Origin of the sequence: Methylomonas rhizoryzae, assembly GCF_008632455.1 — a bacterium.
Taxonomy (GTDB): Bacteria; Pseudomonadota; Gammaproteobacteria; order Methylococcales; family Methylomonadaceae; genus Methylomonas; species Methylomonas rhizoryzae.
The window spans coordinates 1,612,721-1,670,391 of sequence record NZ_CP043929.1 but is presented as its reverse complement, the minus strand read 5'-3'; the positions used below and the strand labels follow the sequence as shown (position 1 = coordinate 1,670,391).

General features: G+C 52.7%; 49 protein-coding genes and 1 CRISPR repeat array (2 of these 50 running past the window's edge). Of the genes, 21 read left to right on the top strand and 28 right to left on the bottom strand.

Annotated elements, in window-relative coordinates:
• Positions 1 to 138: the beginning of a hypothetical protein gene (locus F1E05_RS07705; protein WP_150047746.1), read on the bottom strand. It extends 249 nt beyond the left edge of the window; only the first 138 of its 387 coding nucleotides appear in the window; the start codon lies at positions 136 to 138; its stop codon lies beyond the left edge, outside the window.
• Positions 139 to 643: 505 nt separating this feature from the next.
• Between F1E05_RS07705 and F1E05_RS07695 the strand changes: the two genes are divergently transcribed.
• Positions 644 to 835, top strand: coding sequence for a hypothetical protein (locus F1E05_RS07695; protein WP_150047744.1), 192 nt, complete (start codon positions 644 to 646; stop codon positions 833 to 835).
• 311 nt (positions 836 to 1,146) lie between these two features.
• Here the strand turns inward: F1E05_RS07695 and glmS are convergent, their stop codons facing one another.
• From glmS to mnmG, 15 genes are all read right to left on the bottom strand, one after another.
• A complete protein-coding gene (gene glmS, locus F1E05_RS07690; protein WP_150047743.1) occupies positions 1,147 to 2,976 on the bottom strand; it encodes a glutamine--fructose-6-phosphate transaminase (isomerizing) in 1,830 nt (609 codons plus the stop codon).
• 3 nt (positions 2,977 to 2,979) lie between these two features.
• Entirely contained in the window at positions 2,980 to 4,350 is a 1,371-nt protein-coding gene (glmU, locus tag F1E05_RS07685) for a bifunctional UDP-N-acetylglucosamine diphosphorylase/glucosamine-1-phosphate N-acetyltransferase GlmU (protein WP_150047742.1), read from the bottom strand.
• 75 nt (positions 4,351 to 4,425) lie between these two features.
• Positions 4,426 to 4,848: a F0F1 ATP synthase subunit epsilon gene (locus tag F1E05_RS07680; RefSeq protein WP_150047741.1), complete on the bottom strand. Its 423-nt coding sequence runs from the start codon at positions 4,846 to 4,848 to the stop codon at positions 4,426 to 4,428.
• A gap of 27 nt (positions 4,849 to 4,875) precedes the next feature.
• The gene (gene atpD, locus F1E05_RS07675; protein WP_150047740.1) at positions 4,876 to 6,249 is read right to left on the bottom strand and encodes a F0F1 ATP synthase subunit beta; all 1,374 of its coding nucleotides are present in this window, start codon (positions 6,247 to 6,249) and stop codon (positions 4,876 to 4,878) included.
• Between the two features lie 42 nt (positions 6,250 to 6,291).
• Positions 6,292 to 7,155, bottom strand: a complete 864-nt coding sequence (atpG, locus tag F1E05_RS07670) for a F0F1 ATP synthase subunit gamma (protein ID WP_150047739.1) — start codon at positions 7,153 to 7,155, stop codon at positions 6,292 to 6,294.
• 11 nt (positions 7,156 to 7,166) lie between these two features.
• Positions 7,167 to 8,708 (bottom strand): F0F1 ATP synthase subunit alpha, encoded by a 1,542-nt coding sequence (gene atpA / locus F1E05_RS07665; RefSeq protein WP_150047738.1) that lies wholly within the window; start codon positions 8,706 to 8,708, stop codon positions 7,167 to 7,169.
• 21 nt (positions 8,709 to 8,729) lie between these two features.
• Positions 8,730 to 9,260, bottom strand: coding sequence for a F0F1 ATP synthase subunit delta (locus F1E05_RS07660; RefSeq protein ID WP_150047737.1), 531 nt, complete (start codon positions 9,258 to 9,260; stop codon positions 8,730 to 8,732).
• 2 nt (positions 9,261 to 9,262) lie between these two features.
• Positions 9,263 to 9,736 (bottom strand): F0F1 ATP synthase subunit B, encoded by a 474-nt coding sequence (locus F1E05_RS07655; RefSeq protein ID WP_150047736.1) that lies wholly within the window; start codon positions 9,734 to 9,736, stop codon positions 9,263 to 9,265.
• Between the two features lie 109 nt (positions 9,737 to 9,845).
• A complete protein-coding gene (atpE, locus tag F1E05_RS07650; protein ID WP_150047735.1) occupies positions 9,846 to 10,130 on the bottom strand; it encodes a F0F1 ATP synthase subunit C in 285 nt (94 codons plus the stop codon).
• 45 nt (positions 10,131 to 10,175) lie between these two features.
• Positions 10,176 to 10,940, bottom strand: a complete 765-nt coding sequence (gene atpB / locus F1E05_RS07645) for a F0F1 ATP synthase subunit A (protein ID WP_150047734.1) — start codon at positions 10,938 to 10,940, stop codon at positions 10,176 to 10,178.
• 18 nt (positions 10,941 to 10,958) lie between these two features.
• Positions 10,959 to 11,327 (bottom strand): ATP synthase subunit I, encoded by a 369-nt coding sequence (locus F1E05_RS07640; RefSeq protein ID WP_150047733.1) that lies wholly within the window; start codon positions 11,325 to 11,327, stop codon positions 10,959 to 10,961.
• A 287-nt stretch (positions 11,328 to 11,614) separates the two neighbouring features.
• Positions 11,615 to 12,469: a ParB/RepB/Spo0J family partition protein gene (locus F1E05_RS07635; RefSeq protein ID WP_150047732.1), complete on the bottom strand. Its 855-nt coding sequence runs from the start codon at positions 12,467 to 12,469 to the stop codon at positions 11,615 to 11,617.
• Entirely contained in the window at positions 12,466 to 13,242 is a 777-nt protein-coding gene (locus F1E05_RS07630) for a ParA family protein (RefSeq protein ID WP_150047731.1), read from the bottom strand. The genes F1E05_RS07635 and F1E05_RS07630 overlap by 4 nt, the downstream gene beginning before the upstream one ends.
• Positions 13,235 to 13,861, bottom strand: a complete 627-nt coding sequence (gene rsmG / locus F1E05_RS07625; RefSeq protein ID WP_150047730.1) for a 16S rRNA (guanine(527)-N(7))-methyltransferase RsmG — start codon at positions 13,859 to 13,861, stop codon at positions 13,235 to 13,237. The genes F1E05_RS07630 and rsmG overlap by 8 nt, the downstream gene beginning before the upstream one ends.
• Positions 13,861 to 15,729, bottom strand: a complete 1,869-nt coding sequence (mnmG, locus tag F1E05_RS07620) for a tRNA uridine-5-carboxymethylaminomethyl(34) synthesis enzyme MnmG (RefSeq protein ID WP_150047729.1) — start codon at positions 15,727 to 15,729, stop codon at positions 13,861 to 13,863. Before mnmG ends, rsmG begins: the two co-directional genes overlap by 1 nt.
• Before the next feature lie 68 nt (positions 15,730 to 15,797).
• Between mnmG and F1E05_RS07615 the strand changes: the two genes are divergently transcribed.
• The 4 genes from F1E05_RS07615 to F1E05_RS07600 all read left to right on the top strand — a co-directional run bounded on the left by F1E05_RS07615 (position 15,798) and on the right by F1E05_RS07600 (position 23,137).
• Entirely contained in the window at positions 15,798 to 16,016 is a 219-nt protein-coding gene (locus F1E05_RS07615) for a DUF7230 family protein (protein WP_150047728.1), read from the top strand.
• Positions 16,017 to 16,044: 28 nt separating this feature from the next.
• On the top strand, positions 16,045 to 16,653 hold the full coding sequence (gene ribA, locus F1E05_RS07610; protein WP_150047727.1) for a GTP cyclohydrolase II: 609 nt from the start codon (positions 16,045 to 16,047) through the stop codon (positions 16,651 to 16,653).
• Between the two features lie 7 nt (positions 16,654 to 16,660).
• Positions 16,661 to 19,048: a Lon protease family protein gene (locus tag F1E05_RS07605; RefSeq protein WP_150047726.1), complete on the top strand. Its 2,388-nt coding sequence runs from the start codon at positions 16,661 to 16,663 to the stop codon at positions 19,046 to 19,048.
• Between the two features lie 429 nt (positions 19,049 to 19,477).
• Positions 19,478 to 23,137 carry a PKD domain-containing protein gene (locus F1E05_RS07600; protein WP_150047725.1) on the top strand — a complete coding sequence of 1,220 codons (3,660 nt, stop codon included), beginning with the start codon at positions 19,478 to 19,480 and terminating at the stop codon, positions 23,135 to 23,137.
• A 171-nt stretch (positions 23,138 to 23,308) separates the two neighbouring features.
• On the opposite strand, the gene F1E05_RS07595 is transcribed toward F1E05_RS07600, so the two are convergent.
• From F1E05_RS07595 to F1E05_RS07580, 4 genes are read right to left on the bottom strand one after another with little or no spacing between them, the layout of a single operon-like run.
• On the bottom strand, positions 23,309 to 24,019 hold the full coding sequence (locus tag F1E05_RS07595) for a rhomboid family intramembrane serine protease (protein ID WP_150047724.1): 711 nt from the start codon (positions 24,017 to 24,019) through the stop codon (positions 23,309 to 23,311).
• Between the two features lie 45 nt (positions 24,020 to 24,064).
• On the bottom strand, positions 24,065 to 27,958 hold the full coding sequence (hrpA, locus tag F1E05_RS07590) for an ATP-dependent RNA helicase HrpA (RefSeq protein ID WP_150047723.1): 3,894 nt from the start codon (positions 27,956 to 27,958) through the stop codon (positions 24,065 to 24,067).
• Positions 27,959 to 27,985: 27 nt separating this feature from the next.
• Positions 27,986 to 30,220: an SEL1-like repeat protein gene (locus F1E05_RS07585; RefSeq protein ID WP_150047722.1), complete on the bottom strand. Its 2,235-nt coding sequence runs from the start codon at positions 30,218 to 30,220 to the stop codon at positions 27,986 to 27,988.
• 13 nt (positions 30,221 to 30,233) lie between these two features.
• Positions 30,234 to 31,349, bottom strand: coding sequence for an ATP-binding protein (locus F1E05_RS07580; RefSeq protein WP_150047721.1), 1,116 nt, complete (start codon positions 31,347 to 31,349; stop codon positions 30,234 to 30,236).
• A 535-nt stretch (positions 31,350 to 31,884) separates the two neighbouring features.
• Here F1E05_RS07580 and F1E05_RS07575 point away from each other — a divergent pair.
• A complete protein-coding gene (locus F1E05_RS07575; RefSeq protein ID WP_150047720.1) occupies positions 31,885 to 32,763 on the top strand; it encodes an HDOD domain-containing protein in 879 nt (292 codons plus the stop codon).
• Here F1E05_RS07575 and F1E05_RS07570 read toward each other — a convergent pair.
• From F1E05_RS07570 to F1E05_RS07535, 8 genes are all read right to left on the bottom strand, one after another.
• Positions 32,760 to 33,689 (bottom strand): LysR substrate-binding domain-containing protein, encoded by a 930-nt coding sequence (locus F1E05_RS07570; RefSeq protein ID WP_150047719.1) that lies wholly within the window; start codon positions 33,687 to 33,689, stop codon positions 32,760 to 32,762. The genes F1E05_RS07575 and F1E05_RS07570 overlap by 4 nt on opposite strands.
• Before the next feature lie 39 nt (positions 33,690 to 33,728).
• The gene (locus tag F1E05_RS07565; protein WP_150047718.1) at positions 33,729 to 34,763 is read right to left on the bottom strand and encodes a sulfate/molybdate ABC transporter ATP-binding protein; all 1,035 of its coding nucleotides are present in this window, start codon (positions 34,761 to 34,763) and stop codon (positions 33,729 to 33,731) included.
• Between the two features lie 22 nt (positions 34,764 to 34,785).
• Entirely contained in the window at positions 34,786 to 35,667 is an 882-nt protein-coding gene (gene cysW / locus F1E05_RS07560; RefSeq protein WP_150047717.1) for a sulfate ABC transporter permease subunit CysW, read from the bottom strand.
• Between the two features lie 12 nt (positions 35,668 to 35,679).
• The gene (cysT, locus tag F1E05_RS07555; protein WP_150047716.1) at positions 35,680 to 36,507 is read right to left on the bottom strand and encodes a sulfate ABC transporter permease subunit CysT; all 828 of its coding nucleotides are present in this window, start codon (positions 36,505 to 36,507) and stop codon (positions 35,680 to 35,682) included.
• A 173-nt stretch (positions 36,508 to 36,680) separates the two neighbouring features.
• Positions 36,681 to 37,688: a sulfate ABC transporter substrate-binding protein gene (locus F1E05_RS07550; RefSeq protein WP_150047715.1), complete on the bottom strand. Its 1,008-nt coding sequence runs from the start codon at positions 37,686 to 37,688 to the stop codon at positions 36,681 to 36,683.
• 159 nt (positions 37,689 to 37,847) lie between these two features.
• A complete protein-coding gene (locus F1E05_RS07545; RefSeq protein WP_150047714.1) occupies positions 37,848 to 39,377 on the bottom strand; it encodes an alginate export family protein in 1,530 nt (509 codons plus the stop codon).
• 344 nt (positions 39,378 to 39,721) lie between these two features.
• The gene (locus F1E05_RS07540; protein ID WP_150047713.1) at positions 39,722 to 40,216 is read right to left on the bottom strand and encodes a hypothetical protein; all 495 of its coding nucleotides are present in this window, start codon (positions 40,214 to 40,216) and stop codon (positions 39,722 to 39,724) included.
• A gap of 36 nt (positions 40,217 to 40,252) precedes the next feature.
• A complete protein-coding gene (locus F1E05_RS07535) occupies positions 40,253 to 41,182 on the bottom strand; it encodes an EAL domain-containing protein (protein ID WP_150047712.1) in 930 nt (309 codons plus the stop codon).
• 653 nt (positions 41,183 to 41,835) lie between these two features.
• Between F1E05_RS07535 and F1E05_RS07530 the strand changes: the two genes are divergently transcribed.
• The 15 genes from F1E05_RS07530 to F1E05_RS07465 all read left to right on the top strand — a co-directional run bounded on the left by F1E05_RS07530 (position 41,836) and on the right by F1E05_RS07465 (position 55,901).
• A complete protein-coding gene (locus F1E05_RS07530) occupies positions 41,836 to 42,588 on the top strand; it encodes a hypothetical protein (RefSeq protein ID WP_150047711.1) in 753 nt (250 codons plus the stop codon).
• A 396-nt stretch (positions 42,589 to 42,984) separates the two neighbouring features.
• Positions 42,985 to 43,134, top strand: a complete 150-nt coding sequence (locus F1E05_RS20540; protein ID WP_232056812.1) for a hypothetical protein — start codon at positions 42,985 to 42,987, stop codon at positions 43,132 to 43,134.
• Between the two features lie 293 nt (positions 43,135 to 43,427).
• Positions 43,428 to 44,399 carry a CRISPR system precrRNA processing endoribonuclease RAMP protein Cas6 gene (gene cas6 / locus F1E05_RS07525; protein WP_150047710.1) on the top strand — a complete coding sequence of 324 codons (972 nt, stop codon included), beginning with the start codon at positions 43,428 to 43,430 and terminating at the stop codon, positions 44,397 to 44,399.
• 100 nt (positions 44,400 to 44,499) lie between these two features.
• Positions 44,500 to 45,612: a CRISPR-associated ring nuclease Csm6 gene (gene csm6, locus F1E05_RS07520; RefSeq protein ID WP_150047709.1), complete on the top strand. Its 1,113-nt coding sequence runs from the start codon at positions 44,500 to 44,502 to the stop codon at positions 45,610 to 45,612.
• Entirely contained in the window at positions 45,609 to 48,179 is a 2,571-nt protein-coding gene (gene cas10 / locus F1E05_RS07515) for a type III-A CRISPR-associated protein Cas10/Csm1 (RefSeq protein WP_150047708.1), read from the top strand. Before csm6 ends, cas10 begins: the two co-directional genes overlap by 4 nt.
• The gene (csm2, locus tag F1E05_RS07510; RefSeq protein ID WP_150047707.1) at positions 48,172 to 48,549 is read left to right on the top strand and encodes a type III-A CRISPR-associated protein Csm2; all 378 of its coding nucleotides are present in this window, start codon (positions 48,172 to 48,174) and stop codon (positions 48,547 to 48,549) included. The genes cas10 and csm2 overlap by 8 nt, the downstream gene beginning before the upstream one ends.
• A 15-nt stretch (positions 48,550 to 48,564) precedes the next feature.
• Entirely contained in the window at positions 48,565 to 49,356 is a 792-nt protein-coding gene (gene csm3, locus F1E05_RS07505) for a type III-A CRISPR-associated RAMP protein Csm3 (RefSeq protein ID WP_150047706.1), read from the top strand.
• A 1-nt stretch (position 49,357) separates the two neighbouring features.
• On the top strand, positions 49,358 to 50,314 hold the full coding sequence (gene csm4, locus F1E05_RS07500) for a type III-A CRISPR-associated RAMP protein Csm4 (RefSeq protein WP_150047705.1): 957 nt from the start codon (positions 49,358 to 49,360) through the stop codon (positions 50,312 to 50,314).
• 85 nt (positions 50,315 to 50,399) lie between these two features.
• Entirely contained in the window at positions 50,400 to 51,815 is a 1,416-nt protein-coding gene (gene csm5 / locus F1E05_RS07495; protein ID WP_190303275.1) for a type III-A CRISPR-associated RAMP protein Csm5, read from the top strand.
• Between the two features lie 2 nt (positions 51,816 to 51,817).
• Positions 51,818 to 52,177, top strand: a complete 360-nt coding sequence (csx16, locus tag F1E05_RS07490; protein WP_150047703.1) for a CRISPR-associated protein Csx16 — start codon at positions 51,818 to 51,820, stop codon at positions 52,175 to 52,177.
• Positions 52,178 to 52,283: 106 nt separating this feature from the next.
• Positions 52,284 to 52,538 carry a type II toxin-antitoxin system Phd/YefM family antitoxin gene (locus F1E05_RS07485; RefSeq protein WP_150047702.1) on the top strand — a complete coding sequence of 85 codons (255 nt, stop codon included), beginning with the start codon at positions 52,284 to 52,286 and terminating at the stop codon, positions 52,536 to 52,538.
• Positions 52,535 to 52,789, top strand: coding sequence for a Txe/YoeB family addiction module toxin (locus tag F1E05_RS07480; protein WP_150047701.1), 255 nt, complete (start codon positions 52,535 to 52,537; stop codon positions 52,787 to 52,789). Before F1E05_RS07485 ends, F1E05_RS07480 begins: the two co-directional genes overlap by 4 nt.
• A 94-nt stretch (positions 52,790 to 52,883) precedes the next feature.
• Positions 52,884 to 54,140 (top strand): TIGR02710 family CRISPR-associated CARF protein, encoded by a 1,257-nt coding sequence (locus tag F1E05_RS07475; protein WP_150047700.1) that lies wholly within the window; start codon positions 52,884 to 52,886, stop codon positions 54,138 to 54,140.
• Between the two features lie 7 nt (positions 54,141 to 54,147).
• Positions 54,148 to 54,663 (top strand): REP-associated tyrosine transposase, encoded by a 516-nt coding sequence (locus tag F1E05_RS07470; protein WP_232056811.1) that lies wholly within the window; start codon positions 54,148 to 54,150, stop codon positions 54,661 to 54,663.
• 107 nt (positions 54,664 to 54,770) lie between these two features.
• Positions 54,771 to 55,901: a Card1-like endonuclease domain-containing protein gene (locus F1E05_RS07465; RefSeq protein ID WP_150047699.1), complete on the top strand. Its 1,131-nt coding sequence runs from the start codon at positions 54,771 to 54,773 to the stop codon at positions 55,899 to 55,901.
• 73 nt (positions 55,902 to 55,974) lie between these two features.
• Positions 55,975 to 57,671: direct repeats of the CRISPR family, unit length 37 nt; unit sequence ATTTAAATAACAGACCTTATAAAGAAGGGATTAAGAC (it continues 934 nt past the right edge of the window).

Genomic DNA, 57,671 nt, shown 5'->3' with positions numbered 1-57,671 from the left:
TGGATCACCAGCTTGAAGCTCTCCGCCGGCAATAGGAGGAAGCCTGATCTTTTCATCAGAACATGACAATGTTCCCGGAATAATTTTCGCGAGTTCGTTAGCCTGACCTTGAACGAAACAATCAGAGATTTGTGTCATGTCAGCTACCGCTATCGATCCCTTGGTTTTAAATAGCTTATTCGACAACCAAAAAAAGTTGGATGATGTCTTTAATTCAATCTTCGACAATGACGATTGCTTTATCAGTAGCGTTTATACGGCGCCATCAGAGGACTGTGATTCGGCCTACGTCGCCAATCCTTCCTTTCCGCCAAAGCCCGGTCGGATAAGGGGAACGCTATTGTCGACCAGAGTGCGGCATCCCTTTTTTTATCTTCTACCACTGGTTCTGGAAATAGCCGCGATTTACTGGGTGGTCGCCAACGTTCTGTAAGGGCGTTGAACCCGCGCGGGTTTGTCGATTGGACTGCAATTAATCACCGGCCAGTCGGTGCCTGTAAGGTTGCGTCTTGTACAAGGTCATTTCCAAAAAATATTTCACCTCAAGTTTGTCAGCCAACCCATTGAAGTGAGCGGAATCGCCTTAGTCACGCAACAGCTTGTTGCGCCGTATCGACTTGAAATTTGAATAAAAACTGAAAGAATGCGCGCCATCGCCAACATGACTGGTTTGATGGAGGGCTTTATGAAAGTTTTATTAGTAGCTATAACCGTGCTTTTTTCTGCTGCCATTCTGCTGATCGCCGTTTTTCAGCTCATTCGCTTATGCGTTACCGAATTGGCTGCCTTTGTATTGGAGGCTTGGCGGAGTCCTGAACTGCCGTCGGCGCATTGATTTCAGATAGAAGCGTGTGGCCTTTGAATACCTAACGAGTTTTGTAAGGTTATTAATTCTACTTTGTCACATTTCGTTCTGGGAGGAAGAGTTCCGGCGATAGGAAGGTTAGCTCTAGGCGCTGTTAAGTATCCGCCCAATATCCTGAGCTTACGTGAAACCAATTATAGATATCAAATACTGCCAATACAGCGATAGGCATTAGAGCGCATGCGCTTACACCAGCCGTAGCCCTTTAAGGAGCACGGCTGGTAGAACCAATTTTTATGACTTTATTCTCGCAACACAAACCTAGTCGGTTTGCTAATTCCCTATTCCACCGTCACTGATTTCGCCAAGTTGCGCGGCTGGTCGACATCCGTGCCTTTGAGCACGGCGACGTGGTAGGACAAAAGTTGCAACGGAATCGTATAAATGATAGGTGAAACCATGTTGGCGACGCTGGGCATTTTGATGATTTGCACGTTGTCGCCGCCGGTTTCGGCCAAAGTTTCGTCCATGAACACGATCAATTGTCCGCCGCGCGCGCTAACTTCCTGGATATTGGATTTCAGTTTTTCCAACAACGTGTTGTTCGGCGCTACGGTGACGACCGGCATCTCCGCATCTATCAACGCCAAGGGGCCGTGCTTCAATTCGCCGGCCGGATAAGCTTCGGCGTGGATGTAGGAAATTTCCTTGAGCTTTAACGCTCCCTCCATTGCAATCGGGTAATGCGTACCGCGCCCCAGAAACAGCGCGTTGTGTTTATCGGCGAAACGCTGCGACAACACTTCTATGGCTTCGTCCAGCTTCAATACTTTTTCGATGTTGCCGGGCAGCGCGAACAGTTCGGAAACGATTTGATTTTCCAACTCCTTGCTAAGCTGAAAACGACGGCCGACCGCGATCAGCAACATCAACAATGCCACCAATTGCGTAGTAAAGGCCTTGGTCGAGGCGACGCCGATTTCCGGACCGGCGCGGGTCATCAACACCAGATCGGATTCTCGTACCAGCGAACTTTCCGGCACGTTGCAAATCACCAGCGAATGTTTGACGCCGAGTTGTTTGGCTTCCTGCAATGCGGCCAAGGTGTCGGCGGTTTCGCCGGATTGAGAGATGGTTACCACCAAAGTATCCGGGGAAATCACCGGGTTGCGGTAGCGAAATTCGCTGGCAACTTCGATGGCACACGGCACGCGGGCATGTTTTTCCAACCAGTAACGCGCTACCAAGCCGGCGTGATAGCTGGTGCCGCAAGCCAATATCAACACGGATTTGATGTGATCGAACACCTGCGCTGCGTTGTGACCGAACGCAGTATCCAACAAGCGGTTATCGATAAAGCGGCCTTCCAGGGTTTCGGAAATCGCCCACGACTGCTCGTGGATCTCTTTAAGCATGTAATGGCGGTACTTGCCTTTGTCCACCGAATCGGCTTTCAGTTGGCTTTCGATGACCGGACGCACCACGCGGCGGCCGCTTTGATCGAAAATAGTCGCGCCGTTGATGGTCAACTCGGCAATGTCGCCTTCTTCCAGGAAGATGAATCGCTGGGTCACCGGCAGCAACGCGGCAATATCGGAGGCGATGAAATATTCGCCGATGCCGATGCCGATGACCAGCGGACTGCCTTTACGGCAAGCCACCAGGATATCCGGCTGCTGGGCGAAGACCACGCCGAGCGCATAAGCGCCTTGCAAGGTTGCGACCGTGTTTTTTACGGCATCCAGCAAATTGGCCGAATTTTGCAGTTCCTCGGCAATTTTATGGGCAATGACTTCAGTATCGGTTTCAGAAGTAAACACATAGCCGTTTTGCTGCAAGGCGGTGCGCAGGGTTTCGTGATTTTCGATGATGCCGTTATGCACCACGGCTACCTGATCACGGCTAACGTGCGGATGAGCGTTTTGCGTGCTGGGTTTGCCGTGCGTCGCCCAACGGGTATGAGCAATGCCGATGCGGCCTTCGATGGGATCTTTGTCTATCAAAGCTTCCAAACCTTTGACCTTACCCAGTTCGCGCTTGCGAAAAATATCGTTATGGTTGATGACCGCCAAGCCGGCGGAATCGTACCCCCGGTATTCCAAGCGCTTCAGGCCTTCGATAAGAATAGGAACTACATTGCGTTGGGCTATGCCTGCGACGATGCCGCACATGGATCATTTCTCCTTTTTAACGGGACGCTGCCAACCGGCAACCGTAAATTGCTTGGATCGACTCAAAGTCAGTTGCTCTGCCGGCGCATCGCGAGTGATCGTCGAGCCGGCACCTATGGTCGCGTTTTTCCCCACTTTAACCGGGGCCACCAGCTGGGTGTCTGAACCGATGAAGGCGCCGTCTTCGATAACGGTTTTGAATTTATTGACGCCGTCGTAGTTGCAGGTAATGGTACCAGCGCCTACGTTCACTTTGGCACCGATTTCGCTGTCGCCTATGTAACTTAGGTGATTAACCTTGCTGCCGCTACCTACGCTGGATTTTTTTACTTCCACGAAATTACCGATGTGAACGTGATCGGCCAGTTGGCTGTCCGGCCGCAATCGGGCAAACGGGCCTATACGGCAACCGCTACCGATGTGCGCGTCTTCGATGACGCAATTGGCTAAAACTTCGACATCGTCGCCGATTTCTGCATTTTTGATCAAACAATTCGGGCCGATTTTCACGTTAGAACCAATTCGACACACGCCTTCGAATATGACGTTCACGTCTATGTCGACATCCTGCCCTATTTCGACCAACTCTCCACGCAAATCGAATCGGTTAGGATCCCGCAAGGTAACGCCGGACAACATTAGCCTATCCGCCTGTTCTTGTTGATATACCCGTTCCAAATGCGCGAGTTGCTGGCGATTATTGACGCCCAACACCTCGTCCGTCGTGCCGGCCTGACTGGTTTCTATGGTCAAACCGTCGTCAACCGCCATTTCGATCACGTCGGTCAAATAATATTCGCCCTGGGCATTGCTGTTGCTCAAGCCGGATAACCACTGCTTCAATTGCTTACCTTTACAGGCCAGAATGCCGGTGTTACCCTCGCCAATCTGCAGTTCCACTTCGTTGGCATCTTTTTGTTCGACGATTTTGATCACGGCGTGATCTTTATCGCGCACGATACGCCCGTAACCGGTTGGATCTTGCAACGTGACCGTTAGCAACGCCAGCGACGTGACACTGACATTTTTCAGCAGATTTTGCACGGTTTGGGCTTTTAACAGCGGCACATCGCCATACAAAATCAAAACGGTATCGGCGTCTTCCACGTAACCGATAGCCTGTTGAACCGCATGACCGGTCCCCAATTGTTGTTTTTGTTCGATCCAGACGGCATCCAGATGCGCAAGCTGTTGCTTGACGATATCGCCGCCATGACCGTAGACGATGTATACGGAATTTTCCGGAATGGCTAGGCTAGTGTCGTAAACGTGCTCCAACAACGGCTTATTGGCAATCCGGTGCAAGACTTTCGGCAATGCCGAGCGCATGCGGGTGCCTTGCCCTGCAGCGAGGATAATGGTTTTGATAGGCATGTCTGTTCCCAAAATGAAAAAAGCCCGATGACGCTAACGTTATCGGGCTTTGATACTGATGATAAAACCGGCGGGTTACGAACCGCGTTTTCTCAAGCGTTCCAAGGTTTTCAACTGCATCACGGCTTCCGCCAGTTGCGCCTGGGCAATAGCATAGTCTATCTTGCCGGACTTGTCGCTTAACATCTCCTCGGCACGCGCTTTAGCCTGCAAAGCTTGGGCTTCGTCGATGTCGCGGGCGCGAATGGCGGTATCCGCCAACACGGTCACCACATGCGGTTGCACTTCCAATAAACCGCCCGATACGAAAAACTCTTGGCTCTCCTTATCGCTGATTTTCACCCGCACCTCTCCCGGCTTTAAACGGGTGATCAACGGCGCGTGGCGGGGCGCGATACCCACTTCGCCCAATTCAGCAGGGGCGAACAGCATCTCCGCCAAACCGGAATACACTTCCTGCTCGGCGCTGACGATGTCGACGTGAATGGTCATTACCATATCTACTTACTCCTCTGCCGAGTCGGACTACATGTTTTTGGCTTTTTCAATCGCTTCGTCTATGGTGCCGACCATATAGAACGCTTGCTCGGGCAAGTGGTCATATTCGCCGCTGATGATTCCCCTAAAACCGGCGATGGTGTCTTTCAAAGACACGTACTTGCCGGGAGAACCGGTAAATACCTCGGCGACGAAGAAGGGTTGCGACAAGAAACGTTGGATTTTACGCGCGCGGGCTACGGTCAATTTGTCTTCTTCCGACAATTCGTCCATACCCAGGATGGCGATGATGTCGCGCAGTTCTTTGTAGCGCTGCAAAATACCTTGTACCGAACGGGCGGTGTCGTAATGCTCTTGTCCGATCACCAAAGGGTCCAGCTGGCGGCTGGTGGAATCCAAAGGATCAATCGCCGGATAAATCCCCAACTCGGCGATTTGCCGTGACAACACCACCGTCGCGTCCAAGTGAGCGAAAGTGGTAGCAGGCGATGGGTCGGTCAAGTCGTCGGCCGGTACGTATACCGCCTGGATAGAAGTAATGGAACCGGTTTTGGTTGAAGTAATCCGCTCTTGCAGTACCCCCATCTCTTCCGCCAATGTCGGTTGGTAACCTACCGCGGACGGCATCCGGCCCAACAGCGCCGATACTTCGGTACCGGCCAGGGTATAACGGTAAATGTTATCGACGAAAAACAATACGTCGCGACCTTCGTCGCGGAAGTATTCGGCCATGGTCAGACCGGTCAACGCTACGCGCAGACGGTTGCCGGGCGGCTCGTTCATCTGTCCGTACACCAGCGATACTTTGTCGATAACGTTGGAATCGGTCATTTCGTGGTAGAAGTCGTTACCTTCGCGAGTACGCTCGCCCACGCCGGCGAACACCGAGTAACCGCTGTGCTCGATCGCGATGTTGCGGATCAATTCCATCATGTTGACAGTTTTACCTACGCCGGCACCGCCGAACAGGCCGACTTTGCCGCCTTTGGCGAACGGGCAAACCAAGTCTATAACCTTGATGCCGGTTTCCAACAATTCGTTGGCCGGAGCTTGTTCGTCGTAGGATGGCGCACTACGGTGTATCGTCCACTTGTCTTCTTCGCCTATCGGGCCTTTTTCGTCGATGGCGTCGCCCAGCACATTCATGATACGGCCCAAAGTGGCTTTACCGACCGGTACTTTAATGGCATCGCCAGTGTTGCTGACGTCTACGCCGCGGCTCAAGCCGTCGGTAGAGCCCATCGCAATGGTACGCACCACGCCGTCACCCAATTGTTGCTGAACTTCCAGGACCAGACCGCCCGCGACGTTCAGTGCGTCGTATACCTTAGGCATACTTTCACGCGGAAACTCGACGTCTACGACCGCCCCGATAATCTGAACGATTTTACCCAAACTCATTATGTCGTCCTCTATATAAACTTTCTGAAACTTGTAAATGCGTTAAACGGCTGCGGCACCGGCGACGATTTCCGAGATTTCCTGCGTAATGGCCGCCTGTCTGGCTTTGTTGTAGACCAGCTGCAACTCTTTAATGATGTTTCCGGCGTTATCGGATGCACTTTTCATGGCCACCATACGCGCCGCCTGCTCGCAAGCATTGTTTTCGACTACGCCTTGATAAACGATGGATTCCACATAACGCTGCAGCAAATGATCAAGCACCTCTTTAGCGCCCGGCTCGTACAGATAGTCCCAGATTCCTTTCAAATCGTCTTCCAGATCGCCGGCGATTACCGGCAACAGCTGAGTTCTAACCGGTTTTTGCGTCATCGTGTTCACGAATTCGTTATTGAACACGTACAGCTGATCGATAGCACCAGTCTCGTAAGCGTCCAGCATCACTTTAATAACGCCGACGATGTCGATTTGGTGCGGCGTATCGCCCAATTTGACGACTTGGCCTATTATCCGCGCGTTGATGCCGCTGAAAAATTGGGCCGCCTTGCTGCCGATCACACAAACGTCGATTTCGAGGTTTTGCGCATTCCACTGCTGCATATGATTCAGCACGGAACGAAACAGGTTGGCGTTCAAACCGCCGCACAACCCCCTATCCGAACTGACCACAATAACTCCGACCCTTTTAACCTCACGTTCCAGCATGTAAGGATGTTTGTATTCCGGATTGGCGTGCGCCAGATGGTTGATGATCTGACTAATTTTTTTGGAATATGGGCGAGTGGCCTGCATGCGATCCTTAGTTTTACGCATTTTACTCGCGGCCACCATTTCCATGGCGCGGGTGATCTTTTGAGTATTTTTGATACTCGCAATCTTGCTACGTATTTCTTTGCCAACAGCCATCGATGATCCTTTTACCAGCTACTCGTTTTGACGAAGCGTTCAATAGCGGCATGCATGCCTTTTTGAATGTCGTCGTTGTAGTCGCCTTTCTCGTTGATCTTGGCCATCAGTTCGGCTTCTTCGGCTTTCATGAATGACATTAATGCCGCTTCGAAATCGCGCACTTTTTTGACTTCGATACTATCCAGGAAACCGGCGTTTGCAGCGTAAAGCGATACCGCCATTTCCGCGACTGACATCGGCGCGTATTGGTGCTGCTTCATCAATTCAGTGACTCGCTGACCACGCTCGATTTGTTTTCGAGTGCTTTCGTCCAAATCCGAAGCAAACTGAGCGAAGGCCGCCAATTCTCTGAATTGCGCCAAGTCCAGACGAATACCGCCGCCCAGCTTTTTGATGATCTTGGTTTGCGCCGCGCCGCCAACCCGCGATACCGACAAGCCGGCGTTAACTGCAGGACGAATACCGGAGTTGAACAAACCGGTTTCCAGGAATATCTGGCCGTCGGTGATCGAAATCACATTGGTCGGTACGAACGCGGACACGTCGCCGCCTTGAGTTTCGATAATCGGTAGCGCAGTCAACGAACCGGTTTTGCCTTTGACTTTGCCGCCGGTCAATTTCTCGACTTCATCGGCATTGATACGTGCGGCGCGTTCCAGCAAGCGCGAGTGAATGTAGAACACGTCGCCGGGGTAAGCTTCGCGGCCCGGAGGGCGGCGCAGCAGCAAGGAAATTTGCCGATAAGCCCAGGCTTGTTTGGTCAAATCGTCATAAATAATCAGCGCATCTTCACCTTTGTCGCGAAAATATTCGCCCATAGAGCAACCGGTGTAAGGCGCGATAAATTGCAACGCGGCGGATTCGGAAGCCGATGCAACGACGATGATGGTGTGATCCATCGCGCCGTGTTCTTCCAATTTGCGGACTACGTTAGCAATCGACGAGCGTTTTTGACCGATCGCCACATAAATGCATTTAATTCCGGTGCCTTTTTGGTTGATGATCGCATCGATCGCAATCGCGGTTTTACCGGTTTGGCGGTCGCCAATGATCAACTCCCGTTGGCCGCGGCCGATAGGAATCATGGAATCGATAGGCTTCAAACCGGTTTGTACCGGTTGGTCTACCGATTGGCGGGCAATAACGCCTGGTGCAATCTTTTCGATCGGAGACGTCAAATCGGTGTCGATGGGACCTTTGCCGTCGATAGGATTACCCAAGGCATCGACTACGCGGCCGAGCAGAGCATCGCCAACCGGCACTTCCAAAATGCGGCCGGTACATTTGACCGTATCGCCCTCGGAAATATGTTGGTATGCGCCCAACATGACCACACCGACGGAGTCTCTTTCCAGGTTCAATGCCATGCCGTAAGAACCGCCAGGAAATTCCAGCATCTCGCCCTGCATGGCGTCCGACAAACCATGTACACGAACGATACCGTCGGTTACGCTAACTACGGTACCTTCCGAATGCGCCTCCAATTGGGCGTCGAAATTCTCGATCTTCTTCTTGATCAGATCACTTATTTCAGATGGATTTAATTGCATTTTATTTTCCCGATCTAGCTCTTAGAGCCTTTTGGCTAATTGTTGAAGCTGGCCGCTGACCGAACCGTCCAATACCTTATCGCCCGCTTTGGCTAAAATGCCGCCGATCAAGGTTTTATCGACATGCACCGTAGCGTTTACTTTTTTGCGGAGCTGTTTTTCCAGCATGGCGACATATTTATTTTGTTCGGTCTTGGTTAGGGCATAGGCACTGAAAAGATCGACATTAACGTAGCCTTCGTCGTTGGCTTTGCATTCCTCGTACAACTTGGATATGGTTGGCAGCAATTTCAATTTGCCGTTTTGCACCAGTAACTTCAGAAGATTTTTTACTTCTTCAGCAACTTGGTCCTGGCAAATATCCAAAAGTAGTTGTAAAAGTTTGTCGGCTCCGACCCGTGGATTACTGACGATACCCGTCATATTAGGATCTTCGAGCACTAACGCCAAAAACTGCAGTGCTTGCGCCCATTGCTCAGTCGCGCCGCTTTCTTTCGCTCGATCGAATGCGGCCGCTGCGTAGGGACGAGCTAGTGTCGCTAATTCAGTCATGATTACCCTAATTGTTCCGCAGTTCTATTCAAAAGATCCTGATGCTTGGCTTTGTCGATTTCTTCTTTCAAAATCTGTTCTGCAGCACGCAGAGCCAGCGCAGCGACTTCTTTGCGTAGATTTTCTCTAGCTTGCAACGCTTCTTGTTCGATTTGCGCTCTGGCAGCCTCCAACAAACGTTCGCCTTCTTTTTCGGCTTGCAATTTAGATTCTTCTACCAGTTCATTGGCGCGTTTTTGCGCAGAAGCAATGATTTCAGACGCCTGATCTTTAGCATCTTTAAGAACGGTAACGGCTTTTTTCTCAGCCAGTTTGATTTCTTCCTGGCCTCGTTCCGCCGCGGCCAAGCCTTCGGCGATTTTGACTTTTCGCTCTTCCAAGGCAGCGATGATCGGCGGCCAAACATACTTCATGGTGAACCACACCAAAAGCGTGAAGGTGATCATCTGCCCGATCAGAGTAGCATTGATACTCATCGTGGTTTCCTCTTTAGTGCTGTTATCGTTCGCTCCGCCTTACGCAATCGTGCGCAGCCCTTTGCAGGCTTCCAGGCGGCAGCCCCGAGCAACGAAATCAGTGCTTGATTTAGCCCGCAACAGACTGAACAGCAGACAAGAACGGATTGGCGAAAGTCAACATCAAGGCCAAACCAACGCCGATCATGGTTACCGCGTCAAGCAAACCGGCAATGATGAACATTTTGACCTGTAACATAGGAACCAATTCCGGTTGGCGAGCAGCGCCTTCCAAGAATTTACCGCCCAACAAACCGAAACCGATAGCGGTACCGATAGCGCCCAAGCCCAAAATAATGCCGACAGCAATAACGGTAGAGCCTTGAATGTTGGCGATTAAAGTAGCGAGTTCCATAATGTCTCCTAAGTAATTATCAAGTGAATGTAAAAAATAAATCGGTTAATGATCTTCGCAGGCCAAGCTGAGATAGACGATGGTCAACACCATGAAAATGAAAGCTTGCAGCGTAATGACCAAAATATGGAAAACGGCCCAGGGGAAACCCAACAACGGTTGCACGATGGGCGGCAACAAGGCAATCAAGATGAATACCAATTCGCCGGCATACAGGTTTCCGAATAACCGTAGTCCCAAAGAAATCGGTTTAGCCAATTCTTCAACTGTTTTTAACAACAAATTGAAGGGCAGCATTTTGGGGCCGAATGGGGTGCACGTCATCTCCTTGGCAAACCCCCACCATCCTTTGACTTTGATGCTGTAAAAGAAAATCAACAAAAACACGCTGATAGACAATGCAAACGTACCGTTCAAATCGGTACTGGGGACCACGCGCATGTATTCCATGCCCATTAAGCCGCCTATCATCGGCAATAAATCGACCGGCAACATGTCCATCGCATTCCACAGAAATACCCAGCAAAAGATGGTCAGCGCTAAAGGTGCGATCAATTCGCTACGTCCGTGAAAAGTGTCTTTGACTTGTGTATCGACGAATTCGACGATCATCTCGGCAAAATTTTGCGCCATCCCAGGCACTCCGGCGGTAGCTCTTTCAGCAACCGATTTGAAGAACCAAATAAACAAACCACCTAGTACAGTGGAATAAAACAGGGTATCCAAGTGTAAAGTCCAAAACCCCTCGCCAACCGACAGCGGAGTTAAATGATGGACAATATAACCGGTAGCACCACCTTCACTAGCCATTTTTCCTCGCTATAAATTTCAATCGCGCCAGTAAAATAACGCGAATCCAAAAACAGATAATACGGCTATATAGCCTGCCAGCAGAGTCGGAAAATCCACCCAGGGCAACCGCACAGCGACCGCAAACAGCGCGGCAGTCAATATCAATTTGATTGTTTCGCCGGCATAAAAAGCCTGAAGAATACCGGACGCTTCGCCCTGCCTGGCAAGATAGACCTTAAGTGCGAAATAGGAGTTAGGCACTATAGCAATCGCCCCCCCAATCAACGGAGACAATGCCGATTTCCAATCGCCTATCACTAAAAATCCTGACGCCACTATGGTAGCCATCAGGATTTGCGCATATATGATTTTGCCGATTGTAGAAAACCGATTTTCAACTACCATTTCAACTCTCTACGACCGTTAAGCGTCGAAATTATAACTAGCCCTCATAGGCAAAGCAAGGAGGCATCGCCTGCAGAACATGCACCCAAGGCGCGCTCCACACGGACAAGACAGTTATAGTTTAACACTTCAAATCTTGGCTGCATAAAATAAGCAAAATAAATGCCAATATACAAGTTTTTGATTTATATTAAAAATACCTCCTGATCCATCACCAACCTGTCATAAACCACACAATTTATCAGGCTTTGTCGTCGTAATCGCTACAATCGACAACAATTTCATTACTAATGAATTTTATTGATAATCCCTTCGAGCTCCTCCAAGGAGGTATAACCCACCACCAACTTGCCTTTGCCGTTGGCTTGATGCTGAATTTCCACTTTCGCACCTACTCGCGCGCTTAATTCTTGCTGTAGCCGCACGATATCCGGATCGGCTTTGTTCCCGGTTGCCGCCGCCTTCTCTTCGTGCAATTGCTTGACCAGCTTTTCAACCGCCCTAACAGTCAGACCTTGTTTGACCGCCTTTTGGGCAATCTCGATTTGCTTGCTCTCTTCCAAGCCCAACAAGGCCCTAGCATGCCCCATTTCCAACTGACCTCGGCTAAGCATGGTTTTTACTTCGACAGCCAGATCCAACAAGCGCAACAAATTGGTCACGGTTGTCCGCGATTTACCTACCGATTCGGCGATTTGCTGGTGAGTCAATTCAAATTCATCCAATAAACGATGCAAGGCTTCGGCCTCCTCCAACGCGTTTAAGTCTTCGCGCTGGATATTTTCGATCAAGGCCACAGCCATCATCGAGCGGTCGTCTATGTCTTTAATCAACACCGGAACTTCCGCCAATTCGGCCAATTGAGCAGCCCGCCAACGCCGCTCGCCGGCAATAATTTCGTATTTTTCCGCCTCGATTTTGCGCACCACGATAGGCTGAATAATCCCTTGCGCCACAATGGAATCGGATAATTCCTGCAATTTTTCCGGATCCATATCTCTGCGCGGCTGGTAGCGTCCGCGCTGCAAAAATTCGATAGGCAACTTTTGTACGTCTTGCGGCTTCTCGGGCGCAGGCGCAGAGACCGCCTCCCCCAACAACTCGCTCAACCCCCGCCCTAACCCGCGTTTTTTTTGCATCATTTTTTCGCTGCTTTTTCTCGTCTGATCATTTCGCCCGCCAATGCGATATACGCCACCGCACCGCGAGAGGACTTATCATAAGCCAGCACCGGCACCCCGTGACTGGGAGCTTCCGCCAACCGGATATTTCGCGGTATCGTAGTCCGAAACACTTTATCGCCGAAATACTCCAGCAACTGGTCGGATACATCTTTGCCCAAGCGACTGCGGTTGTCGACCATCGTCCGCAAAATGCCCTCCAAAACCAAACCCGAATTCACCGAGTCGCGAATATTGCGCAAGGTCGCCATTAGCGACGACAAACCCTCCAAGGCATAGTATTCGCATTGCATGGGGATCAACACGCTATCCGCGGCGACCATGGCGTTTACCGTCAGCATATTCAGCGACGGCGGGCAATCGATCAACACGTAATCGTATTGCGCCTTAACCGGCAACAAAGCATCCGCCAGCCGCCGCTCCCGGTGCTGAGCGCTCATCAATTGCACTTCAGCGGCGGTCAGATCGGCATTACCGGGAATCAGATCGAAACCCAGTTCCGGATTTTGGATCACCACCCGCCCGACCGACACTTCCTCCAGTAACAGCTCGCAGCTGGAATGCTCGATATTGTCCTTGTCGACCCCGCACCCCATAGCCGCATTGCCTTGCGGGTCGAGGTCCACCAACAGCACCTTGCGCTTGGTGGCCGCGAAGGCCGCCGCCAAATTGACGCTGGTCGTGGTTTTACCCACCCCGCCTTTTTGATTGGTGACGGCAATAATTTTAGCCATGTGCAGCCTTCTCCAATCGAATTAAACACCGCTCGGCTTCGACACCGGGCACGGAAAGTGGTAGTACAGCATATTGCGAATTCAACATGATTAACTCGTCTTCGGGCAGCTGCCCTTTCATGGCCAAAAGCACGCCGTTTTCCGCCAACAGATGACCGCTTAATTTCAGTATGTCGCTCATGGCCGCGAACGCCCGGCAGATGACGGTAGAGCATAAGGGTTGCAGCCGTAATTCCTCGACCCGCCCGTGCACGACTTCGACATTGCGCAACTTCAACTCCAATACCGCTTGCCGGACGAAACGGGTTTTCTTCGAATTGGTATCGATCAGTACAAATTGAAATTCCGGCAAACATATCGCCAGCGGAATTCCCGGCAAACCCGCGCCGGTACCGACATCCGCCACCTTCGGCGGCTTAAGGTGAGGCAGCACCGTCAGACTATCCAAAATATGCAGATCGACCATTTGCAGCGGATCGCGCACCGCAGTCAGGTTGTAAGCCTTGTTCCACTTCTCGATCAACTTAACGAAATCATAAAGTTGCGTCTGCTGCCGTTCGGACAGGCTTAGCCCCAGAGCCGCCAGCCCGTCGGCCAATCTTACCCGGCAAGCCGTCATCAAGCGCTTTTCTTTTTCAAATGAACCAACAACAGCGAAATCGCAGCCGGAGTCACCCCGGGAATGCGCGACGCTTGGCCCAAGGTTTCCGGACGCTGTTTTTTCAACTTTTCACTGACTTCGTTGGATAGACCGGACACCAAACTGTAATCGACATTTTCCGGCAAGCGCCAATGCTCGTAACGTTGCGTGCGGTTGATTTCGGTCTGTTGCCTGTCGATGTAGCCCGCGTATTTAGCTTGTATCGCCACCTGCTCCGCCACGTCCTCGGCAACCTCTATTTCGTCGGTGAAACGCAGCAGATTCTCTACGTCGACTTCCGGCCGCCGCAACATATCCATCAAGCTGGCTTCTTTGAGTAATTTTTTACCCCAGTATTGTTCGGCCAACCCCGCTTCGTCGGATTCGGCGCGTATCCATTTTTTCGCCAGCTTGCCTTGCAAATTGGCAATCGCCTCGCGTTTTTCCTCGAAGCGCTGCCAGCGACTATCATCCACCAAGCCGAGTTCGCGGCCTTTTTCGGTCAAGCGCAAATCGGCATTGTCCTCGCGCAATTGCAAACGGTATTCGGCCCGACTGGTAAACATTCGGTAAGGCTCCGAAGTGCCGCGGGTAATCAAATCGTCAATCATCACGCCGATATACGCTTCTTCCCGGCCCGGACACCAGCTTTCCAAGCCTTTGCTCAAACGGGCGGCGTTCAAGCCGGCAATCAAACCTTGCGCCGCGGCCTCCTCGTAACCGGTGGTACCGTTGATTTGCCCGGCAAAAAACAAGCCGTGCATATACTTGGTTTCCAACGAGGCTTTCAAATCGCGCGGATCGAAAAAATCGTATTCGATGGCGTAACCGGGCCGCACGATTTCCGCATTCTCGAACCCCAACATGGTACGGATAAAACGGTACTGCACGTCAAACGGCAAACTGGTCGACACCCCGTTCGGATACACCTCGTTGGTAGTCAGCCCCTCCGGCTCGACGAAAATCTGATGAGAGTCGCGCTCGGCAAACCGCACGACTTTATCCTCTATCGACGGACAATAACGCGGACCGACGCCTTCGATGATACCCGAATACATCGGCGACCTATCCAACCCCGAGCGAATGATGTCGTGAGTTTGCTCATTGGTACGAGTGATATGGCAGCAGATTTGCTTCGGGTGCTGATCGCGACTACCCAGAAAGGAGAACACCGGCAGCGGGATATCGCCATGCTGTTCTTGCAGCTTGGCATAATCGATGGTGCGACCGTCAATGCGCGGCGGCGTCCCGGTCTTTAGCCTACCGACCCGAAACGGCAACTCGCGCAAGCGTTCCGCCAAGGCGATAGAGGCCGCATCGCCGGCGCGTCCGCCGCTGTAGTTGTCCAGGCCGATGTGAATGCGCCCGCCTAAAAACGTGCCGGCAGTCAGCACAACGGCTTGAGCGTTGAATTCCAAGCCCATTTGAGTCTTGACCCCTATCACCCGTTCGCCCTGCACCAGCAAGTCGGATACGGTTTGCTGAAACAAAGCCAGATTGGGTTGATTTTCCAGCGCGGTCCGCACCGCTTGCTTATAAAGCTGGCGGTCGGCTTGGGCACGCGTCGCCCGCACCGCCGGCCCTTTGCTGGCGTTCAAGATGCGAAATTGTATGCCGCCTTTGTCGATGGCTTGCGCCATGATGCCGCCCAAAGCGTCGACTTCCTTGACCAAATGCCCCTTGCCTATGCCGCCTATCGCCGGGTTGCAGCTCATTTGCCCCAGGGTTTCAATATTTTGCGTCAACAACAAGGTCTGCGCGCCGCAACGGGCCGCCGCCAGCGCTGCCTCTGTGCCGGCGTGACCGCCGCCGACTACGATTACGTCAAAGTCTTTCTGGAATTTCACAGGCAATTTATGTTCAAATACACGGTTCGGAATAAGCCCACATTTTAATAGCTTACAGAGAAAAAAGCATGAAAAAACAACGCAAAGCCAAACTCGGCGGCGCTAGCCCCGTCAATAACCCGGTCGCCAAGTTCGCCGGACGCTTCAACAAGGCACAAATTTTCGCCGACAAGCGCCAATACCGCCGCAAAGCCAAGCACCCCGGCGCGGAGCCTTTTGCAATCGTTTCAGCCGAGGCGATTGCAAAAGGCTCTGCCGCGACGCGCAGCACCGGTGCGGCACTCTGATCCGCCCCCGTTAAGGAATGCATACTCAGTGAAAGCAAGCATAGAAGACAAAGTTCGAACCCGGATTCCCACCAAACACGGCGAATTCATTCTGCACTACTACAGCAACACCCTGGACGACAAAGAGCACGTCGCTTTAGTCAAGGGCGAAGTAGCCGACAAAAACAACGTACCGGTGCGCATCCACTCCGAATGCTTCACCGGCGACGTATTCGGCTCGCGGCGTTGCGATTGCGGCGAACAACTGGACATGGCTTTGGACATCATCAACCAAACCGGTTACGGGGTACTGATCTATCTGCGCCAAGAAGGCCGCGGCATAGGCTTGTTGAAAAAACTGCAAGCTTACAACTTGCAGGATCAAGGCCTGGATACCGTGGATGCCAACATCCACTTGGGCCATTTGGCGGACGAACGCCAATACGACATCGCCGCGTTGATTTTGAACGCACTCAAAGTCCGTTCGATCCGGCTGATTACCAACAATCCGCAGAAAATCGACGAATTGACCAAACTCGGGATCCAGGTAAGCGAGCGAATTCCCATTCAAACCCACGTACATCACGACAATCTCGGCTATCTGAAAACCAAGATGGAACGCATGCGCCACTTACTGAAAGTGCCGGACAAAAAATAGCCGCCCGATGTTGGAACAATTGAAATTGCCGGCCTCAGCGCTCAAGCTGGCCGTAGACACAAACGACTTGGTGTTGCCGCACGCCGTGCGACCGCAAGGCATAGTCGGCCAACCGCGCGCGCAAGCGGCGCTAGCCTTCGGCATGGCCATGAAGGCGCCCGGCTACAACATATTCGTGATGGGCGAATCCGGGACCGGCCGTTTATCCTTGGTCAGTCAATACCTGACCGGTTTCGCCGAACAGCAAGACAGACCCTTGTGCTACGCCTACGTCGACAACTTCGAAAACCCGCGCGAGCCGGTGTTGGTGGAGCTACCGTCCGGCGAAGGCCATGAATTTTGCAAAGACATAGAAAAGCTGATAGACAACGTGCTGGCCACCTTCCCGGCCGCTTTCGAAAGCCCGAGTTACCAGCAAAAGCGCACCGCCATAGAGCGCCGATTCAACCAGCGCTATAACGCCGCGCTCGACTCGGTAGACGACAAAGCGCGCGAAGTCGGTGTAGTGTTGTACCGCGATAGCGACAGCATCAGCTTTTTACCGATACGCGACAACAAAGCCCTGGACGACGAACAATTCGCGGTATTGCCGCAAAGCGAACGCGACGCCTTTCACCAACACACCGAACAATTGGAAGAATATCTGGGCGAGGTATTGTTGGAATTGCCCCAGTGGCGGCGCGAACTGGCCGACGCATTGCGCCAATTGGACACCGACACGATCAAGCAAGCCTTAGAACCTTTGTTCACCTCGTTGAACGACAAATACCAAAACGTCGACGACGTCATCACCTATCTGGCGGAAATCGAGAAAAACCTGGGCAATACCGTCGGCGACATCCTGCTGCCCAACCGCAACCCCGATAACAGAGAGCATGCGGCCAAACGCCTGCAGCTGATAGAACAATATCTGCCCAACATCCTGGTCGATTACAAACACGACGACAGCGGTGCCCCGGTGGTCTACGAGCCGCATCCCACTTACCAGAATCTGTTCGGGCGCATCGAATATCAAAACGATCAAGGCACTCTGGTCACCCATTACCGGCGCATCTGCCCCGGTTCGCTGCACCGCGCCAACGGCGGCTATCTGATATTGGACGCCGAAAAAATCCTGACCTACCCCTTCGTCTGGGAAGGTTTGAAGCGCGCTTTGAAAGCCGGCAAAATCGAGATCGAATCGCCGTACTCGGAGTTAGGCGTCAATACCATTACCCTGAAACCCGAGGTGATTCCGCTCAACGTCAAAATCGTACTGGTCGGCGCGCGCGACACCTATTACCTGTTGGAAGAGCTGGATAGCGAATTCAATGAAATGTTTCGGGTCTTGGCGGATTTCGACGATTATCTCAACCGCAATCCGGACAACTTGGCCCAATTCAGCCAATTAATGCTGAACCACGCCCGCGACGCAGGCACCCAACCCTTAACCGACGCCGCATTGCTGCGCTTGATCGAACACAGCTGCCGCGTGGCGGAACACCAGCAGCGCTTGTCGGCCCATGTCAATCAATGCCTGGAAATCATCGTCGAAGCCAATTTATGGGCCCGGCAGACCCACGCCCCCAACATCGACCAAGCGCAAATCGAGTTGGCGCTCAAGGCCCGCGAACAACGCAACGGCCGTATCGCCGAAGCCATACTGGAAGAAATGCTGGACGGCACCATTTTGATAGACACCGCCGGCGACGCGGTCGGCAAGGTCAACGGCCTGACCGTAATCGATATCGGCGACAGCAGTTTCGGCGCGCCGGCCCGCATCACCGCCACCGTGCATCCCGGTTCGCGCGGCATCGTCGACATCGAGCGCGAAGTGGAATTGGGACAACCCATACACTCCAAAGGCGTGATGATATTGACCGGTTATCTAGGTCATTGCTACGCCCAGCAATTTCCGCTGGCCATTTCCGCCAGTATCGCGATGGAGCAATCCTACGGTTACATCGACGGCGACAGCGCTTCGCTAGCCGAACTGTGCTGCTTGATTTCGGCGCTGACCCGGATTCCGATCAAACAAGGCATTGCACTGACCGGCTCGATCAACCAATACGGCGAAGTTCAAGCCATCGGCGGCGTCAACGAAAAAATCGAAGGCTTTTTCAAGCTCTGCGCGGCCCGCGGCCTGACCGGGCAGCAAGCCGTGATCATCCCCGCCTCGAACAAACCGAATTTGATGCTGAACCAGGAAGTTATAGACGCCGTCGGCAAAGGCCTGTTTGCGGTTTACACGGTCACCAGCGTTGATGAAACCCTATGTTTGTTGATGAATAGAGAAGCCGGGGTAGCCGACGCCGAAGGCAACTATCCCCAAGGTACCATCAATTTCGAAGCGGTGGCGCGCCTGAAACAAATCTCCGAAATGACCCAGGACGACGGCGAAGCCGGCGAAACCTAACCACACCCCCTATCTTCGCTTTCGTCTCCGACAACTCACGGTTGCAGGCTCCGTACCCCCCGCACATCCCTTTACCAAGCCTTACCCCAGCCTAGCCGCCGCCGTCCGTGTTTCTTTGTAACCCTCTCCTTCCCGCTTAGCGGTATTGACCGACCTGCTCGCGGCAAATACCGCAATGCTGTGGGAAATCACCTACTCCGCGGTCACCCGTTCGTCGACAATCAATCTATAGAATATTGATATTAATAAAAAAGTTTGTATTGGCACACTAGATGACTCCAAAAGCCCAGCCCGAACTCACCGTTCGGTCTGTTTCGCAAGCCTACGGCTTGCCAAAAGCGCCGGCCTTCCAAGTTCGAAGGCAAACAAGCCCTCTCAGAACCACCATGCAGCCGGCACCTTTCACAATTAAAAGAACGGAGTCATTTCATGCAACTATCGAACACTGCAGTCGGCCACCCCCGGCTAAGTCATACGGTATTGGCAATGATGATCGCGGCCAATCTTGCAATTCCCCTGCAAGCGGCCGAGGCGGCTAGTCCACCTAAGATCAGCGCGAAAGCCAAATTGGACAAAAAACTGAATAAACTGGTCGTCAACGGAAAAATCAAAGGGATTACCTCCCAAACGATGGTCAATGTTTACGACGTTTCTGACCATCGCTTACTGTATTCCGGGCAAAGCGATCAAAAATCGCGGTTTAACTTTCAATTCGCCCAAGACGCCATACCCTGCGGCCTGCAAATCGTAGTCGGCGACAGCAAAACCAACCTCGCGGTGCGTGGCGCCGACAAGACCTGCAAAGTCCAACCGTCTTGCGCCATCGACGGCGGAAACCGTTCTGTCAGCGCCGGTAGCGTGCAAACCTTTACCGTCGCACCCGGCAAGGGCAAAACCAATAAAAATCTGACTTACGCCTGGAGCTTCGGCGCCAACAATCCGCTGGCCGAAGACGGTACGCTAGCCGACGCCGCGACCGGCAGCTCGGTCAGCCATAGTTTCAGTCAACCGGGTTTGTACCGAGTTAGCGTGGAAGGCGCTAATAGCGGCGGCGACAGTTGCAGCGATGCCGTCACAGTGTCGGTCGCCCCGGCCGCGGGCAGCAATCCTTACGCTACCGTGGCCGAAGCGGCCGCCCGCCCCAAAACCGCAGCGGGCATGCCGAATGCGGACGGCAGCAACGACGAAAACGCTTACGTGGTGTTTCCGTTCGAAGAAATGGGCATGGAAGGCGGTAGCCAGATCAACATTCCGTTCAACCCGTTATTCCCGTATAACGCGATGAACGCCCAGGTCGTCCAAAAAATCGAGCACAAACCCGTCCTGGTTAACTCCAACGACATTTCGGTGTATTACTCGGCCGCCATCAATCCAACCGACCCGGCCGGCAACGATTCGATCAACTCCACCAGCCAAAACTTGTTTGCCGACGGCATCGGCGCTAACTTCGACTGGGACGCCACCGTCGCCGCCGCGTCCACGACCGGCGAGACTGTCTATAAAAACGGACACGAATTTACCAACGCCATCATCGCTAAAACCGAGTTTTGGGATAAAGCCCGTCAGCCGAATGCCGGCAAATTGACCACGCCAACGGTAGAAAAAGGCTTATCGCAAGCCGATACCCAAAACAGCGTGGCCGGAGCCGCTTTGATAAAACCCGATCAGGGCATACGCGGCAATTCGGACTCTGCGGCCGGAGTTCGAGAAATGCCGGGCATAGACAATCCCTACCAGGCGAACGAAGCCAAGCCTTTCGATTACACCGGCAATTTATTCGTGGCCCAAAACATCCCGCTAACCAACGTGGACGACCAAGGCCGCATCAACCCCTATCCGCTGTTGCGGGTCGAAGCCAAAACCGGCAACCAAACCGTGGCCGCTACCGACGGCGTGTATACCACCGCCTCCGAAACCGGCTGCGTCGCCTGCCATTACAAAGGCGAGAAAGGGTCGGACGACAAAGTCTGGCGCACCCCGGTCAGGATCACCGAGCTGGTGAATGCGGACGGCACACTGGGCCCGGCCACCGGTAAGGGCGAGTTTCCGTTCGAAGGCGCCGACCCCGATCCGGCGACTTTCGAGCTGACCGACGATCCTATTGCCAACTTTAAAGCTTACGGTTACGGTCCGGCGGTACATAACACCTTCGACAACAAGTTTCCGCTCGATCCCAGCCTGAAAATGCAAGCCGACGGTATTCAACTGGAATTCGACGCCAACGGCATCCGCAAAGACCGGGTAGCGGAATCGCGCTGGCTGAAGCCGGACGGCAGCACCGCTGAGACCAATCCGACTAACGATCCCAGCTGGAAATTGCAAATCCGTCTAGCGTTCAGGGACTCCTCTTACTACGGCGAGGATACCTGGCAAAACCGGGAAAAAGCCGCGCGCTGGAACACCATGTTGATGCACGACTACATGACGCCGATCAATTACCGCAATACCCGCGACGACATCTTCGCCGAAATTGCCGATGATCAGTACACGACCACGCGCAACACGGTCACCATGTGCGCTTCGCACCACGGCAGCACCCTGAAACTGGACACCGGCGCGGCGGCCTTGAACACCACCACGGTGTTATCGCTGTGGACCCGAACCACCCATGCCTTTCACGGCAAGATGCAAGTGTATAAGCGCGACGTCTCAGCCAGCGAAGCGGCGGACGGACAAGCCCATCAACAAGGCGAGCTGATTCGCAACGAGCGCGGCCACCCTATCATGCTCGGAGGCCGCGGCTGGGATCCGGCCAACCTGGACGCGCAAGGCCTGTATCTCAAAAAAGATACCGACGGCAATTACACGGTCAAACAAGACGTATTGCCGTTCTACCATCGCAACAACTGGGCTCCCGAGCAATTTCCCGCTCATGCCTTGGGCCGGGAAATGCTGCCGGTCGGCGAAAATATTGCTATGGAAGAAAACTGCTTGACCTGCCATACTGGCAATACCGAGAAGAGCTACCGCGATATCCACCATGCCGCCGGCATGAAATGCGACAGCTGCCACGGCGGCATGCTGGCGGTCGGCCAAAGCTACCCCAACGAAATGTACGACGGCAACCGCACTTACGCCGGCATGCTGGGCGAGGACGATCCGCATAGTCTGGGCGCGAGCGATTGGCGCCGGCAATGGATAGACGAACCCGATTGCGGCTCCTGCCACGTGGGCGATGCGAATCTGGATAAAGACGGCGAAGCCGGCTTGAATCATTACTTTAGTGCCGGTGCGTTAAAACAAGCCTGGCTGGACAACGACCCGTCGGCCGCATCCATCTTTCCGGTCAACGCCCGCTTTGCGGTGATGCCAAGCGTGGAAACCATCAAGGAAAAACAAACCGTCAGCGGCGTAACCAGCTATGTCGACCGGGACATTTCCCAAGCACTGTACCGGAAAAGTTACGACGTACACGGTAGCGGCGCCAACGGTAATTTGTATTGTTCGACTTGCCACGGCGGCTCGCATGCGCTTTGGCCTAACAAAGACCCGAACGCCAACGACAACCTAACCTCCAAGCAATTACAAGGTTATGACGGCAACATAGCCGAATGCTCGACCTGCCACATCAAGGACGACTTCAAAACCGGTTTGGTGGCCACTGCAGGACCGCGTAGCGTAGCGCAAGGCTATCGGGAAGGCGAAGTCGTCGCGCCGACCGGCTCCGGCAATGCCTACTTGGCCGGACCGCACGGCATGCATCCTGTTGGCGACCCCTACTGGTACGCTCACGCCGAGGGCGCCGGCACCAACACCAGCAAAGGCAAGCACAAGGACGAGCTGAACGGCGGCTGGCATAACGACATGGCCAAAAAACCCGGCCCGGACGGTGAAGACCAATGCGCGGCCTGCCACGGCGCGGACCACAAAGGTACTCGTTTGTCGCGCTCCTTAGTCAATAGGGAGCTGATCAACGCTAAAGGCAAAACCGTCAAGATCGTCAAAGATCAGGTAATAGGATGCGATTTGTGCCATAGCCTGCAAAAAAGCTTCACCGACGTACCGACCGGCCAAGCGCAACTGCACAAGCCACCGGAGCAAGCCGCCGTGAGCAGCCAATCCGGCGGTAACGGAACCGGCGGACATTAACCCTGCCCTGCTTGTATCTATCCCGGCGCCGAAACGTGACTAGCGCTTAGACGCCGGGATGCTAATCGGCTACCCGATTCGTCCCGGTAAGCGGAGCGAGCAGCATAGCCCGCCCCGCTTACATCCTTAAAATGTCCGTTGCCATTGAATCTCCCCCCAATACACTTGCGATTACTCTAACGCGGCCTGATCCATATCCCGCGCCGGCAATTTTTCGATGAACCAGGGATGAATCAGCGCGCCTACTACGAAGCCGCCCAAATGCGCCCACCAAGCGGAATTGCCGCCCACCCCCGGAAATACGGCGGATGCGGTCAGCTCTTGCAATTGCAAGATAACCCATACCCCTAAAAACGCGATGGCCGGAATTTCGAAAAACAGCGGAAAGAACAAGATAGGCACCACGATGGCCACTTGCGCATACGGAAAACGGAAAAAATAAGCGCCTAAAACCCCGGCTATCGCACCCGACGCCCCGACCACCGGTACTACCAAATTTTGCGAAAAATACCATTGGGCGAAAGTGGCCAGCAAACCGCAAATCAGGTAAAAGACTAAAAACCGACCGTGTCCCATCAAATCTTCGATGTTATCCGCGAATATCCACAGGAACATCATATTGATAGCTAAATGGGCCCAGCCGCCGTGCAAAAACAAACTGCTGAGAAAGGAAAAGTAATGATCCGGCGGCAAACCGAAATGCTGCGCCCACACCGGATTGGTATAGCGAATCGGCACCATGCCGTATTTGTATAAAAAATGCTGAGCCATGGGATCGGGCATCGCAATCATGGACAGGAACACCAACACGCATATGCCCATGATGGTCCACGTCACATAAGGCGTGATCGAACAAGGGATAGAATCTCTGATCGGTATCATTTGGGGTTTCCTTAAGTCAAGTTAGCACCCAAGTTAAGAGTTAGCTCAAAACATTTCGTTCCACGCCTTCTCCAAACGTTGTACGGAAACCGGGTAAGCGGTTTTCAATTGCTGCGCAAACAGCGACACCCTAAGCTCTTCCATTTGCCAACGAAACAACTGACGTTCCGGGGTCGGCTGACCGGTTTTCAACTGCTTTTCCACCTGCTGCCAATAGCGTTGCCACAGGCGTTTCAATCCTTGCGTTTCGGTTGTGTCCGGCTTTTGTTTTTCCAGCCGGAACTCCGCGGCCTTCAAATAGCGCACCAGGGCCGGCAACTGCGCGGCCGGGGTGTGACGTAAACAGCCCCTGAACAACAGCAACGCCAATTGCTGTTCTATATCCTCGCGCAAGGCCGGCACAATACCGGGTTGCTGCAAGCGGGCGCGCAACGATTGGTAGTTTGCCAAGATTTCCCCAACTTGCTTGCCTATTTGGTTGCAAGTGGTCAATAACGCCGATTTTTGCTCGGCCAGTACCGTTTCGAATCGCTGCTGCGTTCGTATGTTTTTATCCTCGACAAACACCGCGCTGAAAATCGCATACAACAGATCGTCCTTGAACTCGCCGCCGGCACGGTCCTTTAATAGCGGATGCGGCGGAAGCTGGTTATAAGCCAGTTGCAAGGCTGGGGCCACGCCGTGGTTTTTTAAAATGTATTGCGCATCCTTTTTGCAGACCAATTGATACAGCTTGGTCAGACCGTCGAAATGGGCCAGTTCGGCCTTGTGCTGGGTTTCCAGAATCTTCACCCCAACCGTTGGTCCCTCATCCACAATCGCCGGAAAACCGATGAAGCTCTGGCCTTTTTGCATGAACTGCCAAGTCTCCGGCAAGTCGTCGAAGGCCCAGGCGATACAGCCGGTGTAATTCATTTCCTCTTGCGCCAGCTTGTCGAAACTGTCGCCGGCCTTGGTGGCGAACTGAGCCTGTAATTTGGCGAGATTGCGGCCGTAACCGATGGCCCGGCCGGCATCGTCCACCACCCGAAAGTTCATCTTCAAATGCTCGGGCAAGGCGTCCGACTGCCATTCGTTGAGCGGAATCGCCTCGCCGGTCAATTTGCGCAAGCGGTTACTCAGCCATTCGTACAGCGAACCTTTAAAATCCGGCTCGATTTCCAGGCAGGCCTTGGCGGTGTTCGGCACTGGCACAAAGTGTTTGCGCAGATGCTTGGGCAAGGCCTTGATCAAGGCCACCACTTTTTCTTCCAGCATGCCCGGCACCAGCCAGTCGAACGGCTGCTGGCGAATCTGGTTGAGCTGGTGCACCGGCACGATGGCGGTGACGCCGTCCTCGTCGTGGCCTGGCTCGAAGCGGTAATGCAACTCGATGGTCAGATCGCCGACTTTCTTGCTGTCCGGAAAATCCCAGTCGTTGATTTGGTTGTCGTCGTTACGGGTCAGGTCTTCTTTGGTCAGGAACAGGATTTTGGGATTGTTGCGCTCAACCTGCTTGCGCCACTGGTCCAAGGTAATGCCGCTGACGATCTCGGCCGGCAGTTTCTTGTCGTAAAACTGGTACAGCCATTCCTCATCCTCGATCAAATCGACCCGGCGGCCCTTGTGCTGGATATAACCCACCTCCTCCAGCAGCTTCTCGTTAGCTTTAAAAAACGGCGCGTTGGAGTGGTAATCCTGATTGACCAGCGCATGGCGGATGAACATCTCCCGCGCCGCCTTAGGATCGACGTTTTCGTAAGGCACTTTGCGCTTGGCGGTCAAGGTCAAGCCGTATAGCAAAGTCCGCTCGTAAACGCCGCAACGGCCGGCGTTTTTCTCCCAATGCGGGTCGTAATAATTGCGCTTGACCAGATGCTGAGCGCAAGCTTCTATCCATTCCGGCTCGATCTTGGCAACGGTGCGGGCGTAGACCTTGCTGGTTTCGACCTGCTCGGCGGCCATGATCCACTTGGGCCGCGCCTTGTGCTGGCCGGAACCGGGGAAGATGAAAAACTTCAGGCCGCGCGCGCCCAAATATTCGTATTGCTCGTGGCGAAAGCCGATATTCGACAGCAAACCCGGCAGCAAGGCCATGTGGATTTGCTCGTAGTTGGCCGGATTGCCGGCGGTCTTCAGACCCAAATCGCCGCGCGCCACCTGCATGATTTGAGTGTGAATGTCGTGCCATTCGCGCATGCGAATGTAGGACAGAAAATTGTCCTGGCAGTACTTGCGCAGTTTGCTGTTGGTCAGGTGTTTCTTCTGTTCCTCGAAGGCGTTCCACAGATTCAACAGCGTCAAAAAGTCCGAATCCTCGGCCTTGAACTGGGCGTGCTTGGCTTCGGCTTGCGGCAGTTTGTCGGCCGGCTTGTCGCGCGGGTCTTGGATGCTCAACGCAGAGACGATGATAGACACTTCGTGCAGCGAGCCCAATTGCGCCGCCGCCAACAGCATCCGCGCCAGTTTCGGGTCGGTCGGAATCTTCGCCAGTTGCCGGCCGGTGTCGGTCAGATTGCCTTGTTTGTCCAAGGCATCGACTTCGAACAGCGAGGTTTTGCCGTCACGCACCATTTTTTCGTCGGGCGGCTCGACGAACGGGAATTCCTCGATGTCGCCCAGCTTCAGCGCCGCCATCTGCAAGATCACCGACGACAGATTGGTTCTTAAAATCTCCGGATCGGTAAATTCCGGCCGCGCCAGATAATCTTCCTTGGAATACAAGCGGATGCAGATACCTTCCGCAACCCGGCCGCAGCGCCCTGCCCGCTGGTTGGCGCTGGCTTGCGAGATGCGCTCAATCGGCAAGCGTTGGATCTTGCTGCGGGCACTGTAGCGGCTGATGCGGGCGTGGCCGGAATCGATCACGCAACGAATGCCGGGCACGGTCAGCGAAGTCTCGGCGACGTTGGTGGCCAACACGATGCGCGGTTTGTTGCCGGAAGGCTTGAACACCCGCTCCTGCTCGGCGACGCTGAGCTTGGAATACAGCGGCAACACTTCGTAGCGGCCGTTGTTATGCGACTTGCGCAAGGATTCGGTAGTCTCGCGAATTTCGTGCTCGCCGCTCAGGAAAATCAAAATGTCGCCGCGCAAATCCCGGTACAGCTCGTCCACCGCATCCAGAATCGCTTGCTGCAAGTCGGCCGAAGTTTCGTCGTCTTCCTCGATCAACTCGATCGGTCGGTAGCGAATATCCACCGGATAAGTGCGGCCGGAGACGTTGACGATGGGCGCGCCGTTAAAATGCTTGGCGAATCGTTCCGGGTCGATCGTCGCCGAAGTAATCACCACCTTCAAATCCGGCCGCTTCGGCAACAGCCAGCGCAGATAGCCCAGCAGAAAGTCGATGTTCAGGCTACGCTCGTGGGCCTCATCTATGATCAGCGTGTCGTACTGGTTTAGATAGCGGTCGTTCTGGGTCTCGGCCAGTAAAATACCGTCGGTCATCAGTTTGACCAGCGAATTCGGCGCGGTCTGGTCGTGAAAGCGCACCTTGTAACCGACGGTATTGCCGATGGCCTGACCCAGTTCCTCGGCGATGCGGTCGGCCACGGTGCGCGCCGCGATCCTTCTCGGCTGGGTGTGGCCTATCATGCCGGTTATGCCGCGACCGATCTCCAGACAAATCTTCGGCAACTGCGTGGTCTTACCGGAGCCGGTCTCGCCGCAGACGATGGTGATCTGGTTGTTCCTGATTAATTCGGCAATCTCGTCCTTCTTGCCGCTGACCGGCAAATCCGGATACTCGATCACCGGCACCGAGGCCCGCCGCTGCATGCAACGGCTCACCGAGCGCTCGACTTTGTCGGCCAGTTGCTGGAGTTGCCCGCCTACATCCTTGCCCTTGCCCGCCTCGTTGCGCAAGCGGTCAAGCTGGCGTTTGAGGCCGTAGCGGTCGGCGCTCATGCAGCTGGCAAGGTTTCGGGAAAGTTGTTTCAGGGTTTCGGCTGAGGACATCGGATGTAGCAGGTAAAAAGCGGGCGATTATACGGGGTTTGCGTCAGTTGATTGTTCTGGCAATAAACGGTATTGCAGCCGAAAGCCTTCAAAGCTAGCTCGAATTTCGGCAACGGTTTGCTCCAGCTCAGGACCCATTCGCAAGACATCATCCCGGCGGGACTCGCCGATTTCCTGCAACACGGCATAGTAATAAGGCTTCAGATGTTCTTTCAGATTTAGATGTCGATACTTTTCATTTTCGAACAATTTCAATGCGAATGCGGTTTGACCTTTGGCAACTAACATCAAAACTAGCAAAGGAAGCAATATCCTCATTTCATCTTGGTCTCCCTCGAGTTCAATCAAGGCTTGATCGATAAAATTGAAAGCCTCAAGATAATCTTCGTTCCATAGGGTCACCAATCCCAACAACTTATTTGAAACAGCTTTCGGCTCAATCTCCAAAGCGTTACGGAGTAGCTTTAGCGCTTTACCCGGCTGCAGGCCGTGCATCAAATAAAAGGTAGAGAAATCGCATATCGCTTCTGCATCGCCCTCACCCGCTGCTACCGAAAAATAGTGTTCGGCAAGTTCCAATTTATCTTGTTCAGCATAATTTTTGGCAAGATCAATCGTCGCATCTGAAAATCCCTTTTCAATGGCTAAAAGATAATAACGCTCTGCTCTTTTAAACTTTCCTTGATCTTGATGTAAACGAGCCAATGCCCAAAAGCCAACCGGGAGACCTTTCTCCACAGTTTTTTGATAGTAAGACTCGGCCAGCTTCAATTTGCCCTCATCTTGATAAAAAACACCCGTCAATCCCATTGCCCTTGGGATACCTTTTTCAGCTAGAGGCAATATAAGCTTCAACGCCTCTTTTAAATCGCCTTGTCTATATGCTTCATCTGCTTTATCGAACAACACATAATCCGACTCCGGCAAACTCTCAGAAATTTGCGGCAAGAATTCCCGCGTCGTATCCAATAGCCGCTGCTGCAACTCCAAATCCCGCAAACTCTGCGCCAGTGCCTGACTCCACAACAACGCATGACGCGGCGCCAATTTGCCTTGTTTCAAAGCATCCATATGCCGTTCTGCGCGCTCGGCCAACTCTTGCTCGTCGCACCAACTCTCCAAAAACTTGACCAGCCAAATCGCCCGTTGCTTGTCGTTCTTGCGCCCCAGCCGCATCAAACACCAGATATTGAAGAAGCGATCTTCCAATTGGTAGAGATGATTCTTGGTCGAGGTGGGAATACAGCGGATCAAACGGTTTTTTTCCAACTGCTTCAATTGCGCGGAAACCAATTTGCTGGCTAGCTTGGTTTTGGCGGCAATTTCCTTGGTGGACATGGCGTCCCAACCCAGGGCAATGGCATGGACGATGGATTGTTGCTGGGTCGGCAGGTCGTCCAGCCGGTGTTTGTACAGTGGCGTGACTCGGTCCAGCAGCATTTCCAAATCGTCCAAGGCGCTGCCGTGGTCGTCCAGAAAAATTTCGAACAGTAGAATCATCGTGCGCGGCACGCCGGCGGTCAGGCGGCGCAGAGCTTCGACTTTGCCGGCTTTGGTTTGCAGAATTTCCCGCATTTTTGCGGTCTGCTCGGCGTTGCCCAAGCCCAACAGTAATTCGTGGGTTTCCTCGCGATTGAGGCCGGACAAGGTTTTGACGGTAAAAAACTGGAAAAACGGTTTGCCTTGGTCGTAATGCTGTTCCAACATTACCGCGGAGGCGCCGACGATGCGGACGCGGCGATTGGTTTGCAGGATTTCCCGCAGGCGCTGCTGATCGCGAATGTCGAATTTTTCCAGCATTTCGCCCAGGTTGTCGATCAACAGCAACACGCTTTTATCGGCTTGTTGCAAGGCATCGGCCAAGATCGAAAAACAATCCTTTTCGTAGTGCGGCGACGCATAGGCCTCTTCGAACCGCTCCGGCAACGCTTCGAACTCGGGTCGTTCGGCCAGATAGTCGCCGACCAATTCCCACAGCCGGCACAGCGAGGTCACCGAGTATTCTTCTTCGCGGAACAGTACCGGTATCAGCCAAGGCGACAATTCGGCATCGTCGCGCACGCAAATCGACAATTTGCGCAGCAGCGTGGTTTTGCCTTGGCCGCGCAGGCCTTGAATGATGGTGTGTTTGAAGGTTTGCTCCGGCTCGGTTTGACGGATGCGTTGCAGCAGTTCGGCCAAGGTGTCGCGGCGCACCACGAAACGTTCGACGAATAAGTCTTCCTGCATTTCCTGCGGGTTATAAATGGCGGCGACAGTCATGTTCGGGCTCCGCTCAGTTGGCGATTTCTTTCCACCACCAGGCGCGCAGCACCGGGGAGATGAAACGCAAACGGTTGTATTCGTCGCGAGCCAGATAGCCGTCGTGTTGCAGGATGTTCAACAAGCGGGACACTTTGTCGATGACTTCGTGTTGCACCGCCAAATTGCAGGCTTCGCCGTAATCGATACCCAGGCGCTCCGGGTCGGCCGCCAAGCTAAGCAGGGTTTTGCAGAAACGGTATTCCTGTTTGGTGAGCGCTTGCGGCTTTAGCCGGTTGTGCCAGTGCTCGAAGTTGTGGCGATGGCCGATCATGGCTTGAAAAGCCTCGTCGATATGTTGTTCCGCCAGCGGCGATGCGTGAAGTTCGTCGACCAGCAAACTGATGTAAAACGGCGCCAGCCAATCGATACGATCCATCACCGTTTCCAGCCAGGTGTCGTTGGCTTGTAGCGATTTTTTATCCAGTAAACACTGCAAATAATCCCGAGCCTCGTCGCGGCGGAACGGGCGCATTTTGATTTCGCGCAGGTCGTTGATGTGTTTGGTAAACCCCATGCCCTCCACGACGTTTTGCAAGCCGATGGAGCCGGCATATAGGAACCGGATTTTGCCTTTGTAGCGGGGCTCTTGCCGTAGTTCGCGCTGAGTGGTCAATAACTTGCGCACGTGCTGAATGCCTGCGTTTTCGCGAATGTTTTCCAAGGCCTGCGGAAATTCGTCCAGCATCAATACGATGGGCCGGCCCGGTTCAAGATGTTCCAGTAATCGGCAAAACTCGGCGTGATAATCCAGCGCCTTGGCATCGCCGAACCTGACGCTTTTACCCACCTCTTGCACGTTGATCGTTTTGAAGCGGCTACTGATTTGCCATCCCAAGGCGTCCCAACGATTCAAAAAACTTTGATCGACCAAATGAGAAAGCAACTTTCGATAGAACTCGTCGACGGTATCCGCCGATTCCACGATCACGTAAGTCGGAAGAAAAGCCTCCGGCGCATTGGCTTCCAGATATTGCATTAACTGGGTTTTGCCGATGCGGCGATGACCGCTGAGAATGACGTTTTCACTTGCAAGCAAACGCTCGGTCAGCACTTGCAACACATCGGTTAGAGGTTGGTATTGAGGCACGACAGACTCCCGGCAAAACTTTTACTGCCATGCTATTAAGCAATAAATTTTTTGTCAAAATACTTGGCAAAAAATTTATTGCTTAATGTTCGCGCCTCCAGCTTAGAAACCCGTCTTGTAACTGCCCGCCCACATCTTTGCCCTTCCACGCCTGGCCGCGCAGCGCAATCTATCCAACTGGCGTTTGAAACCGTGGCGGAAAGCCGGCATACACCAAGACAGGATAAAATATTCGTACACCCGACTGTAGGAAATAAGCCGTCAATACCCTCAAGCGGAGTTTGACAACCTTTGCTCTTCGCTCTTTGTGTCACGTCACATGCTAGCGCCGTTGTACGGCCCAACTTGCTAAAAGTCGATTAGCGGTCGGCAATTTGGCAAACTTCATCTAATTTTATGGGAGGTAGGCGCAACGGTGCGGTTAGCCGGAAAGCTTGGGCCGGTTCGGTGGCAAGTAGACTATCGAAGTCCGGTGTTAGCGGCTAGGCCGACGTTGCCGGCGGTTTGTTCCGACGACATAGATTTGGGGAAATGAATGAACGCAGCATCGTTAGTTAAACAAGTCGACAACGTGTTTTCGTTGCCTGATATCGTGGTCAGGGTCAATCAACTGCTGATGGCGCCGGAGCCGGATTTTGCCGAGCTGGAAGCCACGATATTACACGATCCCGGCCTGACCGCTGCCATATTGAAAATGGTCAATAGCGCGCTATATAGTTTTCCGAGCAAAATCGACACCTTGTCCAGGGCGATTTCCATCATCGGGCTGAACGATCTGAAAGCCATCGTCATCGGCACTTCGGTTACTCAGCAATTCAAGGATATTGCCTCCGAATTGGTGAATATGGATATTTTCTGGAACCACAGCGTGGTGCGGGCGATATTGGCCAAAGATTTGGCGGTGCGCTTAAAGTTAGGGAATACGGAACGGTTTTTTATTGCCGGCTTATTGAGCTGTCTGGGCAAGTTGATTTTGTACAGCCGTTTTCCGGCCGAGTCGGCCAAGGTAATAGGCAGCGGCGAATTGGACGAAATGGCGCTGGCCAAAGCCGAACAAGCCGAATTCGGTTTCGATTACTGCGAAGTCAGCGCCGAGCTATTGAAAGCCTGGCAATTACCGGCCGACATCTGGGAATTGATTGCCTACCAGCTAAAACCCATGGACTGCGCGGAGAGACAGACCGACGCTTGCGTGATGCACGTCGCGCTGGCGGTTTCCAGCACGATTCAACCTTCGGTCGGACACGAAATCTGCGATATTCGTACCCGCATCGCGGCACAGGATTTTTTGCCGGGGGTTTTGGAACGTTTAGAACTTAGCGTCGAGGAAATCGCCGACGTCGCCGACGAAGCGATGTTCCAATCCTTGGACGTAATTTCCATTTTGCGCCCGCAAAGCATGAGCATTTACTAAGCGCTACGCATTTGCCGTAGCGGCTTCACGTTGGTGGCGCCGGCGTTGCCGTCTTGTAAGAGTTGTAAAAAATGTTGCAGAAAGCCCGGCAAATACAGCGGTTTCAAATAGGCGATTTTGGTTTGCGAGTGCGGGATGAGCGACGATAAATCCACGCGCAGTAAATCGCCGTCCAGCGCGCTTTCGTATGAAGTACCGGCAATGATGCCCACTCCTGCGCCTTGCCGAACATAGGTTTTGATCACGTCGGAATCGGCCGCCGACAGTACCGCATTCAACTGCAAGCCCGCTTGTTGAAAGGCTTTGGCGATGTTGCTGTAACCCGTATAGCCCGGCGAGTAAGTCAAGAGCGGGTGAGATGCCAGGTTTTGCAGGCTGACCGCTTGCTCCGCGAACGGGTGACCGTGCGGTACCACGGCGATATGGTGCCATTCGTAACAAGGCACTACCGCCAACTGTTCGTCTTCGTCCAGTTTTTCGGTGCATATCGCGATATCCGCCTCGTGCTGGTGCAGCAAGTCGACGATTTGATGCGGCGACGCTTGTACCATGTAAATTCGGATGTGCGGAAATTGCTGGCGAAAACGGCGGATAGGGCCGGGTAGAAAATATTTGGCCTGAGTATGAGTAGTGGCGATGCGCAATTCGCCGTCTCTGTGATTTTTGTATTCCCTGGCGATGCTCAGAATATTGCGTTTAGCCAGTTCGATCGCCTCGATTTGCGCCAGCACCCGTTCGCCCAGCCGAGTGAAGCCGACGATTTTCTTGCCGGTTCGGTGTAGCAAAGGATTACCCAGTTCGTCTTCCAACAACTGAATTTGTCGGCTGGCGGCCGATTGCACGATATTCAATTTGTCGCCGGCTTTGGACAAGTTGAAAGCGGTGGCTTGCAATACCCGCAGCAATTCCAATTGGCTAAAGTTCATGGTTCGCGTTCCCGTGTGCGCTGCTGATCGGATAAAGTGCTAGGCAAACCAACGCGCTTGCTTGATGCGCAGTTTGACCGGCTGGCCTTTTTGCAAGTTAAGGGTTTTAAATTGCTCGTCCGCCACCTCGGCGTACAGCGTGGCATTTGGGTCGCTAGGGTCTTCCCGTTGCAATTCCAGGCGGATGAAGCCGCCCAAATGCTGCCAGTCCTTAACCCGGATCGGCGAATGGTCCGCTTTGTTGACTTCGATATGGTGCGGACGCACATGGGCGACGTTGCCCTGTTTGTCGCCTACAGCCAGGTCTATGTTTTGCAACCACGGCGCATCGTCCCGGCCGAAGTGCAGTACGTTGGTATGACCGATGAAGCGCGAGACGAAATCGCTGTGCGGGTGGTCGTAAATTTCGCCGGGGCTGCCTTTTTGCTCGATTTTGCCGTGGTTCAACACCACGATTTGGCTGGCGACTTCCATGGCTTCTTCCTGATCGTGGGTTACGAAAATGCTGGTAACGTTCAGTTCCTGATGCAAATGCCGCAACCACAGCCGCAAGTCTTTGCGCACGCTGGCGTCCAACGCGCCGAACGGTTCGTCCAGCAACAATACGGAGGGTTCCACGGCCAAGGCGCGGGCCAGGGCTATCCTTTGCCGCTGGCCGCCGGACAGTTGCTCCGGAAACCGGTCGTGCAGCCAATCCAATTGCACCAACTGCAATAAGGCGTGCACTTTGTCTCTGATTTGCGCTTCGCTGGGGCGCAATTTGCGCGGCTTGACCCTTAAGCCGAAGGCGATGTTGTCGAACACCGTCATGTGCCGGAACAAGGCGTAATGTTGAAATACGAAACCTATTCGGCGTTCTTTGACCGGTTGTGCGGTGACATTGTCGCCGAGCAGGTAGATTTCGCCCCGGTCGGCGGTTTCCAGACCGGCTATGATGCGCAACAGCGTGGTTTTTCCGCAGCCGGACGGGCCCAACAAGGCCACCAGTTCCCCTTCCGGGATATCCAGGCTGATGTCGTGCAACGCGTTGAAAGCGCCGAATTGTTTGCTGATGTGTTTTAAACGTATGCTCATGGCGAAGTTCTCGTGGGATGCGTTAATCGGGTAGACGGCCGGCGCGTAAAGCCTTCAAGGTTTTGCGTTGCCGCCATTCCAGCGCGGTTTTGGCCAGCAGCGTCAGTACGGCCAGGCTGGCCAGCACCGAAGCGCCGGCGAAGGCGCCGACGAATTGGTATTCGTTGTAGCTGACTTCAACGTGCAGCGGCAGGGTGTTGGTCAAACCGCGAATGTGACCGGAAACCACCGAGACCGCGCCGAATTCGCCCATCGCTCGGGCATTGCACAGCAACACGCCGTACAGCAAGCCCCATTTGACGTTGGGCAAGGTGACTTTGAAAAACATTTGCCAAGCGCTGGCGCCCAACGACAAGGCGGCTTCCTCTTCTTCGTGGCCGATTTCCTGCATCAACGGAATCAATTCGCGGGCCACGAACGGAAAGGTCACGAATAGCGTGGCCAGCACGATGCCGGGCACCGCGAAAATGATTTTGATGTCGTGCGCGGACAGCCACGGGCCCAGCCAGCCTTGGGCGCCGAATACCAGCACGTAAATCAGGCCGGCGATGACCGGCGAAACCGAAAACGGCAAATCGATCAGGGTCAGCAACAGGCTTTTGCCGCGAAATTCGAAGCGGGCGATGGCCCAGGCCGCGCAAATGCCGAACCAGGCGGTCAACGGCACGGCAATAGCTGCCGTTAACAGGGTCAGACGTATTGCGGCCAACGTGTCCGGCTGGCCGAGACTGTCCGCGTAGGCCGACCAGCCTTTGGCGAAAGCTTCCAATAGCACCGCGGCCAATGGCAGGATCAAAAACAGGCCGATCACGCCCAAGGTAACGGCGATCAAGACATAACGCAGCCAGGCGGGATCGGCGGTTTGCGCGCTGCGGCGATTGAAATAGGCAGTCGAAGTACTCACGTTGGTTTCTCCTTACAATTGCCCGCCGCGGCGGCGTACCCACCACTGCAGGCTGTTAACCAAAAGCAGCAACAAAAACGACAGTAACAACATCGTCAAACCGATTGCGGTGGCGCCGGCATAGTCGTACTGTTCCAGTTTGGTAATGATCAACAGCGGCACGATTTCCGACACGTACGGCATGTTGCCGGCAATGAAAATCACCGAGCCGTATTCGCCGACACCGCGGGCGAATGCTAACGCGAAGCCGGTGATGGCCGACGGCAGCACGTTGGGGAAAATCACTTTCAAAAAGGTTTGCAAGCGGCCGGCGCCCAAGCTGGCAGCGGCTTCCTCCATTGCGCTGTCGAACTCCTGCAACACCGGTTCTACGGTGCGCACCACGAACGGCAGGCCGATGAAAATCAGCGCCACGACTATCCCCAAGGGTTTATAAGCCACGTGTATGCCGAAGGCTTGCAGCAACCAGCTGCCTATCCAGCCTTTGGGCTCGTACAGCGTCGCCAATACGATGCCGGCGACCGCGGTCGGCAGCGCGAACGGCAGATCTATCAACGCGTCGAACAGCTTCTTGCCGGGGAAGGGATAGCGCACCAGGGTCCAGGCAATGCAGAATCCCAGCGCAGCGGCGACGGCGGCGGCCAGCAGCGAGGCGCCGAAGCTGACCTGAAACGAAGCCAGTACCCGCTTATTGGTCAGTAGCGCCCAATATTGGTCCGGGCTGAGTTGCAAGGATTTCAGCAGCAAGGCGCTCAGCGGTATCAGCACGATCAGGGTCAGATACAGCAGGGTGAAACCCAGTGCCGGTTTGAATCCGGGCATGATGTAGCTTTGAGGCATAACGTTCCTAGAGTCGAGTTGGGGGCAACAACTTGTCCGCTTAAAGGGTTTACTATGAAAGTTATGGGGGGAACGACAGATAGCCGCGATTCGCAAGGCCATCATCGCGACTAGACGTCGCTCCTACCAACTCCCTTTCATTTGCCGGGGCGATTGCCAGGCCTTCATGATCGTTAAGGCGTATAAATTTGATCGAAGCTACCGCCGTCGTCGAAATGCTCGGCTTGAGCTTTGACCCAACCGCCGAATTGGCCGTCCACCGTGATCAGTTCCAGCTTGGCGAAGCGCGCCAGATCGGCGGCCTCCGCATGTTCCGGCAAGGCCGGGCGGTAAAAGTGCTTGGCTACCAATTTTTGTCCTATCGGCGTGTACAGATAATTCAGATAAGCCTCGGCCAAGTCGCGGGTGCCGTTTTTGTCGACGATTTTGTCGACTATGGCGACCGGAGTTTCCGCCTTGATGCTCAGCGGCGGGACTACCGGTTCGAATTCCGCCGCACCGTATTCCTTCAGCGCCAAAAAGGCTTCGTTTTCCCAGGTGATCAACACGTCGCCGATACCGCGCTGGATAAAGGTCGTGGTCGAGCCGCGCGCGCCGGAATCCAGTACCGGCACGTTTTTAAACAGCTTTTTGACAAAGTCCTTAGCCGCTTCTTTGCCGCCGTAACGTTTTTCCGCAAAGGCCCATGCGGCCAAGTAGTTGTAACGGGCGCCGCCGGAGGTTTTAGGGTTGGGGGTAATCACCGATACCCCGTCTTTCGCCAGATCGTCCCAATCTTTGATTTGTTTGGGATTGCCTTTGCGGACCAAAAACACGATGGTCGAGGTATAAGGCACACTGTGGTTGGGCAGGCGATTTTGCCAGTCTTTGGGCAGCAAGCCGGCCTTGGCGGAGATTTGGTCGATGTCATACGACAAGGCCAGGGTTACCACGTCGGCCTCCAAACCGTCGATCACGGCGCGGGTTTGTTTGCCGCCGCCGCCGTGCGATTGTTGCACTTCGATGTCTTCGCCGGTTTTGCTTTTCCAATGTTGAATGAATTCCTTGTTGAAGGCTTGGTAAAGTTCCCGGGTCGGATCGTAGGAGACGTTGAGTAAAGTCCGGTCCGCGCCGGCACTGCCGCTGCCGGCAAATAGCGCCAATGCCAATAGCAGTGGCTTGAGAGGATGATGCGCTGTCATGTCGATTTCCTGAATTAAGTAAGGTTGTACGTATCGTAGCCAGAGTTTTTATTGATAAAAAGCGATTTAATTAGAAATAAATATCACAAAATAAGATATAAAAAGCGTCAAGACTGCGTTCCGGCTTAGGCGGCAAGCGCCTAAGCCGAATAAGGCGGACTAGCGGTATTTGGGCTTGCCGTCGCCGAAGGCGTTGAGCGACACTTCGAAATAAAAGAAGTTGCTGGGCTCCGTGGTAAAAGGTCCGTTGGCGGAACTGCTTTCGTCTTGGGATAGGGTGAAATCCCCCGGGGTAAAGCGGGCGTAGCTCAAACTCCAGTCCACGTAAGCGTTAAGTTTGTGACGCAGGCGGATGTCGAACTCGTGGCCCAGAAAACTGCCGCTTTTACCGGTCACGTCGCGCAGATTCGCGCGGTTCCAGGCTTCGGTCTCGCTGGCCAGGAAATAGGCGTTATAGCCGGTGTCTATCCGCACTCCGTCGTAAGGGGCAAATTCCAAACGGGCTTTAGGCGCGTGGATGTTATCCCAGGAAAAATAATCGTTGCGCGACCAGGGTTGATTGAAGCCGTAAAACGCGTCGAAGCGTTCGTTACTTCCGCTGCTGGCAAAGCGGTTCGGGTCTTTGTCGCCGCTGCCGTAGGCGTAAAACACGCTGGCACGCGGTTTCCAGGCGTGGTCGAAGCTATACCCCAGTTCCAAGGCATAACCAATCGTGTCGTGTTGCAGCATCAACTGTTCCTTGACGCCGCTACGGGTGTAGCCGAAACGGCCGAATTGCTTGTTGATGTCGGCATCGAAATCGAAGCCGCTGTCGCCGAACAAACCGTAAACCCGCAGGCCGGGCGCGTAGATGTCCATATCGTTTTTGCGATGGAGCTTGACCGGATTGTAAGGGTCGCCGTTAACCTTACGGCCCAGAAAATACGGCTGGATGGTGACGTATTCGGACCATTGTTTCAGGCTGAGCACGGCGCCGTAAATCCAGGTGTCTTCGTCCGGCCGGTCGAAGTCGTATTTCAAACGTTCTACCGGTTGCAGCGCGAAGGTATCCAGGTCCCAATTGTTTTGTTTCTTGCCGAAACGGATTCGGTAGCCTTCGAAATTGTTGGTGGTGTTGCGAAACTGGTTATTGCCTATCAGGCGCCGGTCCAATAGTTCCAGCGATTGGCGGCCGGCACGGATGCTGATCGGCCGGTTGGGGCCCAAGGCATTGTCGAAATACAACTCGCCGTAACCTTGGATCAATTCGAATTCGTTGATGTCGGCGTCGGTGCGTTCGTAGCGGCCGTTGTAGCTTCTGGCGTCTTCGAATTCCACCGCGAAACGCAACGGGTCCAGAATGTCCTTGACGCCCAGGTAAGCCCGAGTGCGCAGCAGCCACAGGTTATCCGGATCGGCGCGGTATTTGTCCAAGGTAGCGCCGGTGATCGGATCGTTGCGGCGGCGCAAATCGTTTTCCCGGTATTCGTAGCGAGTACGAAAATCCAGGCCGACGTCCAGCCATTCGACGTCCCGGAATTGCTCGAACTGAGTCTTACTCAGATTGCGCACGTAACTGGGCGGGTCCGGTTCCGGCTCCAACCGGTAAGCCTTGGTTTTACGGTAGTAATCTTCGGCGTGCGCCGATTGCGCTATTAGTAAAGCGGCCAATAAGTATTTGCCGTGTCGTGAAATTAACTGCTTGTTCATTATTGTGCCTTGTCTTATTCTGGTTTCATGGAATGAATTAGGAGTAGCTGAATTCAGTTTGACTAGCGTTTTTAATCAATATCATTCAGCCTGATTTCAGTTGCTTACCGCTTGAAATATAGTTTAATTAATCTGTGTTTTTGCATAAAACGATAAATATAGATAATCAATGCGAAACCGGTGATATGCTGAATTATTATATCGATATAGTTTTCGGGCATAACAGGCGGTAAATTGAGGTGCAAAGGCCGCTAGGCCGTTGCTTAACGGAACGGCAACGGCGTCTTTGCGGCAAAAAAAATCCCGCCGTAACAGGCGGGACAAAGTGGCGGGGGCGCCTAATGCTAATGCCAATTTTGCAATTGGGTTTTCCACTGGCCGTTGGTTTGGCGGGTCAATACCGTGTCCAGCCGCCATTGGGTTTTATTCAGGGTAAATAGGTAGGGCCGGCGCTGATTTTCCCGAACCACCAGGTATTTGGCGACGACCACGTTGGATTGTTCACGGCCGCCCGTGCTGTTGAAGTGCGCGTCGGCAACGGTCATCCGAGTCTTCGCGCCTTTTGAATCCAAAAAGCCGTGCCAAAAGTTTTCCAGTTCCGGTTGGGAATCCACTACCCGGCCGCTGGGAAAAATGACCGTGGGTTTGGAAGAAGCGTACAACTCCATGATGTCCTCGCCTTGCGCGGCCTCCAGTGTTTGCGTCCAGTTGTCGGCGTGCCGCTGGGCGATTTGCTTGGCATCGTCGCTCGCGGCCGCAAGCGGAAATGCCGTTGCGCCCAGGCTGAATAAGGCGGGAAAGACCAATTTTCGCGGTATCGATGAGCTTAAATGTCGCATGTTCAACTCCGGATTCAGGTTCGAATAAGCAGGCTGTCAATGCCTTAGAGGTTTGCGTTCGGCCGACTTAAGGCTGGGCGCGGCCACGCTAAAGCTGCCGAAATGGTGAGGTTCGCCGCTCATCGGCGCATGCTGGCGAGCCGGCGGTGCGGCGCGGCCGATGGCTGATGCGGACGCCGGCCTGGCCAAATGGTAGCCCTGTAATAATTGCGCGCCGGCATTGCTGGCGATGTCCAATTGGATTTCGTTTTCTATCCCGGTGATTACGCAACGGGCGCCCATCGCTTCCACCCATTCGATCAGCTTAGGCAGGGCGCGACGGAATTTGCCGTCTCGCTCGGCTTGCTTGACGACGCACGGATCGAACTTGACGAAATGCGGAGATAGGCGCCATAAGCGGTCCAACTTGGATAGCGCGTTGCCAAACTGATCGATGGCAATGCGGTATCCGCAGTCTTTATAACTGTCAATGGCGTCGCGCAAGCCTGCAGCGGTTTGCAACTCGCCGTCGTTGACTTCGATGACGACTTCCCGGGTCGGCACGGAGTGGCGATGCAACAAGGTTTCGAAGACCTTGCCGTGGGCGGAAACGCTGCTGATCAGCTTGGGGTGTACATTCAAAAACAACAAGCCGCGTTTATCCGGCAAGGTCAGATAATTCAGCATGTGCAGGGTGCGGGCTACCCGATCCAGCTTGACCAATTTGCCTTCGTTGTCCGCTATCGTGAATGCGAAGCCGGGCGACACGGCGTCGATGCCGGTCGAGGGCCTGAGCAAGGCTTCGTAGCCTATCAGCCCATCCGGGTTACCGATTTCGAAAATCGCTTGAAATTCGCTACGTAATTTCAGACCGATATATCGGCTGAGTAATTCATCATCGCTGGTTTCCAGGCGAAATTCGTTTAAATTAAGGTATAAGGTTTGCTCAAGCTCGCTGGTAAGCGTTTGTAGAATATTCGCTAACATCTTTTTTCCCGTTTAATTTGAAGTTGGAACAGAGTTTATTCAAATTGGTCGGCGATGCAAAACGATATTATTAGAGATGTTTATATTAATTTGCGATAAGGCTAAGTTGCCGGCATTATTCATATATTGTGCGTGCTTTTATATCGAGTCTTGCATGACCTCGGCTTGGCAGCTCAAGCCGTATTTTCATAAATCGGAAAGCGGGCCTACGTAGCGTGGCGGTTTTTTTTGCGCGTTCGGCGCGGGACAAGCCCCCCTCCGGTTTCGCTGGTTTGCGTATGTCTGGCCGTCGGCGTGAAACCCAGTGCGGCTGTGGCATTTCACCCAAGTTGCGTCGTTTGCCATAGCGACTAGCGCCTTAAGTCTGTATGTTTGCCGGCCGAGGCTGGCCGAATAAGGAATTGAGTATTGGTCCGGTTTTTGCGTTGTTGATAGGGCTTTACCGCGTCCGGCTAAGTATCGGTTTACGGCGGCGCCGGTCGGTGGCTGGCTTCAGCAAGACAAGGCTTTTTCACGACGCCCCCCAACCGCATCCAATGCGACCGCCTGGGTTTGGGATTAACGACAGTGGCGTGGTGGTTCGGATAGGCTGCGCCGGCAATGTGCGCCGGATTGACGGAACGTCGTTTTTATTTTCAACATAGGAGATGGTAATGAATTTTGTATTACGCGCCGCGATTGCGGCCGCTTTGCTGGCAGCGGCTGCCGGGCCGGTCCAAGCCAATACTTTGACGATCGACGCTACCTTGTTTTTGCAGGAAGACGGCACCACCTTCGACGTCTGGAAGATCGACATGCCGGTCGCCGGCAGCTTTAGCGTGAATTTGCTGGCTTACGAGGCTTCGCAAAGCAATATTTCGACCGCCGGTTACTACACGGCCGATTTAAACGGCGACGGCGAGCTGACTTGGCTGGACCCGGATACGCATTGGTATTTGGACGACGGTTCCGCTAATCCGCTGAGCGCCGCGAATCATTTGGCCCGATGCGACGACATTGCCAACAATTGCACGGCGGTCAGCAATAGTACGCTTAGTTTGACCAGCCTGACTCAAGCGCAAGGCGCGGCGGACGGCTCGATTCACTTTCGCCGCGATCCCGCGTTCGACATTACCCTGGCGGCCGGTAGTTACCAATACGTGATTGCCGATTATCGCTTGACCGATGCGGAAGCGGCGGCCGAAATCAATGCCGGCGACAGTTTTTCCGCGCCCAACGGGTATGTCGATCCGATTCTGGATCACGGCGACTATAGAATTACTTTTAGCTCGGATACCCTGCATTTCGCGCTGAACGGCGATACCATCACCGTGTCGCAAGTGCCGTTGCCCGGCGCTGCCGGGTTGTTTGCTAGCGCTGTGTTAGGCCTGGGGCTGCGCAGTCGGCGTAAATCGATGCTTGTATAAGATCGGCAACGAACGGTCATGAAAAGGGAGGATCGGGGACGGTCCTCCCTTTTTTGCGTATTCCGATCAAAACCACCACTGAGTCCAATTTCAAAACCGCCACCGGTTCCGAACCCAACCGGATTTTGAATGCCTTGGATCGACCATAAGCGGACAAAGGATGCTTTTCGGTATGGTCGGAAATAGGATACAAAGCTGTACATCGCTCAATTGCTGTTTGAATAATCCTCCTTCTTCGCCCCGCGCATATGACAGCGATAAAATTCAAGGGCGCTTTCCAAATGTATCTATGCATATTGGCATTAATAGCATGTAGTTATTCGCTATAAACAGCCGGTATGGTTGAGTTTGGTCCGAACGACTCGAAGCCCCCCCACAAGCATCTGGAGGACAACAATGAAAAACCTAATAGCTTGGCTGGCGCTACTTGCGTCTGCGCCGCTTTTGGCCGAAGGCGATCACCACGATACAAGGCATCGGGCAGGAAAAACTGGGTACGGCGAACTTTGTCGTTTCCTGTTCACCGGCAGCGCAGCTAGAATTTAACCGCGCGGTCGCGATGCTACATTCGTTTTGGTAGGACGAAGCCAAGAAAACCTTTGCTCACATCGCCGAACTCGATTCCGATTGTGTTATGGCACACTGGGGCGTTGCAATGAGCCTATACCGCCAGTTATGGGCAACACCGCCCACTTTGGCGGAATTACAACAGGACCTGAGGCGTTAATACAAGCACAAGCTTTACCGGTGAAGACCGACTTGCGAACGCTAAGTGAAAAGCTTGCCAAGAAAGAACATGGTTGTTAGATTTGGCACAATGTTAACAAGGAGGTTACACAATGTCTTCGGCTTACCCTATTGTTCCACTTAAGAGTTACCGCTTCTTTTTCCAGACCATAGAGCCCGTCCGCTTACCTGATTACCCCGGCTCAGCCTGGCGCGGCGCACTAGGTCATGCACTAAAACGAACCGTCTGCGTGGTTAGAAATACGCCCTGCAGCCAGTGTTTATTAAAAAATTCCTGTGCATACAGCTATGTATTTGAAACGCCGCCGCCGGCCGATGCCGAAAAAATGCGCAAATACACTGCGGCGCCACACCCTTTTGTTTTACGCTTGCCGGAAAGCTCGTCTATCGACTCGAATTACAACCTCGATTTGATCCTGTTCGGCCATGGTCAGCGCTACTTTCCTTACTTGATTCATGCCCTACAAACAGCAGGCAAAGACGGCATAGGCGGTAAGCGCCAAGTCTTTGATCTAATCCAAATCGACGAACTTGACACGCAAGGCAATAGCCGGAGCATTTACCAAAACGGGGCTTTGTTGCCGCAACAACCTGCCCTGTCGCCGCCGGTACCGGACATGCCGGCATGCGTCGAACTGACCTTTCATAGCCCGTTGCGGATCAAGCACGAACAAAAAAACCTGACGCCAAGCGATTTCAATTTCGGTGCACTGTTCAGCACCTTGCTGCGGCGCATCTCGATGATCAGCTACTTTCATACCGACACCCCGCTGGAAACGGATTTTGCCGGACTCACCGTCCAAGCCAGACAAATCGAAATTGTCGAACAACAACTGCAATGGTACGACTGGACGCGTTATTCGTCGCGCCAGCAAACCGAAATGAATCTGGGCGGCTTGGTCGGCAGCATCAAGTTGGACACTAAAGGGCTGGACGCCTTCTGGCCCTATCTCTGGCTTGGCCAGTGGACGCATGTCGGCAAGGCCACCAGCATGGGCCTGGGGGCTTATTCCGTAAAGCCGGCAAGCTTGCCAGTTGGGGATGATGAAGCATCGATCCCTTAACATGGCCAGCGTGGGAGCGACGCACAGTCGCGATGACAGACTTTCGATTCGCGACTGTGCGTCTCTCCTACCATTCCAACGGTAACGCCACAAAAGCCCAATGAATCAAAGCATCTTGCTCGCTGTCACCGGTTTAACCCCGCAGGTCGTCACCGAAACCCTGTATGCCTTGCATCGCCAGGGTGGCGACATGCCCGTCGCCATCCACATTCTGACCACGGCGGAAGGCTGCCAACGCGCCAAACTCACCCTGATCAACGACGGCTGGCTGGCCCGATTTTATAAAGACTATGGTTTGCCGGCAGTCCGGTTTTCCGAAGAGCATATCCATATCCTGCAACATGCCAACGGCGACCCGCTCAACGACATTCGCAGCCAAGCCGACAACCAAGCCATGGCCGACGGCATCACCGAATGGATCAGAACCTTTACCGCCGATGCCGAAACCGCGCTGCACGTCTCCATCGCCGGCGGCCGCAAGACCATGGGCTTTTACGCCGGCTACGCCTTATCGCTGTATGGCCGCAGTCAGGACAAACTCAGCCACGTACTGGTGGCGGCGGATTACGAATCCCACCCACAGTTTTATTACCCGACACCCTACTCCCAAGTCATCTACGGCAACGACCCCAGTCGCAAACCGTTAGATACCCAGCAAGCCGAAGTCATGCTGGCCGACATTCCGTTTGTTAGATTACGCCACGGCCTCGATCAAGCCCTGCTGGAAGGCAAAACCAGCTTCAGCCAAACCGTGACCAACGCTCAGCAAGCGCTAGGCCCCGCAAACCTAATCATAGATTTAGCCAAACGCATGCTGATCGCGCAAGGAACCCCGGTCAAGCTCATCCCCGCCGACCTGGCCTTTTACCTGTGGATACTGCAACGGCAAGCCGACGGACAATCCGCGCCGCAATGCCCCAGCGACGGTGCCCCGGATTTGGCTTATGCCGACGAATACCTGGCGCAATACCAACGCATCCGCGGTGCCTTAGGCGGCACCGACCGTACCGTCGATCCGTTGAAAAACGGCATGAGTAAAAGCTTTTTTGAGCAGCGCAAGTCGAGAGTGAACAAAAAACTACAACAAACAATGGGGCATGCCGCCAGACCGTACTTGATTACCAGCGAGGGCCGGCGACCCAAAACATGTTATCGAATTGCCCTAAAAATCGAACAAATTCAAATAGCCCCATTAACCGGAAATAAGGTATGAAAAATCACGACCATGCCGTCTTAGGCTGTTTATTGCATGACATCGGCAAGTTTTTTGAGCGTGCCGAAATGCTGGAGCATTACAGAAACGATATAGAAAAGCGCCAGAGCTATTGCCCGAAAAACCCTGATAAAGGCTACTACAGCCATTTGCACGTTCTGCATACCTTGGCTTTTTGCGAATTACTTGCAGAAAAAGTCCCGCAACTTAAACCTGATGAGCAACAGACGATTGCCACCGCAGATCAAAACTGGGTCAATCTCGCGACTTACCACCATGTACCATCGGGCAGGGCTGAAGCGTATCTGGAAAAACTGGTTCAATCCGCCGATCATCTTGCCAGTGCCGAGCGCGAACAAGGTGGTTTTTACGAACAAGGCATCCATAAAAAGACCCGTATGGAATCATTGCTGGGCAGAGTGCGGATTGAAGAAACTGCCAGACAAAACGATTGTTTTCTGCCGCTAACGGGAATCCAACTATCTTCCGCTAATGTTTATCCGCAAGCAGCGGTTTCCGGTGGTATGGAAGAAAAAACCAACGATAAAGGCAAGGCTTGGCTAAGCAAAACCAGCTTGGTGCCTGAGTACAGAGAAATCGCCCAGAGTCTGTTAAATGATCTGGAGCATTTACAAAGCTTCCAGGCTAATGTCGCTAAAGACAAAATTCTAAAGTCGGTTACCAGAAGCCTGTTGACCCTGCTGGAACAATATTTGAGTCAAGTACCGGCGGCTACCAATGTGCAGCACCCTGACATCTCTTTATTCGATCATCTCAGGGTCACGGCGGCGATTGGGGAAAGTCTTTTTCTACATCACCAAAACTTGGACGAAACCAGTGGTTTTGACGACCGCCAAACCCCTAAATGGCAATTGGTATGCGGCGATTTTTCGGGCATACAAAAATTCATTTACAAAATCACCAGCAAAGGCGCGGCCAAGGGCTTGCGGGGGCGCTCGTTCTTCATCCAATTACTATGCGATGCCGTTGCCGAGCAAATCATCCGTGAATTGGGCTTGTACCCCACGGCCAGGATTTATTCTTCCGGCGGGAAGTTTTACTTATTGATACCGACGTATTTAAAAGTCGAAGCCCAGCGTATTGCCGATTCAGTCAACAAAACCCTGCTTGATGAATTTCAGGGAGAGGTATTTTTGGGCTTGGGCTTTGCTGATATATGCGGCGATGACTTTAAAGAAGGCAACATGGGCCGGCGCTGGCAACAGGTCAACGAAGACTTGCAAAAACAACGCTTGCAGCCTTTTAAAACCCAAGTCAGTCAAGACATCAACTGTTTTGCCCAGCAAATGCAGCATGAACGTGGTGCCTGCAAAATTTGCGGTCGCGACGATGCTCAGGCGGACATCAACACCAAGCAAAGTTGTCGGCAATGCGAGGATTTGGAACGCATGGGCCAAGCCTTGGCCGATACCCGCTACTTGTTCTGGGTGTGGGGTGAAAACCGCCAAACTGTCAAAAACAAACTTCAGGGCCAGCTGTTTAGCTTGCCGATAGTGGGCACCGATTGCGATGTGTATTTTCTGAAGCAGGAACCGCAATTCAGCGAACTCACAAACTTGTCCGAATCCCATCTGGAAGTGCTGAACGACTGGAAGGGTTTAACAACCAATGCCCAAGGCTATTCGCAAGGTGTGCGCTATGTCGGCCAATGGCAAAAAAATAAAACTTCCGGTAACTACGAGTTCGATGATTTTGCCGAACAAGCTCAGGGCGTTAGCCGCATGGGAATATTGCGCATGGACGTGGACAACCTCGGCGAGGTCTTTATTCGCGGTCTCAACTTTGGCAAGAAAAATGCCGAAGGCAAACAAACCAGCATGGGTTCGCTGTCGCGAGTCGCCACGGTTTCCAGGCAATTGCATTTGTTCTTCGCCGGTTATTTGCACCAAATTCTGGAAGCGTTTCCGCGCAGTCAAATCATTTACGCTGGCGGTGATGACGTATTCATCATTGGCAGTTGGGACGAGTTGCCAACCGTAGCGCAAAAAATCCGCGACGAATTCAGTCGTTATTGCGCCAACAACCCCTGCTTTACCTTGTCCGGCGGCATTGCTCTGGTGGGCGGTCGTTACCCCATTTCTCGGGCGGCGGAATTGGCGGGCGAAGCCGAAGAACAGGCCAAGCACCTACAACGCGGCCAGAAGGAAAAGGATGCCTTGAGCTTTATGGAAACGGCCATCGGTTGGGAAAGCTTTGCCGACGCGATTCAATTGCGCGACACCTTGTTGAGCATCGTCAAGCAAACCAACAGTCAAGCCATCATCGACCGTTTGCGGCAGGTGGTAATTGCCGTAGATGAAATCAAACTCAGACAAAAATCCGGCAATATTACCGAGCAGATTTACTGGGATAAATGGCGCTGGCGACTGGTTTACAACCTGAAACGGATGGAGAAGCGTTACCCCGAAGTGGCATTACAACTTGAAAATTTACAACGGCAACTAATCACCCCACAAACTCTGGCGAACAAGCAGCCAGTCATGGAATGGCTGCAATTACCGGTGCGTTGGGCGGAATTCTTATTAAGGAGTAAAACAAATGACTAACGAAGTTAGCTCTTTTATTCAAAGAGACGATACAGCAAAGAAGATGATTGAATTTGCCGACAAATTAGCGTTGGCAATCAAGGACGTCAGTACTTCTCAAATAAGAAATGCTTATGGAACGGTAAAAAAATTGGAAATGCAAACGGACTTTACCGAAAAATCCTATCGTGAATTATTGCTCCTAAAACCGAAATTGGCCTATGCGAGGGGCCGAACTGAATCTAAAAAAAGAGACACGTTCAAATTGTTAGAAGATGCGCTATCTCAGGCAATAGATGCTGTTGAAGTCAAGGATCGGGAAACCTTCAAAAGGTTCTGTAATTTTTTTGAGGCCATTTTGGCTTACCACAAAGTCTATAGCACTAAATAACTACGAGACACGAACATGAGCGAACAAATCAATCCAAAACTGAAAAGCAAAATTTTCATCAAAGGCACAATCACCGCATTGACTGGACTGCATATTGGCGGTAATTCCATTGGCATGGCGATTGGCGGCGCGGATAAAGTTGTGGTCCGAAATCCGTTGACCAATGAACCTTATATTCCAGGCTCTTCATTGCGCGGAAAAATGCGGTCATTATTGGAGCGGGCAAGGGGCGACGAAAAACATAACCCAATGGAAGGGGGATTCAGTTTAAAAGAAGGCAAACTGGAAGCTCAAGCCGGTATCAATCCCGAAACCCTACTCGGCAAGCTGTTCGGTGTTTCCGCTGACAAAAACAACGGTCAACCGACCCGCTTGATGGTGCGCGATGCACACTTAACCCCAGCCAGTAAAAATCAGCTGGAAAACGCACCCAATACCGACATGCCGATGACCGAGGTAAAAACTGAAGTCAATATCGACCGCATTACCTCAGCCGCCAACCCTCGCCAATTCGAACGGGTACCTGCCGGTGCCGAATTTGCTTTTGAACTGGTTTTGACCTTGCTGGAGGGCGATGACGAAAGCCAATTTTTAAACCTGATCCGCGAAGGCTTGGAACTGGTGCAACACGACAGCTTGGGCGGACACGGTTCGCGCGGGTATGGAGCGGTTGAGTTTTCCGTGCAAACCTTGCAGGAACGCACCATGCCGCAATATCAAAAAGGCGAACCGGCGGCTGACGTTAACGAAAAACTGATGGCGCTGTTCAGCAACTTGCAAGCTCAAAACGTCGCTGTCGGAGCCTGATATGCACTGCTATCGGCTCACCTTTACCGCGCCGTTCCACGTCGATAGTCGCGGCAACGCCTTTTACGAGGAAAGCAGCAGCTTCATTCATTCCGATACCCTGAGCGCGGCGATGTTGGCGACCTGGGCGTTGATTTGGCCGGAGCAAATTGCCCTACACGCACAAAATCCAACCTTTCGCATTAGTTCGGCGTTTCCGTTTTACCGGGATTGTTACTTTCTGCCGCGCGCTGCGAGTAGTCAAGCAATCCGCCTACCATCAGAAAAATTGAAACAAGCCAAGAAGCTAAAAAAAATCCAGTGGCTGGACAGCAAGCTCTGGCATACATCCTTGACCAATCCGAATTGGGCGGACGCCATAGACCTGAAAAACGGTGTGTGCCAAGGTGTCTTAGCCAGTCAGACAACCACATTACCGGAAAAACTCTGGCTGGAAGAAGATCGCCCGCGTTTGGCGATAGACCGCAACAGCAATCAAGCCGCAGATAGCCAAATCTTTAATTTCAGCCGTATCTGGTTCGACAAAAACGGTGGTTTGTACTTTCTGGCTGTGTTTAACGATGAGACGAGTCGGCAACAATTTGAAACCGCGCTTTCGGTACTCGGTGACAGCGGCATCGGCGCGGATCGAACCAGCGGCAACGGCTGCTTTTCCTGGAGCAAAGGCCAGATGCCGGGGTTGCAACTGGCCGAACAGGGCCAAGCCGTCGCGCTATCGTTGGTCAACCCCGACCCTGGCGATTGCCAAACCGGTTGGCTGGATGGCGCGGCTTACAAACTGGTGTCACGCGGTGGCTGGATTGGTGGTAGTGGCATTCGCAAAAATCGTCTGCGGATGTTTGCCGAGGGCAGCGTATTTGCCAGGCCCCTGCAAGGGCGAATGGTTAATGTATCGGTCGATCAACTGCCGCAAAAAGTTTATCGGGACGGGCGTGGCTTTTTCGTTAAAGCCGGTTAACCGTAGGAGCGGCGCACAGTCGCAATCAACATTTTAGAATCGCGACTATGCGTCGCTCCTACCAAGCCAACATAGGTTTATGAGCATGAAAGGTATCAATCAAACAGTCAAATTGGGTCTGGAAATCATTACCCCCACGCAATCCGGTTCCGGCGCTGAGCTGTTCAAAGAACTGGATTATATCGAGCGCAACCAGATGGCCTTTATCGTCGACCAACAAGCCAGCTTTAATGCCGTGGCTTCCGGCAATCTGGCATTGGATGCGCAATTGTTAGCGGGCAATCGCTTAAGCGATTGGGTGACAGCGGCAGGTCAGGATTTCGGCTATCGGTTACCCTGGCTGGGTACCACAGCTAAAGTACCGGAGAAATTTCGGGAACAATTGAAAGATGCCATGAACCGGCCTTATTTGCAGGGATCGGCGATCAAGGGCGCTATTCGCACGGCGTTGATTGCGGAGTGGTTGAGAGTCGCCGATAAGAATGAAGTCCTCTCAAAAATGATTGCTGGATTGTTGCCGAAGTCGATTCCCGGTAAAAAGCCAAATCCTAAATCGGCTGCAAATAATCTGATGTGGGCTTTGTTGGGAAAAGATGCCAAACAAGACATTTTCCGCTCTTTCAAAGTCAAAGACACCCTATTCGCCAACTCAGACTTGCGTTTGGCCGACATTCGCTGGTTAAACGAAACTCGTTGGCGCAGCATGACCAAAAAGAAAAGTTTTGATAATTGGCATGATGGTGATGGCATTTATGCCGAAGTATTACAGCCATCCGCGCTTGGATTGCTGACCTTGCAATGGGACGGCTTTTTACTCAGTGACGTCAGCAAATGGCAGCAGGCAGGAACAATTTCAACCATTGCGCCAAAAGACTTCGACGACTTACGGCAACGCCTCAACCAACACGCCAAATACCGCTTACAACGAGAAATCCAGTTTTATAAAGACCAAGGCAAATCGGCACCGGAGCAAGAATGCCAACGCATTTTGAGCATGATGAAACAAGATCAACAATCAGCTTACTTGCAAATGTCCTGGGGCAGCGGTTGGCGGGGCATGACTGGCGACTGGGCCTCTGATGAACAGGTAAAAATCTTCAGAGAACTGTTTAACCTTGGTCGCATGGGTAAACCGTTTCCAAAAACCCGCCGCTTGGCGGTTTCCGGCGAGCCCAAGCTTCCTATGGGTTGGGTGCGGCTAACCCCATACGAATTGGTAGCAGACAAGCTGGAAAAACAACAAACTCAGCAACAAACCAGCGCAGCACAATCGGCTTGGGTCAATCAAAAGCTGGTACAAATTGCCCAGCAAAATCGCAGCTCAGAAAAAGATGCGCTGCGCGGAAAAGCACTTGCAGAAGCTTGGGGAGCCTTGCCCGATGGGCCCGAAAAACAAGCGGCATTAACCGACATCAAAAACCGCTGGCTGGCCGAAGGTTGGTGGGACGAACCCAATGGCAAATCCGCTCGACAAGCCAAAGCCATTTACGAACAAGGTTAACCATGCCCACCTACTTCATCCCCCGCCACCCCGGCGCTATTGCCTGGGCCGAGCAACAAGGCATCAGCGTGGATCGGCAAATCGCTCATCTGGACATCGATCTCGTTCAGCCGGGCGACACCATCATCGGCAGTTTGCCGGTCAATTTGGCGGCGAAAGTCTGTAACAAAAGCGCGGTTTATTTGCATCTATCGCTGAACGCGCCGGAACAATGGCGGGGGCAGGAATTAAGCGCCGCGCAAATGGCCGAATGCGGCGCTCGGCTGGAACGACGAGCTAACGACGCCGCCAGGCCTGGAATGATTAAAGGCTATTTTGTAGGAGCGACGCCAGTCGCGATTTCAAATCAAGCTCGCGACTGACGTCGCTCCTACGCGCACCGTTACCACACTTGGTCAAAAATCGTCGATTGCGTACAAAAATAAGTACTCTTACAATGCCGACAAGCATATAAACACGGAGCCACCCATGGATACCATCAATTACTCAACCTTGCGCAGCAATCTCGCCAGCATCCTCGATAAAGTCAACGACGACCATAACCCGGTGCTGGTCACTCGCCAAAATGGCAAACCGGCGGTGATATTGTCGCTGGAAGATTACAAGTCGTTCGAGGAAACCGCATACCTAATGGCCAGCCCGGTCAATGCCCAGCGTTTGAACCAAGCCATCGCGGAAGTGGAGGCAGGCAAAGCCGTCACCCGTGACTTGATTGAGCCATGATCCTGGCTTGGGCCACCACCGCTTGGGACGATTACTTGTATGGGCAGGCCACCGATAAAAAGCTGCTCAAACGGATCAACACCCTGATCGAAGACATCAAACGCCACCCCTTCACCGGGATTGGCGATCCCGAACCGCTTAAACACCATTGGTCCGGCTACTGGTCCCGGCGCATAGACCGCGAACATCGGCTGGTTTACAAGGCCGATACTGCCACCGTGACTATCGTGCAATGCCGATACCATTACTGAATGCAGGACCAACTGTAGGAGCGACGCCAGTCGCGATGTCAAACAAGCTCGCGACTGGCGTCGCTCCTACAACAACTCAACCAATGTTTACACCATGACCCAAGTCCTCATCTGCACCGTTGGCGGCAGCCACCAACCCATCGTCAGCGCCATTAACGATATGCACCCGGATTACGTGGTGTTTATCTGCACCGACAAAGATCCCGCCACCGGTAAAGCGGGCTCCAATTTACAAATAGAGGGAACAGGCAGTTGCATCAAAGACAAGTTTGCGGATGAAAAACCCAGTCTGCCCAACATTCCCGCCCAAACTGGCCTCAATCCCAATCAGTTCGAGATCAAGATCACTCTGGCCGACGATTTGGATCGTATTTATCTTGATTGTAGCCAAGTTATAGATGACTTAACTGCCCGCTACCCCGCTGCCAAAATTGCCGCCGATTACACCGGCGGCACCAAATCCATGAGCGCCGGTTTGGTGATGGCTGCGCTGGAACACCCGGATGTCGAACTGAAACTGGTCACTGGTACCCGCAGCGATTTGATCAAAGTCCAGGACGGCTCGCAATTCTCCGACAGTGCGGATTGTCAGCAAATTCGCTACCAACGACTGAGTGCGCCGTATCGGCAAACCTGGAGCCGTTATGCCTACAGCGAAGCCGTTGCCGGTTTGGAGCAATTCAAACCGCCCAAAGGCATGAGAAACGAATACACCCGCTTGCGAGAATTGAGCCGGGCCTTTGCCGAATGGGATAACTTTAACCATCAAACCGCATTCCAGATTTTGCAGCACTATGCTTCAGAATCGCTCAACCGCTACCTGAATGTCGCGCGGGCCCTAAATGATATAAAACCCGAGAAACGCGATGCCGCCCGCCTATTCGATCTGTATCGCAACGCCCAGCGCCGCGCCGCCCAAGGTCGTTACGATGACGCCATCGCCCGTATCTATCGGCTGATCGAATGGACGGCGCAATGGCTACTGCAAACCCAATGCAACCTCAAAACCGGGGATATACAGGCCGAACAAATCCCCACGGCAATGAATTTAAAACCCAACCGCGACGGCAAATATCAAGTCGGCTTATTCGATGCCTGGCAGTTGGTCAAACACCACACCCAAGGCCCCGCCGCGCAGTTCATCCGGCAACAGGAAAAAGAGTTGCTGAACCATTTGAAAATCCGCAACAACTCTATTCTGGCGCACGGCTTTGAGCCGATCAGTCGCGCCAACTGGCAACTCATCGAACAATGGCTTAACGAGCATTTCATCCCCATGCTGCTTGAAGAGGCCACCAAAGCCGGCATCAAACAAATGCCGCCGCAATTGCCTGATGTCTATCGAGGCTGATTGGCCCATGCCTGCGAGAGCGCCTGTAGGAGCGACGCATAGTCGCGATATTCACCATACAAATCGCGACTATGCGTCGCTCCTACAAAAACCCGAGGGCGGTAATTTACGCAAAGGCCGGGTTGCCATTGCCGGGCAAACCTATCTGATTACAACCGTTACCCAGTATCGGCGCCCGGTTTTCGCCGATTTCCACGCGGCGCGGCTTGTGGTGCGGGCCTTGATCTTCGAACAACGCCGCATGACCGCGGATACCCTGGCTTACGTGGTCATGCCCGATCACTTGCATTGGCTGTTGACGCTGGGACAAAGTAAATCGCTATCGCAACTGGTACAGGCCGTCAAAGCCGCATCAGCCAAACAAATAGGCAACCCCGTCTGGCAAGCCGGTTTTCACGACCATGCCGTGCGCCAAGAGGAGGAATTGAAAAACCTGGCGCGCTACATCATCGCCAATCCCTTGCGCGCCGGATTAGTGGAACGCATCGGCGACTATCCTCATTGGGATGCGATATGGTTCTAAAACCCGAATTCGTAGGAGCGACGCATAGTCGCGATATTCACCATACAAATCGCGACTATGCGTCGCTCCTACAGACAAACATCGCAACCAAACCGAACAAACCGCCCATGAAACCCACAGCCCACCTGATTCTCGTCTCCGCCCAGCCGATCCCCAACCTCACCCCCATGCTGGATGAAGCCATCAAACCAAAAAAAGTGTTGATGTTGGTCAGCCCGGACATGCGCGAACGCGCCAACGCCCTGGAAGCGATCTTTAAACCGCGCGGCATTAACGTCGAACAATACCCAATCGACGATGCCTGGGACGCCAGCCAAATCAGCGATGCGGTATTGGACATCCTCGGAGCAACCGCCGACGGCGAACTAGCCCTCAATGCCACCGGCGGCACCAAACTGATGAGCATCGCCGCGTATGAAGCCTTTCGGAGTATGAATGCGCCCATTTATTACGTTCACCCCGAGCGAGACAGTCTGCTGTGGTTATCGCCCAAACAGGCGTCGCACGAGCTGGCGGACAGGCTAAAGCTTAAAGAATATCTAATGGCTTACGGCGCCTGCCAGGTCGACATTCCGGAACCGCACGGCGTCAGGCCCGAAATCAGAACCCTAACCGAAACTCTGCTAACCGACATAGAGCGCTACGCCGACGACCTGGGTGCGCTCAATTACCTGGCCTATAAGGCTGACAATCCCACGCTGACGGTCGAAGTGGAGCACGGACCGCAATCGAAACCCATGCTGTGGGAATTATTGGAATTATTCGAACGAGCAGGTACGTGTCGTATCAGCGGCCATCGCCTGCGCTTTACCGATGCCGACGCCCGTTTCATGACCAACGGCGGTTGGCTGGAGCTACATACCTACGGGATTTGTTTGAATCTGAAAAAAACGTTGAATATTCAGGATATCGCCTGCAACGTCACTATTCAACGCCAACCCGCCGGAAAAACCCCGGTTAAAAATGAGATCGACGTGGGTTTGATCAGGGCCAACCGCCTGCACTTGATCGAATGCAAAACCAAGCAATTTGAAAAGAACGCCGACGTCTTGTATAAACTCGACAGCCTGCGCGACTTGATCGGTGGCCTGCAAGCCAAAGCCATGTTGGTTAGTTTTAACGACCCCGGCAAAGCCACGCGCGCCCGCGCCAGGGACCTGAAAATCGCACTCTGCTGCAAAACCGACCTGAGAAATTTACAACATCACCTGCATGACTGGCTGACAGCCCATAGATAACAGTAGAAAAATGAAAAATCTTGGCAACCCCATTTCCAACCCATTGAAACCAAAAGGAGAATACCATCAAGCGATTTAAATAACAGACCTTATAAAGAAGGGATTAAGACGAGTTATTAGCATATAAGTCGTAAACACCCATTATTTAAATAACAGACCTTATAAAGAAGGGATTAAGACATTTTTTTCATGTCGTTCTCCTCAGTATCCCAATTTAAATAACAGACCTTATAAAGAAGGGATTAAGACCTAGTTGTTCTTGCATCTCTTGCGAGACTGGCAAATTTAAATAACAGACCTTATAAAGAAGGGATTAAGACCGCTATTCAGGGCCTTAATTATCCACTCTGTTAGTTATTTAAATAACAGACCTTATAAAGAAGGGATTAAGACTTGCGCGAATGATGCTTTTACTGTGTTGGTGGATGGATTTAAATAACAGACCTTATAAAGAAGGGATTAAGACTAATTGACTCTAAAGAGTCACGGTTAAAAGTATTCATTTAAATAACAGACCTTATAAAGAAGGGATTAAGACACGTATTGTTCTGCATTATTTCCGCCGAACATTGTATTTAAATAACAGACCTTATAAAGAAGGGATTAAGACCCGCGCTGGGTGTAATATCAGCCGCAAACTCTGCGATTTAAATAACAGACCTTATAAAGAAGGGATTAAGACTTTTAAATAGATGCCACTCATAGGCACTAATGCGGATTTAAATAACAGACCTTATAAAGAAGGGATTAAGACGTAATATCGACTGCATAGTGCGCGAAAACACCGATTTAAATAACAGACCTTATAAAGAAGGGATTAAGACAATTTTGCGATAACCGTATCAGTCAACTCGAACTATTTAAATAACAGACCTTATAAAGAAGGGATTAAGACTGTCTACTAGGTCCGGCAAAGCGAGAAAAGATTTAAATAACAGACCTTATAAAGAAGGGATTAAGACTGTGCAGCACTAGCGCCCGCATGTCGAATCATTTAAATAACAGACCTTATAAAGAAGGGATTAAGACGCAATAATACCCAGAATGGCGTCCATAATTTTATTTAAATAACAGACCTTATAAAGAAAGGATTAAGACTCAAGGTTTTGACCTTGAATGCTTGAACTTTGTAGCATTTAAATAACAGACCTTATAAAGAAGGGATTAAGACGTTAGCGACGTACTCATAATGGCCGTTCTCTAGAATTTAAATAACAGACCTTATAAAGAAGGGATTAAGACTGCCCCTGAAGAACTCATTTCTTTTTTGATAGATATTTAAATAACAGACCTTATAAAGAAGGGATTAAGACATTATTGCCCGGCGGTTTGAATCCGATTGCAGATTTAAATAACAGACCTTATAAAGAAGGGATTAAGACTGAGCAAAAGTGTAGTTAGCTGCACTCATATGAATTTAAATAACAGACCTTATAAAGAAGGAATTAAGACACGCCGTGGCCGTGGATTTTTGCGATGGTGGTATTTAAATAACAGACCTTATAAAGAAGGGATTAAGACTAGTTTGGGAATTTATACCGTGTTTTTGGGATTTAAATAACAGACCTTATAAAGAAGGGATTAAGACGTGTTCTGGAAGAGCTATTGCTGTTAATGTATATTTAAATAACAGACCTTATAAAGAAGGGATTAAGACCCCTGGTTGCTGGTCGTAGTCTAAATACGGTGGAATTTAAATAACAGACCTTATAAAGAAGGGATTAAGACAGGCACTCGCCTCGTCGATTTTTGTACGTATCATTTAAATAA

Bases quoted from the DNA above. Each gene is read 5' to 3' on its own strand.
- F1E05_RS07695 (WP_150047744.1), top strand. From the start codon at position 644: ATGCGCGCCATCGCCAACATGACTGGTTTGATGGAGGGCTTTATGAAA.
- glmS (WP_150047743.1), bottom strand. From the start codon at position 2,976: ATGTGCGGCATCGTCGCAGGCATAGCCCAACGCAATGTAGTTCCTATT.
- glmU (WP_150047742.1), bottom strand. From the start codon at position 4,350: ATGCCTATCAAAACCATTATCCTCGCTGCAGGGCAAGGCACCCGCATG.
- F1E05_RS07680 (WP_150047741.1), bottom strand. From the start codon at position 4,848: ATGGTAATGACCATTCACGTCGACATCGTCAGCGCCGAGCAGGAAGTG.
- atpD (WP_150047740.1), bottom strand. From the start codon at position 6,249: ATGAGTTTGGGTAAAATCGTTCAGATTATCGGGGCGGTCGTAGACGTC.
- atpG (WP_150047739.1), bottom strand. From the start codon at position 7,155: ATGGCTGTTGGCAAAGAAATACGTAGCAAGATTGCGAGTATCAAAAAT.
- atpA (WP_150047738.1), bottom strand. From the start codon at position 8,708: ATGCAATTAAATCCATCTGAAATAAGTGATCTGATCAAGAAGAAGATC.
- F1E05_RS07660 (WP_150047737.1), bottom strand. From the start codon at position 9,260: ATGACTGAATTAGCGACACTAGCTCGTCCCTACGCAGCGGCCGCATTC.
- F1E05_RS07655 (WP_150047736.1), bottom strand. From the start codon at position 9,736: ATGAGTATCAATGCTACTCTGATCGGGCAGATGATCACCTTCACGCTT.
- atpE (WP_150047735.1), bottom strand. From the start codon at position 10,130: ATGGAACTCGCTACTTTAATCGCCAACATTCAAGGCTCTACCGTTATT.
- atpB (WP_150047734.1), bottom strand. From the start codon at position 10,940: ATGGCTAGTGAAGGTGGTGCTACCGGTTATATTGTCCATCATTTAACT.
- F1E05_RS07640 (WP_150047733.1), bottom strand. From the start codon at position 11,327: ATGGTAGTTGAAAATCGGTTTTCTACAATCGGCAAAATCATATATGCG.
- F1E05_RS07635 (WP_150047732.1), bottom strand. From the start codon at position 12,469: ATGATGCAAAAAAAACGCGGGTTAGGGCGGGGGTTGAGCGAGTTGTTG.
- F1E05_RS07630 (WP_150047731.1), bottom strand. From the start codon at position 13,242: ATGGCTAAAATTATTGCCGTCACCAATCAAAAAGGCGGGGTGGGTAAA.
- rsmG (WP_150047730.1), bottom strand. From the start codon at position 13,861: ATGACGGCTTGCCGGGTAAGATTGGCCGACGGGCTGGCGGCTCTGGGG.
- F1E05_RS07615 (WP_150047728.1), top strand. From the start codon at position 15,798: ATGAAAAAACAACGCAAAGCCAAACTCGGCGGCGCTAGCCCCGTCAAT.
- F1E05_RS07605 (WP_150047726.1), top strand. From the start codon at position 16,661: ATGTTGGAACAATTGAAATTGCCGGCCTCAGCGCTCAAGCTGGCCGTA.
- F1E05_RS07600 (WP_150047725.1), top strand. From the start codon at position 19,478: ATGCAACTATCGAACACTGCAGTCGGCCACCCCCGGCTAAGTCATACG.
- F1E05_RS07595 (WP_150047724.1), bottom strand. From the start codon at position 24,019: ATGATACCGATCAGAGATTCTATCCCTTGTTCGATCACGCCTTATGTG.
- hrpA (WP_150047723.1), bottom strand. From the start codon at position 27,958: ATGTCCTCAGCCGAAACCCTGAAACAACTTTCCCGAAACCTTGCCAGC.
- F1E05_RS07585 (WP_150047722.1), bottom strand. From the start codon at position 30,220: ATGACTGTCGCCGCCATTTATAACCCGCAGGAAATGCAGGAAGACTTA.
- F1E05_RS07575 (WP_150047720.1), top strand. From the start codon at position 31,885: ATGAACGCAGCATCGTTAGTTAAACAAGTCGACAACGTGTTTTCGTTG.
- F1E05_RS07570 (WP_150047719.1), bottom strand. From the start codon at position 33,689: ATGAACTTTAGCCAATTGGAATTGCTGCGGGTATTGCAAGCCACCGCT.
- F1E05_RS07565 (WP_150047718.1), bottom strand. From the start codon at position 34,763: ATGAGCATACGTTTAAAACACATCAGCAAACAATTCGGCGCTTTCAAC.
- cysT (WP_150047716.1), bottom strand. From the start codon at position 36,507: ATGCCTCAAAGCTACATCATGCCCGGATTCAAACCGGCACTGGGTTTC.
- F1E05_RS07550 (WP_150047715.1), bottom strand. From the start codon at position 37,688: ATGACAGCGCATCATCCTCTCAAGCCACTGCTATTGGCATTGGCGCTA.
- F1E05_RS07545 (WP_150047714.1), bottom strand. From the start codon at position 39,377: ATGAACAAGCAGTTAATTTCACGACACGGCAAATACTTATTGGCCGCT.
- F1E05_RS07540 (WP_150047713.1), bottom strand. From the start codon at position 40,216: ATGCGACATTTAAGCTCATCGATACCGCGAAAATTGGTCTTTCCCGCC.
- F1E05_RS07535 (WP_150047712.1), bottom strand. From the start codon at position 41,182: ATGTTAGCGAATATTCTACAAACGCTTACCAGCGAGCTTGAGCAAACC.
- F1E05_RS07530 (WP_150047711.1), top strand. From the start codon at position 41,836: ATGAATTTTGTATTACGCGCCGCGATTGCGGCCGCTTTGCTGGCAGCG.
- F1E05_RS20540 (WP_232056812.1), top strand. From the start codon at position 42,985: ATGAAAAACCTAATAGCTTGGCTGGCGCTACTTGCGTCTGCGCCGCTT.
- cas6 (WP_150047710.1), top strand. From the start codon at position 43,428: ATGTCTTCGGCTTACCCTATTGTTCCACTTAAGAGTTACCGCTTCTTT.
- csm6 (WP_150047709.1), top strand. From the start codon at position 44,500: ATGAATCAAAGCATCTTGCTCGCTGTCACCGGTTTAACCCCGCAGGTC.
- cas10 (WP_150047708.1), top strand. From the start codon at position 45,609: ATGAAAAATCACGACCATGCCGTCTTAGGCTGTTTATTGCATGACATC.
- csm2 (WP_150047707.1), top strand. From the start codon at position 48,172: ATGACTAACGAAGTTAGCTCTTTTATTCAAAGAGACGATACAGCAAAG.
- csm3 (WP_150047706.1), top strand. From the start codon at position 48,565: ATGAGCGAACAAATCAATCCAAAACTGAAAAGCAAAATTTTCATCAAA.
- csm4 (WP_150047705.1), top strand. From the start codon at position 49,358: ATGCACTGCTATCGGCTCACCTTTACCGCGCCGTTCCACGTCGATAGT.
- csm5 (WP_190303275.1), top strand. From the start codon at position 50,400: ATGAAAGGTATCAATCAAACAGTCAAATTGGGTCTGGAAATCATTACC.
- csx16 (WP_150047703.1), top strand. From the start codon at position 51,818: ATGCCCACCTACTTCATCCCCCGCCACCCCGGCGCTATTGCCTGGGCC.
- F1E05_RS07485 (WP_150047702.1), top strand. From the start codon at position 52,284: ATGGATACCATCAATTACTCAACCTTGCGCAGCAATCTCGCCAGCATC.
- F1E05_RS07480 (WP_150047701.1), top strand. From the start codon at position 52,535: ATGATCCTGGCTTGGGCCACCACCGCTTGGGACGATTACTTGTATGGG.
- F1E05_RS07475 (WP_150047700.1), top strand. From the start codon at position 52,884: ATGACCCAAGTCCTCATCTGCACCGTTGGCGGCAGCCACCAACCCATC.
- F1E05_RS07470 (WP_232056811.1), top strand. From the start codon at position 54,148: ATGCCTGCGAGAGCGCCTGTAGGAGCGACGCATAGTCGCGATATTCAC.
- F1E05_RS07465 (WP_150047699.1), top strand. From the start codon at position 54,771: ATGAAACCCACAGCCCACCTGATTCTCGTCTCCGCCCAGCCGATCCCC.